Genomic DNA, 56,988 nt, shown 5'->3' with positions numbered 1-56,988 from the left:
GGCACGAGGTCATGTTGTGGGAAATTCCGGCGCTGGCGGCGCTGATGGAACTGCGCTCGCGTGCAGTGCTGAACGACATGCGTCGGTTTGCGCTACAGGTGCTATATGCCCGCGCGATGACCCGCGTATGGGAAAAGATCGAAAAGCTGAGCACGATCAACGGTCTGGGGATTGCCGATTTCGGCACGCGGCGACGGCATTCCTTCCTGTGGCAGGACTGGTGCGTGCAGGCAATGATCGAAGGGCTTGGCCCCGCGTTTACCGGAACATCAAACTGTCTGATCGCGATGCGGCGTGAGGTTGAGGCCATCGGCACCAACGCGCATGAGCTGCCGATGGTCTATTCCGCGCTGGCCGACACCGATGCCGAACTGGCGCAGGCCCCTTATGACGTTCTCAGCGATTGGCATGACGAACATGACGGTAATCTGCGCATCATTCTGCCCGATACCTACGGCACCAAGGGCTTTCTGGACAACGCGCCCGACTGGTTGGCGGGCTGGACCGGTATTCGCATCGACAGCGGCGACCCGGCCACCGCCGCCGAGGTGGCCATCGACTGGTGGAAAGCGCGCGGTGAAGACCCGACCCAGAAACGGATCATTTTCTCGGACGGGTTGGATGTGGACAAAATCCAGGAATTGCATGCGCAGTTTGCCGACCGCACCAAAGTATCCTTTGGCTGGGGTACCTTGCTGACCAACGATTTCCGCGGTCTGGTTCCAAATGACTCGCTGGCACCGTTCTCATTGGTCTGCAAAGCCGTATCCGCCAATGGACGCCCGACGGTAAAGCTGTCGGACAACCCGGAAAAGGCGATGGGCCCGAAGGACCAGATCAAACGCTATAAGCGGGTGTTTGGCGTTGGCGCTCAGGAGGCGATCGAGGTGATTGTCTAAGCCAAGGCACAATATCAAACACTTAACCTCAATTCATATGATGCCGGGACTAAACGACTACAGACTGGCGTCGGCGGGATCGGCGATATGGTTTTCGAGGTATTGCAGCACGATGTTTTCGGTGATGGCGCCGTTGGTGGTTGAGAAATACCCCCTGCCCCAGAACCGGCGTCCACAGTAGCGACTGCGCAGCGCGGGAACTTCCCGTTGCACTTTGTGAGACGAACGGCCCTTCATCTTGCGCACCAGACCCGAGATGGCAATCTTCGGCGGCACCGACACGAACAAATGCACGGGATCGCTCAACAACACCCCGCGCAAGATGTCGACCTCGTTCTCGTGGCAGACCTGACGGACGATGGCGCGCACCCGCAGGCGCACCGCACCGGTCAGCACCTTATAGCGATACTTGGTCGACCAGACGATATGGTACGGTGATAGAAAACGCAGTGCTTGCCAATATCATAACACGATTCTCCGCACTGAATCGGGCCCGACCGGAAGTCGAAGGGTTTGCGTCAAAGCGTGGATACTGAAACTTGTGGTGCACCTAAAGGGAGAAACCTCGAACCGCATATTCCATTCTCTGGCGCAATGGGAGAAGGCGCTCAAGGGTGCGTTCTAAGTTCGGCATCTAGGTTTGTAGCATGCCCAACCTAAACGACGGCGTAAGTTGCTGTGCCGCCGTTTAGGTTGCCACCACATAAGATGCAGGCAACATGTAAGTTCAATTACTACAACAAAAAATGTCGGTACCGCTTGCTGCCTTGGCACGATTTTGTCATTCTACCTGAAGTGGTAGAAAAGATTTGAGCAGCTAACATGTCCACGGAAAAACCTTCGGCCTTTGTCGCGTACACGTCTCGTGATGGTGATTTGTCAGATACAATTCTGACAGGAGTGAGGAAGGCCAACGCAGCAGACGGCTGCCCCACCCGATTTGAGCCTTGGGAATTCAACGATATCTCAGGTAAGAATTTGATTTCCCCAATAATCGAAGGGATCGACGCATCACCGTTCGTCGTAGCGGACATTACCTACCTCAACCTCAATGTTGTCTATGAGGTGGGTTTTTCGATTGGAAGAAAGAAGAAAGTTCTTCTCATAAGAAGCAACCAGATCGAAGGTGATCGGGAGATCGCTAAGGCAGTGGGTATCTTCGACACAATCGGCTATAAATCTTACGGTTCTGATGACGACCTGCGTAACAAGCTTACCAGTTACGTTTCTGAGGACCCTTTGCCCTTTGAGGCCACGGTGAACCACAAGGCACCAGTGTATGTCCTGCCGAACAATGGTGGATCGGAGGCCTCTTCCTACCTGATAAGCAGAGTAAAAAAAGCGAGATATCGCTTTAGATCATTCTCATCGACCGAAGACATTCGACTATCGGCTACAGATGCCATTTCTCAAGTAGCCCAGTCTGCAGGTGTCATAGCGCTTTTAGACGACCGCAATATCGAACAGATGATTAGAGCCTTGTTCATCGCAGGTTTGGCGGATGGAATGAACAAACCTCTGCTGCTGGTTGCGCCTTACATGACTGAAATCCCTCTGGATATCAGAGATCAAGTAAAAACCTATAAAGACAAAACCGACATCGCAGACATCGTCGCTGAGTTCTGCCCAGAAATAAACGCGAAGCAGCAAGAGTCTTCACCACCCCCAATCACAGCACCCAACTTGCTTGGAAGAGTCTCTGTGGGCGACCCCACTGCAGAGAACGAAATGACTACCCTCGAGAATTATTATCTTCAAACTGACCAGTACCTAAGAGCGTCTCGAGGAGAGGTGAACCTAGTCGTAGGTCGAAAAGGCTCTGGAAAAACGGCTCTATTTATCAGGCTACGGGACACCACGCGGGCCGATAAACGCAATATTGTGGTGGATCTAAAACCAGAAAGTTACCAACTTTTAAAACTAAAAGACGAGATACTCGAGCACCTCGCCGATGGGTCGCGACAACACTTGATCACTGCATTCTGGGAGTATTTGATCCTACTCGAAGTGACCTACAAGCTTCTCGAAAAAGATCAGCATTCGTACAGATTCAATCATCAAATCAGAGATGAATACGAAGAGCTTGAACAAATCTACAAGGGTAGCAAAGGCGTCTCAGAAGGCGATTTTTCCGAACGCGTAATGCAATTATCGCAGCACCTTGCTGAGAACTATTCTTCAAAAGTAAGCAACGATAATGGTGGGAAAATCACGGCGGAGATTCTGACCGAAATACTATACAGCCATAATTTGAAAGCGCTGAAAGAAGCAGTTTCAAAGTACTTGGACCATAAAGAGAACGTTCTGGTTCTTTTCGACAACCTCGACAAGAGTTGGTCTACCATAGGTGTAGATACGATCGACGCGGTCACACTTCGCTGTCTGATTGACGCTGGTCGTAAAGTCGAGAGAGATATGCAAAAGCGCGGACATGTATTCCGGTGCATAGTCTTCGTTCGGAACGACGTATATCAGCACTTGATGGCCAATTCACCCGACTACGGCAAAGAAATGCGGGCCACATTGGACTGGAATGACCCCGATCTTCTTCGAGAGCTGCTAAGGCTTCGGCTTGTTTCTAACCTAGATGACGATTTTGAAAATGCGAGTTTTGCGGACATTTGGGCCGCGATTTCCATTTCTCACGTCTTCGGAGAAGAGTCGTCCAGTTTCTTGATAGATCGGTCGTTAATGCGACCTCGCAATGTACTGAAGTTGCTCAGTCACGCACGGGCGTTTGCCGTCAACTTTCGTAAAGAAAAGATCGACCAAGAAGACTATTTCAAAGGTCTCAAGGCATACTCGCAGGACTTGCTCGTGGAACTAGATCGTGAACTTAGCGACGTATTTCCTGAGGCCAAAGAGTTGCTGTACTACTTCTTGGATAGCAACTCTAAACTAGACAAAGACCAACTGCTTTCAATTGTACTCGAAGCTGGCATTCCAGAGGACAAGTTCGAAGCCATTCGAGATTTCCTTCTATATCACGGGGTACTGGGCCTCTCTCTGGAAGAGAAGGACCAGTACATTTTTGATGTGCGGTACGATCTGAAACAGATTCTTATCCGACTAAGGCGCCTGGGTGATGATGCTCGTTTCGTGTTGAATCCGGCTTTCGCTCCGGCTCTCGAAATCAAGGATCAAATGTTTGACCAACAAGCCGCCCTTCCAATTTGAGCTTTGACTTCACATAGTACTCTCCGACTAACTGACCTTTGATTTTGGCTAAGCAAAACTTGCTCAGCCCTAATCAGCTATGCTCCAGATAGATGGAAATTGGGTTAACTGCTGAATCGGCGCATCTGGTTTGCGGCAACAGTACCCAAGATGCAATGGAGCCCCCTCTCACTGCAGTCAAAACGTCACGCTCGCCAATTGATTCGTGTCACTTTGCGTGACATTCGGAGACTGACTGCAATCCAAATACAAAGCTGCTGCTTTCGTGGATGTGACAAATTCCACAAGGCTCAGATTTAGCACCAACGAGCCAAGGCCGTTGCCGCAACAAATGTGACAAAAGATTTTGACCATTTGGCCCTGCGCTGCAGCGGCGTGTGTCATTTACTCTTACCTTCCCAAGTGGCGCTCTCCACCTGTAACTTGTTGCTACTAATCCATTTTTTGGAACTGGATGAAACTGAAAAACAAGGAGAGTTCGAACATGAATCACGAATTGAACCATGACAAAATCATCGATTTTGTCGAAGCAAGAAACCGTCACCACCTGAACCGGGAGCGACTGGAGGTTGACGTTGACCGTTATCAAAGCTTCCTCGACAGCAGCGGTGTCTCCGACGAGCAAAAGGCGGAATTTTTGAAGGCGCTTTGGACTGTGATCGTCGCCTTTGTTGACCTTGGCTACGGTATTCATCCCGTACAGACAGGCGGCGCGGAGATCATCAGCCTACCTACGCATAAGTCTCGCTGCAGCAATGTTTCGTACAGCATCGGAGGGACCGCAAATGTTTGACAAGCAGCAGAAACAGAAGCGGACCAAATGTGTCATCTATTGCCGCGTCTCATCAATCAAGCAAACGATGGATGGCGCGGGTCTGTCCAGTCAGGAGCGGAGCTGCAGGGATTACGCGCAGCAATGCGGCATGATGGTTGAGGACGTCTTTACCGACGTGATCTCAGGTGCCAGTTCGAACCGGCCCGGTATGAATCTCCTGCTCGATTTTCTCAACCGTGTTGACGCACGTGAATATATGGTAATCGTCGATGACATTTCGCGTTTTGCGCGTGATGTCGGTGCCCATACAGAGTTGCGGAACAAAATCATGACCGCAGGCGCCGCTATTGACAGCTCTAAGACCAAGTTCGGAGTTGACGCCGAAAGTAGATTCTTGGAAATGCTCTGGGCATTGTTAGCTTCTCGCGACCGCGAAAAAAATGCGGAGTTGTCTAAGACCCGTACGATTGCCCGTCTAAAGAATGGTTATTGGACCTTCGCTGCACCGGTTGGCTATCAGTACACCAAGGCTCCGGGCGGGGGTAAGCTTCTGATCCCTAAGGAGCCCGAGGCCTCGATCATTCGCGAAGCGCTGGAGGGATTCGCCTCCGGTCGGTTTCAAAGCCAAGCAGAGGTGAAGCGCTTCTTGGACAACAAGCCCGAGTACCCTCGCCCTAGGGGCGCAAAGGAGGTTAAGTTCGACCGCGTGACCGGCTTGCTGACAAGATTGGTGTACGCGGGGTATTTGGAGAAGCCTGAATGGGGTGTCCCACTTACAAAGGCTCAACATGAGCCGCTGATCTCCTATGAGAGTTACCTGATCAATCAGGACCGTCTGAACGGGAAGAAGGTCGCGCCTGCACGCAAGAATATCGACCGTGAGTTCGTTTTACGCGGCTTTCTGACGTGCAGTGAATGTGGGTACAGCTTGACCTCGTGTTGGTCAAAAAGCGGAACAGGGAGACTGTACCCTTACTACCTCTGCCACCACAAAGGTTGCGGCCAACGGGGCAAGTCGATTGCGCGGGACAAATTGGAGACCGAGTTCGAGCATGTTTTGAAGGGTCTCATCCCGACGGCCAAGACGTTCGAACTTGCCGGTCAAATGTTTCGAGATGCGTGGGATCGCTGTCGTTCGAACTCCAAAGACGAGGCTTCACGACATAGAACCCGCCTACGGCAAATAGAATCCGAAATCGGTTCGCTGGTCGACAGGGCTGCTCGAACTCAGCATGACGAGACAGCTCGCGCCTACGAAACGAGGATCGCAGAGTTACGTTCTGAAACCGCAGTTTTGGAGGAAAAACTGGCCAATCAGGACCTGCCGCAGGAAAACTTTGACAACATGTTCGAACTCTCTATGGAGTTTCTCTCAAGTCCTTGGAAGATTTGGGAAAAAGGCTCCTATGAGCTCAAGAGAACGGTATTGCGATTGGCCTTTGCCGAACCACTTACAGTATCACGTGAAACTGGACTTCGAACCGCAGAAACCACCTTACCGTTCAAGGCTTTACGGTTTCTGTCTACCTCTGAAAGTCAAATGGTGCCGCTGAAGGGACTCGAACCCCCGACCCCATCATTACGAATGACGTGCTCTACCAGCTGAGCTACAGCGGCGCCTTGAGTCATCCGAAACTGGCCTCTACCGGATGAGATAGCCCATTTAAACTGTCAGCCTAAAGCCTGCAAGACCAGTTATGTCCGTTCGGGCCTTTCCCCCCTTTTCACCAGAGGTTGTCGTCGACGTATTGGGCCAATGATCAATCCAATGGGGCGAGCTTCCAGTTTGTGAAATTTTTGTAACGACGCATGAGTAGTTTTGACTCTAAGTTTATTATTCTATATTTCATGAAATATGATGGAAGAGATAACCGACCAGCTGGCCATCCTTGGCCACCCGCAACGTATCACCGTATTTCGCATGTTGATGCGACGGTATCCTGACACTGTTCCAGCGGGGGAACTGGCGTCGGAACTGGGGATCAAGTCCAGCACCTTGTCGAACTATCTCAACGCGTTGCAGCGATCCGGGCTGGTCAAGCAGGAACGCTCCGGGACGTCACTGCTCTATTCGATTGAGATGAAGAACGTGCAGCACATGTTCGATTTCCTGCTCGTGGATTGCTGCCGTGGCCGACCCAATCTTTGCGTGCCCTTGGCGAAAGGACGTGAAACCATGGCTGACCGAAAATTCAACGTGTTATTCATTTGTGTGGGTAATTCTGCCCGGTCGATCTTTGCCGAATCCCTTTTGCGGGATATTGGCGGGGATCGGTTCACTGTCTATTCGGCCGGCATACGGCCGTTTTCCGAACTCAACCCGTTTGCAATTCAGGTTCTGCAAGACAAGGGGCACGATACTTCGGCGCTCCGCTCAAAGAATGTATCCGAGTTCTCGGGGTCGGGCGCGCCTGAAATGGATTTCGTCTTTACGGTCTGCAATCAGGCTGCGAACGAAGAATGCCCCGCCTGGGAAGGCCAGCCAATCAGCGGTCACTGGGGCATGGCAGATCCGGTCAAGGCAGAAGGTACCGATGCCGAAAAAAGCCTGGCCTTTCAAAACGCGTACGGCGCGCTGAAGCGTCGGATTCAAGCCTTTACATCACTACCGGTTGAAAGCCTGGACCGGATCGCACTGCAATCCGCCGTTGATGAAATCGCGCGGTCGCCACTTGAGGATGCACCATGACGACCTACGCTTTGAATGGTCTTGGCCGAATGGGGAAACTGGCCCTGAAGCCCTTGTTGGAACGGGGGGCTAAGATTGCCTGGATCAACGATGCCGTCGGCGATCCCCAGATGCACGCGCATCTGTTGGAGTTCGACACGGTACACGGGCGATGGGATGCAGAATTCAGCTTTGATGCCGACAGCATCACTGTGAACGAAACCCGCCTGCCGTTCATTGGCACCAAAGACCTGAGCGCGTTGCCACTGGACGGTGTTGACGTGGTGATCGACTGTACGGGCGTGTTCAAGACCGAGGCCAAGCTGGCCCCCTATTTTGATGCCGGGGTGAAGAAGGTCGTCGTCTCGGCTCCGGTCAAGGACGGCCCGACAGCCAATATCGTCATGGGTGTAAATGACGGAACCTACGACCCCGCGGCGCATAGGATCGTGACGGCGGCCTCGTGCACGACAAATTGCCTGGCACCAGTGGTCAAGGTGATCCACGAGAATCTGGGGATTCGCCACGGGTCGATGACCACGATCCATGACGTGACCAACACGCAAACGATCGTTGATCGGCCCGCAAAAGACTTGCGGCGCGCACGTTCGGCCCTCAACTCACTGATCCCGACCACGACCGGCTCGGCCACCGCCATCACACTGATCTATCCGGAACTCAAAGGGCGTCTGAACGGTCACGCCGTCAGGGTGCCGCTTTTGAACGCCTCGCTGACCGATTGCGTATTCGAAGTTGAGCGGGCCACCACGGTTGACGAGGTCAACGCCCTCTTAAAAGCGGCGGCTGAGGGTGACCTGAAGGATATTCTGGGTTATGAAACCCGCCCTCTGGTATCTACCGATTACACCAATGACAAACGCTCCTCGATTGTCGATGCGCCCTCGACCATGGTGACAAACGGGACACAGGTGAAAGTCTATGCGTGGTACGACAATGAGATGGGCTATGCGCACCGCTTGGTGGATGTGGCGCTGATGGTCGGGTCCTCGCTGTGACCCAGCGGCCCGAAGGACTGTCGGCTTATGTCGCGGTCACGGCGGCTTATTGGGCCTTCATGCTGACTGACGGGGCGCTCAGGATGTTGGTGCTGCTGCACTTTCACACCATGGGATTCTCACCGGTTCAGCTGGCCTATCTGTTTGTGCTTTATGAGATTGCTGGGATCGTCACCAACCTGGCCGCAGGCTGGATTGCCGCCCGGTTCGGGTTGACGTCCACCCTTTATGCAGGATTGGGGCTGCAGGTGGTGGCGTTGCTTGCCATGACGCAGCTTGATCCGCACTGGACCGTTACCGCCTCGGTCAGCTTTGTGATGATGGTGCAGGGGGCAAGCGGAGTGGCCAAGGATCTGGCCAAGATGTCGTCGAAATCATCTGTCAAGCTGCTGGCCCCGGCCGAGGGCGGCGGGTTGTTTCGGTGGGTCGCTGTGCTGACCGGATCAAAAAATGCCGTCAAAGGGCTGGGTTTCCTGTTGGGCGCGGCCATGCTGGCCACGTTGGGATTCATGGCGGCAATCCTGGTCATGGCGGCGGTTTTGGCACTGATCCTGTTTGCAGTTATCCTGTTCATGCCAGCGGGCCTGCCGAAGGGGCGAAAAGGGGCAAAATTCTCGGAAGTATTGTCAAAATCCGCCAATGTGAACTGGCTATCCGCAGCGCGTGTCTTTCTGTTCGGCGCGCGCGATGTCTGGTTCGTGGTCGGCATTCCGGTCTATTTCTACACCGTCCTGTCGGATGGCACCGACGACGGCAACCGTGCCGCGTTCTTCATGATCGGAACATTCATGGCGCTGTGGGTCATCCTCTATGGCGCAGTGCAGGCCTACGCGCCAAAGATCCTTCGTGCGGCGGATCGAACCGAAGGCGATTTGATCCGCGCGGCGCGCAGTTGGGCGAGTGCCCTTTTCTGCGTTCCTGCGGCTCTAACATTGGCCGTATCGCTGTCACATGGGCCTGAAACCTGGCTGACCATAACGCTTGTGGCTGGGCTGCTGATCTTCGGAGCAATATTTGCGGTGAATTCATCGCTGCATTCCTATCTGATTTTGGCCTTCACCCGGTCCGAACGTGTGACAATGGATGTCGGATTTTATTACATGGCAAATGCAACAGGCCGGCTGATCGGCACGGTTCTGTCCGGCCTGACCTATCAGATCGGAGGATTGTCCCTGGTTCTCGGGACCGCGACCGTGATGGTTGCCCTTGCTGCGCTGACTTCAGGCAAACTGACGGACCAAACCTCCGAAGCACTGACGTGACCGTTTTTGAACGATACCTCTCAGTCTGAATCGCCCTCGCCATGATTGGTGGCGTTCTTATCGGGTAGGCTGCGTAATGTTATTGAAGAACGAACGGTGAGAGTTTTACATGTTTCGGCATTTGCCCCCGCAAAGTTCAGCAAACCAAGACGACAACGCTGGCCGCAGAAACCCGGTATCTGCTAAATTATCCGATTTTTTGGTGACCCCGGCAGGATTCGAACCTGCAACCTGCCCCTTAGGAGGGGGCTGCTCTATCCAGTTGAGCCACGGGGCCGTGCCAGGCTCTCTGTAACCGGGATTTTCCGGGTTGTCATCGCCTTTGCACAATTGTTGTACACACCGACCTGTTCACGCTACCATCGGACAAAACAACAACGCAGGTGCCTCCCGTGAACAGTGAAACCAAACGCCCGCTTACCCTTCGTGATGTGTCCGAAGCTTCCGGAGTATCCGAGATGACGGTAAGCCGGGTTCTGCGTAACCGGGGGGATGTGTCCGACGCCACCCGCACCCGCGTTCTGGCCGCCGCCAAGGAGCTTGGCTATGTTCCCAACAAGATCGCGGGCGCATTGGCGTCCAGCCGGGTTAATCTGATCGCGGTGATCATCCCTTCGCTTTCAAACATGGTCTTCCCCGAGGTGATGACAGGCATCAACCAGGTGTTGGAAGACACCGAACTGCAACCCGTGGTGGGTGTAACCGATTATCTGCCCGAGAAAGAGGAAAAAGTGCTGTACGAGATGCTCTCGTGGCGGCCCTCTGGCGTGATCATTGCGGGGCTTGAACATACCGAAGCCGCACGCGCCATGTTGGATTCGGCGGGTATTCCGGTGGTCGAGATCATGGACACGGATGGCAAACCGGTAGATGCGATGGTGGGGATCTCACATCGTCGCGCCGGGCGCGAAATGGCGCAGGCAATCCTGAAGGCCGGGTATCAGCATATCGGTTTCATGGGTACCAAGATGCCGCTGGACCATCGCGCACGGAAGCGGTTCGAGGGCTTTACCGAAGTTCTTGGCAAACACGGGATCGAGATCGAGGATCGCGAGTTCTATTCCGGCGGATCGGCCCTGGCCAAAGGGCGCGAGATGACCCAGGCCATGCTGGAACGCTCACCCGAGCTGGATTTTCTGTATTACTCGAACGATATGATCGGGGCCGGTGGCCTGCTGTACCTGCTGGAACAGGGTATCGATATTCCGGGACAGATCGGCCTGGCCGGGTTTAACAATGTCGAGCTTTTGCAAGGCTTGCCCCGAAAACTCGCGACGATGGACGCCTGTCGTCTGGAAATCGGCCGTCAAGCCGCCCAGATCATCGCCGAACGTCTGGAAAATCCTGATACCGAGATCGAGACACGCGTTACTCTGACCCCCACGATCAGTTATGGTGACACGCTGAAACGGCGATGAACACACCCCTGAAAAGGCTCGACAATCGGGCGGCACGGGCGATCTTCATGGACCGCCACGCTTTGGGCGAACAACCCTCGGGTTCGGCCAAAGGTGTCGCGCTTCTGGATCTGATCCAACGGCTTGGGTTTGTTCAGCTTGACAGCATCAACACCGTTGCCCGAGCACATGACATGATCCTGTTCTCGCGCAGGCCCGCCTATCGCAGCGCCAACCTGAAAAGGCTCTATGAAAGGGACAATGCGCTTTTCGAGCATTGGACGCACGATGCAGCGGTCATTCCGATGGAGTTCTATCAGCATTGGCATCTGCGCTTTCAGCGGGATGCGGATATGTTGAAGGCACGGTGGAAGAACTGGCGGCGGGATGGGTTCGAACAGCAGTTTGACACTGTCCTGCAACACATCCGCGACCATGGGGCGGTGTCGTCATCGGATGTTGGCAAGGATGAAAAGAAGGGCTCGGGCGGGTGGTGGGACTGGCACCCATCTAAAACCGCGTTGGAGTATCTGTGGCGCTCGGGTGCCCTGACCGTCGTTGGTCGGGATGGCTTCCAGAAACGCTATGATCTGACAGAGCGCGTGATTGAAACACATCTCTGCCCCGGCAGCACGCCCTGTGATGCCGAGGGGACCGTGGATTGGCTGTGCAACGCCGCACTGGACCGGCTGGGATTTGCAACATCCGGAGAGTTGGCGGCTTTCTGGGACACCGTCAGCGCGGCTGAGGCAAAAGACTGGTGCGCTGCGGCGCTGGAAAGTGGCGATATTGAAGAAATCGAGGTTACCTGTGCCGATGGGCGCTTGCGCAAGACATACGCCCGACCAGATCTGACGACCGAAGTACCGCAGCCACCAGGCCGCATTCGCGTGCTCAGCCCGTTTGATCCCATGCTGCGCGACCGCAACCGGGCCGAGCGGCTGTTCGGCTTTCACTACCGCATCGAGGTTTTCGTCCCCGAGGCCAAACGAACCTATGGGTACTACGTTTTTCCGCTGCTTGAGTGCGACCGTATGATTGGCCGTATCGATATGAAAGCCCACCGCGATCGTGACCTGCTTCACGTCAAAGCGCTCTGGCCCGAGCGCCGGGTCCGCTGGTCAGATGCCCGTACCCGACGCCTGAACGCCGAGCTGGACCGGGTGCGGCGACTGGCCGGTGTGGAACATGTGACTTTCGCCAAGGACTGGCTGAAAGAGCCCGTTTAGGGTCTATTCTGCGTCTGACAGGGTCAACTTGACCGGCTCCAGCCTATCAATCTTACCTGTCAGAACATCCCCCGCAACGACCGGACCAACACCAGCCGGTGTACCGGTCAGGATCAGGTCACCGGGGCGCAGGTGGTAAAAGCCGGACAGGTGCATGACAATCTCGTCGATCTTCCAGATCAGCTCCTCCAGGGTCGCGTTCTGGCGCAACTCTCCGTTTACGCTTAGCTGAATGCGTTTGTCATCCTCCGGGGTCCAGTCGGTGGCTGGTGTCAACGGGGCAAAGACCGCTCCGTATTCGACGTCCTTTCCCAGATCCCAGGGCCGCTGCTTGTTGCGCTCGCGGATTTGCAGATCACGGCGCGTCATATCCAGGGCGCAGCCATAGGCAAAAACGGCATCCCACGCCTGCGCGCTAGTGGCGCGAAACACGGGCTTTCCAATGGCCAATGCCAATTCCATCTCATGATGGTAATTCTGGGTCCCGGCAGGATAAGGAACCGTCACACCTGAGAGTACGGCGTTCGGGACGGATTTGGTGAAGTAAAAAGGTGCCTCGCGATCCACCTCATTCCCCATTTCGGCGGCATGGGCTGCATAATTTCGACCGACGCAGAAGATCCGTCCAATGGGATATCCGGCCGCCGCGCCGACAACGGGGATGGAGATCGGGTCCGGAAGCGGAAACAGGCTGTTTGGCATGATAGTCCCTGAAGGTTGCGCAACTGCCATATTACGTCTGCCAGACCCGCCAGCAAGCCCAGAAAACACGCTGTATTTCGCCAATCTCGAAGAGGTGTTTCAGCGTGAAACGGCTCAATTCTGACCGGAATGACTGACGCCGTGTCAAAAATTGGTTTCATCAGTTTTTATGGTCTCACCAGTACACAAACAGGTCGAAACAACTCTTGGCTCAGTCCAAATCCGGGCTAAATCCTCAGGTAGTCAGGCCCGCGCCGATTTCGGTGCGGTGTCAAAATTCAGAACAGCAGCTTTGGTAAAGCATTTCACCAAAGTGACGTCGGCAAACCATACGCTGACCCATTTACCGGTCGGCAACTGCCTAAACCAGTTTCGGAGAGTATAGGTGCAAGGCCCCTCCCCCAAGGGTCAAAAGACCCTTTTCAGAGCCACAACACAGGCTTTTCATATACTCCGAAGCACAGGCCGGACCGTCAGGTTTGACGTAACCGGTCTTGGGCCAGGCACCAACGACCAGTCCGGGTCTGGCCGCCCCGTCGGAGACTCCCCCTACAGTTTCCGGCGGGGTCACAGCCGAAGACATCTGATGCAGTGCCAATGATTAGGATTCGAGGTCTTTCAACTCGTTCAGCAGATCCAGCAGGAGTTCATGCTTGTCCGGTCCAAGCTGAGATCGAATACGTTCCGCCTGAGCCGTGCTTGCAGCCAGATTGGCGCGAATGATCTGAACCCCTTTTGTGCTGATCTCAACAACCTGACGTCGTCGGTCTGCCGGATGGCTGCGCCGCGTGATCAGTCCACGGGTCTCCAGCTTTTGCAGAATGCGTGTCAGGCTTGGCAGCAGCAGGCAGGCGCGATCGGCGATATGGGTCGGCTCTTGCGGGCCTTCTTCGTTCAACACCCGCAACACGCGCCACTGCTGTTCCGTGACGCCAGCGTCAGCCAGCATTGCTCGAATGGGTCCCATAACCTTTTCCCGCGCACGCAAAAGCGCAATGGGCAAAGATCGCGACGTCAGAGGGAGATCGTCGGTCATAGAAAAATTATCACCGAAATCCGGGATATAAGCAAGCAACCAGACACACGGCAGCAGCGCCCACACCCGTATTCGCACGTTATGCGAGCCGATTTCAGGCTGGACAATTAGGAACGACCGTTGATGATGCGACCGAGGTCCATTTCATGTCCTTCTCACCTGCACCGGCTCAAATATGAGGTTTCAGCATGTCAGCCCCAAAGAATATGTTCAAACAGGCTCTAATAAAGGGTGAACAGCAGATTGGTTGCTGGATGAGCTTTGCTGAATCCGTCACCGCCGAGATCATGGGAACCGCGGGTTTCGATTGGCTGGTGATCGATGGTGAACATGCGCCAAATGATATCCGCTCGATCCGGGATCAACTGACAGCTTTGGCCAGCAGCGCATCTCATCCCGTTGTGCGGGTCCCTGTTGGAGAGACCTGGCTGATCAAGATGGTTCTGGATTCCGGTGCCCAAACAGTACTGGTTCCGGTCGTTGAAAGCGCCGCGCAGGCGCAGGATCTGGTCCGTGCCTGCCGTTATCCGCCGGACGGGGTGCGGGGTGTTGGTGCAGCGGCATCGCGCGCCACGATGTATGGGGCGACAAGCGACTACATCCAGACCGCAGATCAGGAAATCTGCCTGTTGTTGCAGGTGGAAACCCGCGCCGGAGTGGCCGCGTTGGATGACATTCTTCAAGTCGAAGGTGTGGATGGCGTTTTCATTGGCCCCGCTGATCTGTCAACCGACATGGGGTACAAGGGCAACAGCGCCGCACCCGAGGTGCGTGCGGTCATCGCGGACGCCCTGGCCCGGATCAAGGCCGCAGGCAAAGCGCCGGGCATCCTTGCCACCAATGACGAAGCGCGTCAGGCCTATCTGGACATGGGCGCCCAATTTCTGGCGGTCGGCATTGATGTGATGCTGCTGGCACAGGCGGCACGCGCGCTGGCCGCGCAATGGAAACCTTCCTAGACATTCAAGTGCGCATGGCCGCAGCGGCCTGCGCATAGCCGCCCGAGGCACCATCAACAAAATGCACATGGTCATCCCGTGTGGCCGAGGGGACGATACATGTCATCATCGCCTCGTCCTGTGCGTGCAAACCGTATCTGATTTTCCCACGGCGACGCGCCTCTTCAAGCAGGTGTTCGATTTGGCGCAATGTGTCCGGATCGCAGTCGAGCGTCATTTTCAGCCCGTCATCAAACTTTCGGTAATCGGCATTACTACTGACCATATGTCTGTAATGGTCCGGCTCAAAGCGTCCCATCCGCAGGCCAGTTTTGAACAATACCGCGATCAACAGGTTTTGAACCAGCAGGACGAGCTTGTGCAAAATCACATGACGCCCGTTGCGCGACACATGCGCGTCGATGTCAAGGCCGGGTGGAGGCCATGTCATGGGCGGACCCTTTTCCGACACCGGATGGCCAGCACGCTCAAGCGCTTCCGACGCGGACAAGACGGATTGCGCAAGATCGGCAAAGTCCCGTTCGGTTGCTGACGGTGTGGGCTGTACGACCAGTGAAACGATCTGACCGTGACGGGCCGGGCTGTTGGACCACCTGCAAGAAAGGCCTGTCAGATCCGGCTGCGCACCTGGCCCTGCGGGTGTGACCATATTTTGCCCGGCTTTCATCCCGGCCTCGGCCCAGGCCAGACCGCCGCCGGAAAACATGGCGTAATCCACTCCGGCAGAGGGTGCATAGCGCGCAACACGCAGATCCTTACCCGCTTTGCGAATATCAGCCACCGACACCAGCGCCGCCCGTAATGGCATGGAGAACTCTTCATCTGCCCAGCGCCGCAAATCAGCCAGCGTAGTCCGGGCGGTTTCAGCTTTTCCAGGCGGGACAGCAAACCCCGCCCCATCGCCGCCAAAAACATACGGAAACAACGCGCCGTCCATTGCATTGATCATGGCCGAAATGACCGCAGCGCCCACAGTGTTAACGGTCTTGTACCGGCCCCGCGCAATTTCGCCCGTTGAATCGACAATGTCGGCAACACCCAGAACCCAATCATCGGGCAGTTTTGAAAACTGCGCAGGGTCTGACAGACGGGTAAAATCGCGCTGCAAGGGAAGGTTTTCGTAAAATGCAGACTGGAGGTCTTTCATGCTCCCCCTCGGAATCAATGTTTTGACAAAGATAGCCGGAAGGCGAGCCATGTCCTGATTTTGAAACATAATACACAGGCTTGTGCGTTGCATCACGGCGTGCCAAGCATTTTCCTCGGACGAGCAGGAAAGGGCTAAATATGCAGGCAGGTTTGGTGGTTTTATGCCTGGGCTATGTGCTCAGCCAGTTTTTCCGTGCCTTCCTTGCGGTTCTCAGCCTGGATCTGGAACGTGACATCAGTGCCGCGCCCGAAGATCTGGCCTTTGCTTCCGGTCTTTGGTTTATCGTGTTCGCGGTCATGCAGATCCCGGTCGGATGGGCGCTGGACAGGATTGGCCCCCGCCTCACGTCCGCCGCGCTGCTTCTGGTGGGCGGGGCAGGTGGAGCGGCGGTTTTCGCAGTCGCAACAGCGCCCCTGCACATCAGCATAGCCATGGGCCTGATCGGTGTCGGGTGCTCTCCGGTCCTGATGGCCTCCTACTATATCTTTGCGCGTGAATACCCCCCGGCGCGGTTTGCGACATTGGCCGCCGTGATGTTGGGCGCAGGGTCCGTTGGAAATCTGGTGGCTTCTTATCCAACCGCGCTTGCCGTGGAATGGATGGGGTGGCGCGCAACGATGGTCGGGCTGGCCACAGTGTCCGCCGCAATCGCATTGGGCCTGTGGCTGACTGTTCACGACCCGGCGAAGGTCGAAACAGAACACAAGGGATCCCTGCTGGATCTGCTGAAGGAGCCTGCCCTGTGGCTGATCCTGCCCCTGATGCTGGTTGCCTACGCCCCCTCTGCTGCGCTGCGCGGGCTTTGGGCCGGGCCGTACCTGAACGACGTCTTTGGCTTAAGTGCCACTCAGATCGGCACTGCAACGCTGATCATGGGTGCGGCTATGATTGCGGGCACTTTTGTCTACGGACCGCTGGACCGCGTTTTTGGTACCCGGAAATGGGTGGTTTTCGCTGGCAACGCACTGGGCGCAGCTGCGTTGGGCTTGCTCTGCTTGTGGATCGAGGATGCAACATGGCTGTCTGTCCTGCTGATGGCCGTGATCGGCTTTACCGGTGCCAGCTTTCCGGTCATCATGGCCCATGGTCGGGCCTTCGTGCCTCCGCATCTGGTGGGGCGTGGTGTGACATTGCTGAATCTTTTTGGCATCGGCGGCGTTGGCATTGCTCAATTCGTCACCGGACGTATTCACGCAGCCACCGTGCAAGACGGATCAACGGCACCCTACACCGCAATATTCGGTTTTTTTGCGGTCAGCCTTGCCATTGGTTGCGTGATCTATCTATTCAGCCGGGATAGTGTGGATTGACGCTACCATCAGGAGAGCCTGTTGAAAGACCCCATTGTCATAGCCCCAAATCTAAAACGCAGACTTTCGGGCGTAACCGCGACCATCGCACGGCTGGTTCCGCTGCAGGCGCAATGGATCGACATCGCCGCCACTGGACCGGGTCTGCCCGCTGACACTCCGCACATCCCGCTGGGTCGACTGCCTTTCCTGTCACGTCGTAAAAGGCGGGTCTGGCACGCACGCCGCAACACCGAGATGTTGCTGGGGCTTATCCTGCGCGATGTGTTCCGGTTAAAGCTCAAAATGCTGTTCACAAGCGCGTCCCAAAGGCCGCACACAGGCTATACCAAATGGCTGATCGGCAAAATGGATGCGGTCGTTGCAACCTCGCGCAAAACCGCAGGGTATCTTGAGCGGGACTCGCAGGTGGTGATGCATGGCATCAACCTAGAAGACTTCGTTCCACCTTCAGACAAGGCCGCCGTCCGTGCTCGGCTGGGGCTGCCGGATGGGGTACTGTTAGGGTGTTACGGCCGCATTCGACACCAAAAAGGCACGGATGCCTTTGTCGACGCCATGATTGACTTGTGCGGACGGTTCGACACAGTGTCAGGCATCGTCATGGGCCGGGCAACCGAGAAACACACCGCTTTTCTGGCCGAACTGAAGGATAAAGTCACCAAAGCTGGCTTGTCTGATCGCATCCTTTTCAAGCCCGAGGTGGCGGTAGATCAGATTGCTGAATGGTATCAGGCCCTGGACCTGTTTGTTGCGCCACAAAGGTGGGAGGGGTTTGGTTTGACCCCTCTCGAAGCGATGGCCTGCGGTGTTCCGGTCGTGGCCACAGATGTCGGCGCGTTTGCCGAGATTATTACTGATCCGTCCTTTGGCAAAGTGGTGACCCCCGATGACGTTCCCGCCTTGGTCGAGGCGATTGCCCAAATGCTGAAAAGTAATGATTCCCTGTCACAAGCAGGCCAGGCATCCCGCGCCCATGTCGAGCAGCATTTCGGCATTCAGGGCGAAGCAAAGGCGCTGGTTGCGCTTTATGAACGACTTTTGAACGATTGAACCGCTTGAATTCGGCATCAGTCGTTGAAAACCCCGCTGATAGCCCTTTTTTCTTCGCCGCAACGCGGCTATGAACGCGCGTCCTTAACTTTGGAGACATGAAATGGGCTATCGCGTCGTAGTCGTCGGCGCCACGGGTAATGTGGGCCGCGAAATGCTGAACATTCTGGCTGAACGCCAGTTCCCGGTTGATGAACTTGCCGCCCTGGCAAGCCGTCGCTCGCTGGGTACCGAAGTAAGCTTTGGCGACAAGACCCTAACGACCAAAGATCTGGACACGTTCGATTTCACCGGCTGGGACATGGCGTTGTTTGCCGTGGGTTCCGAGGCGACCAAAGTCTACGCCCCCAAGGCGGCTGCGGCGGGTTGCGTGGTGATCGACAACTCGTCGCTCTATCGCTATGACCCGGACATTCCGCTGATCGTGCCGGAATGTAACCCGCAGGCGATCCACGACTACAAGAACAAGAACATCATCGCCAACCCCAACTGCTCGACCGCGCAGATGGTTGTCGCGCTGAAGCCGCTGCATGACCGCGCCAGGATCAAGCGCGTTGTTGTGTCGACCTATCAGTCAGTTTCGGGTGCCGGCAAAGAGGGCATGGATGAGCTTTGGGATCAGACCAAGGCCGTCTACAACCCTACCACCGAGGTCGCCCCGAAGAAGTTCCAGAAACAGATCGCCTTCAACGTCATTCCGCAGATCGACGTCTTCATGGAAGACGGCTCGACCAAGGAAGAGTGGAAGATGGTTGTCGAGACCAAGAAGATCGTCGATCCGTCAATCAAGGTCACTGCAACCTGCGTCCGCGTGCCGGTGTTTGTCGGCCATTCCGAAGCCGTGAATATCGAGTTCGAAGAGTTTCTGGACGAAGACGAAGCCCGCGATATCCTGCGCGAAGCGCCGGGCATCATGGTGATCGACAAGCGCGAAGCCGGTGGCTACGTCTCACCGATCGAATGCGCAGGCGACTTTGCCACATTCATCAGCCGTATCCGCCAGGATTCGACTATCGAAAATGGTCTGAATCTGTGGTGCGTCAGCGACAACCTGCGCAAGGGTGCCGCCCTGAACGCGGTTCAGATCGCCGAACTGCTGGGCCGTGAGGTTCTCAAAAAGGGCTGACAATCCAGCCTTTGCAAAAACTAAAAAAGAAACCCGCTGTTTGATCAGCGGGTTTCTTTTTAGAAAGCCAAACTTGCGGAACAAGACTGGCTTTGTGCATCAAGCATTTGGAATGTTGATAATATATTCAAACTACAATATTCAACTTTTCTGATCCGATAAAGCGTTGGACTTACTAAAACACTATCTCGGTTAATTAAATGGTGAACCGCCGTGGCTCGAGCCTTTTTCGATAAGCTAGAAGCAATCTTACGTCCAACTCCCAAAATCCGTATCGAAAATTTCGAGCGCGACCCAAAAGTAAGCTACGTCTCATCTAATAGCCCATTGAGCCAAGGCCCGTTAGGTTCAGAAATCGCTCGAACAGGACGCCTAAACTCGAATGAGTTTGCCGCCTGCATTGAAGAACTCAATCTTCCTCATACTCACCATCGCAAGTATTGGGAGCTGGCTTTCATTTTACAAGCTTTGCGCGAACGCGACCTACTCCAGCCCGGAATCAAGGGCTTGGGTTTCGCAGTTGGTAAGGAAAGAATCCCTGCCTACCTCGCAGCGAAGGGCTGCGAAGTTCTAGCGAGTGATCTGGCTGACAACAACAAGGGTAATGAAGGTTGGGAGACAACTGGCCAATGGAGCGCATCAGTCGAAGATTTACTTTTCTCTGAGATCTGCTCAAAGGAATTATTTAAGAAGAGCGTCAAATTTCGCCCCATTGATATGAACGATATTCCCAGCGATATCTCAGGGTACGACTTTACCTGGTCCACGTGTTCTTTCGAGCACTGCGGTTCTCTCGAACTCGGAGTTCGTTTTTTGGAGAAACAGATGGACTGCCTGCGTCCCGGTGGGGTCGCTGTGCATACAACGGAATTCAACCTATCATCAAACACCCGGACGTCAAAAGGCGGAAAGACCGCAATCTATCGCCTACGTGACATTGAAGATGCTGTGAAACGCCTTCAATCCAAAGGACACAAAGTGGAGCCGTTGGATATTCGCTTAGGCGACGATCCACTTGATTTAACCGTGGACAGGCGCAAAGGGGATCCAAGACAGTACTCTGGCACCAAGCACATGCGATTGCTGATGAAGGGGTACGTTACAACTTCTATAGGCTTGATAATCACTAAGTCTACAAAGCCAGTGCTGCGTTAGTTTAAGAAACGCGCAATGAAATTGTGTTGAATAGACCCGAGAATTTTCGGCACCTCGGGTGGCAACCGTTAATCAGAAAGCAAGGACGACAAAACCTTGCATCTGGGCTCGAAGCGGACCTCCGGTAACTTACACAGACCCACTTTCATCACCCGTTCCTCTCTAGTGGAACCTTTAGGCTCATCAGTCCGAACGAAATGTTCAAATACCGGTCCTGAATTCGGAACATTCCCCCGACCAGTTGACAAATTCAGGCGTGCTTGCCAGCTAAGCACGGATCTGAACGCAACGGATGAGACAGAGCAGACAACAGGTGGTGCCCTGCACAGGGCATCAGAGGCAGAGCATGGGAAATTCGACCAAACGCAGAATTGGAAGATACCTGATCTTAGGATGTACAGGCATTCTGGTTGGGCTTATCCTCATCGGGTTTACCGGGCAATTCCTGGCGGTCGGAGATTCCTTTGCGCTTTTCCGCCCACAAGCCGGCGTTCTGCTTTTGCCGTGTGCCGCGATCCTGCTGTATATGCGCGCCAGATACCTTGCTTTGGTCACCCTGGCCTTTGCCGCCGTTGCTGTCGGATCAATCGCAACCAGTTTCGCCGCCCCGCCCAAGGACTGCGACGGTCCGTGTCTGACCCTGTATCAAAAGAACCTTATGAGCCGGGCGTGGCCCCGGTATTCGCTGGCCGACGACATCATTGAATCCGATGCTCAGATCGTGACGTTGCAGGAAGTCTCGAGTCACAACCGTGAATACATGAGCAACCTGTTCGAGCATTACCCCGAAAAGGTGATCTGTGAGTTTCGTCCCGAACAAAACGTTGCCATCCTGACAACTTTGCCGATTGTCGAAGGGTCCGGGTTCTGCCTGAAAGGTTATGGTCTTGTCGGAATACAAGTCGAAGCCCCGGACGGGTCTTTGGTCTGGATCGTATCGATCCACCTGAACTGGCCTTTTCCTTATGACCAATCAACCCAAAGCCGGATCATTGCGGAACGCATTGCGGATCTGGATGGCCCGGTTCTGATAGCCGGGGATTTCAACATGGTTCCTTGGGGTGCAAGCGTCCGGCGGATAGCGGCGGCAGCAGACAACCAGAGTTTTGGGGCCGTCCTGAACACTCATGATCTTGGCAGCTGGCACCTACCGTTGCCAATCGACAACCTTTTGCTCCCGAAGGGAACAACCGGAACAGTCGAACTGCGCCCGTTCATGGGATCCGACCATTTCGGCAAATTCGCGCGGTTTCGTTTGGATTGATCCGCGAGGCCCCCGCTGCCTTGGTGGACATACCAGAACGTATGTCGCGATCCCAAGAAGGGTCTAGGTGTTATTTTCGATCAGCACTTTCAGATTATTCAACCCCCGCTCGTAATCGCCGCCAACCCATTTATCCATCATCACCCCCATCCAGCGGGACATGGGGTTGAGCCCCAGATCGGATTCGAACCCCCAAGTCACATTGGTTGCGTCACCATCGGGTTTCAGAGTGAACGAAGCCGACGCCGTGCCCATCTGCCCAAAGTCCAGATCTGTTTTGACCAGTTGATTTTCCACGCTTTCGACGATTTCCTGCGACCCCGTACCGACCTGTGCGTGATCCGAGCTCCAGTTCAACTTGTTACCGACACCTTCCTCGGGGCCACTGTAGCTTAGTTTCGTCTCCGGATCGCGTGACAGCCAGGGTGACCATTTCTCGGTCGCTTGCATGGAATTCACAAACGGAAAGATCACTGCAGCCGGGGCGTCGATGGTGATGCTGCGGGACACTTCCGCCTTGCCGGGCAACACGTATGAGACGGCGACAAACAGAAAAACAAGAAGGCACAGCCCTGCGAGAATTCGTTTAAGTATCTTCATAGCAAGCTCCAAAATCAAACGTCATGTGTGGAGCATACGAAAAAACGGCCCGGAATCAGAGCCGTATTCCGCATCATTTTTTAACTATGAACTGTCGTCAGACCGGAACGAATTTCTTCTGTATGGGGTCGAAACTCTCTAACCCGCCAGCGCCGATATCGGTCCACAACCCGTGCAGGCTCAGGGTGCCCTGTTCGACCGCTGACGAGATGAACGGGAACGTCATCAGGTTTTCAAGCGACGCGACAACCGACTGGCGTTCCAGCTGTCGGGCTTGTTCGAGGCTGTCTTCGATATCAGCGACAAGTTCGAATTTTGGCTTCAGAATGTCCATCCAGCGGCCGACAAAGCTTTCTTTTGCATCCAGTTGCGGCGCCTGACCCTTGCACATGTCGATACAGCCCTGAACGCCACCGCATTGCGAATGGCCAAGAACCATCAGATGCGCAACCTTGAGAGAAGTGACGGCGTACTCGATTGCTGCGCTGGTACCGTGATGATCGCCGTCCGGCGCATAGGGTGGCACCAGATTGGCGATATTGCGGTGGATAAAGAAATCGCCCTGATCCGCACCGAACATCGAGGTCACATGGACCCGGCTGTCGCAGCAGGAAATCACCATCGCCCGGGGCCGCTGCCCTTCATCTGCCAGCCGCTTGAACCAGACCTGGTTTTCCGAATATGTGGTCGCTTTCCAGCCGTGATACCGCGTGACCAGATAGCTCGGCAAAGGTTTGGCAAATTCCATTACGGTGTCCCCGTTCTTGTCGCTGACCGATCCTCTAAACCGAATTCTAGGAAAATTCGAGCAATTATCCGATTTCTCTGCAAGGTTTTGCAAAGGAATTTGTCACCAGTATCAAACCTGCGCCGTGGGGGCGTCAGAATTAGGGTGAATGTGGTGGAAAAAATAATCACGCTTGAACACAAGGAATCCGTCCGTCTGGATTCGGATCAACTAAGTGGCCTTTACCGTCAACTGGGCGACAAGAACGCGCTGGATGTGCTGTGCCGCACCATCGAAGAACTGGCAGTGCGCCTGTCGAACTGCGAACGCTTTTGGCGTCAGCGCGAATGGGCCGAACTGCGCAAATGCGCAAGGTCCCTGGTCGCGATTTCCGAACAGGTCGGGATGACGGTTCTGGCCAGGGTTGCAGGGGACGTGGCGCAGGCCGTCGATGCCGGTGACGCGGTAGCCGCAGGTGCAACGCTGGGACGTCTGATCCGCGTTGGTGAGCGATCATTGACAGCCGTCTGGGATCAACAGGACCTTTCCGTCTGACAGGGGTTGCGGGCAGAATATGCGCGGCTAGTCTGTGCACAGAAACAATCTGTCGAGGCGCCCATGACACTGTCCTTCGCCCCATCCTCTGACCCTTCCGTACCGCTTCATGTGATCGCGCAGCCGGATTTGGACGGCTGGCTTCTGGATCAGCCTGAGCGCGTGAAGTCCTGGGTCGCAGCAAACGGGTTTTCCGGTGCGCTGGGGCAGGTCCTGCTTGTGCCAGCCACGAACGGCGCAATTGAATTCGCGCTGGCCGGTTACGGAACCGAAGAAAAACGTGTGCGCAAACGGTTCCCCCTTGCCGCGGCGGCCATGGCCCTGCCGGAAGGCACCTACGGCATTGCTTCGGGCATTCCTGCGGATTTATTGGAGATGGAGTGTCTTGGCTGGCTGATGACCGCCTATGCTTTTGATCGATACGCGTCCCAGACCGGAGGGTCAGCGGCATTGATTGTGCCTGATGGCATCAACGCCGCCCGTATCGAGGCCATGGCAAATGCCGAGGCTCTGACGCGCGATCTGGTCAACACGCCCACTTCGGACATGGGACCGGATCAGTTACAGCAAGCGGTCGAGGTTCTGGCGAATGAGTTCGGCGCGTCTTGCAAGGTGATCACCGGCCATGCGCTGCTGGATCAGAATTTTCCCATGATTCACACGGTAGGGCGGGCCGCGGCGCAGGCCCCCCGGCTGATCGAGCTGAACTGGGGCACTAGTGGCCCCAGACTGACACTAGTGGGCAAAGGTGTATGTTTCGACACCGGCGGGCTGAATTTGAAACCGGGCGCTTCCATGGGCCTGATGAAAAAAGACATGGGCGGCGCGGCCAATGTGCTGGGACTTGCCCGGATGATCATGGCGCTGAACCTTCCCCTGCAACTGCAGGTTCTGATCCCGGCCGTTGAAAACGCGGTATCAGGCAATGCCTTTCGCCCCGGTGATATCCTGACCTCACGCAAGGGCCTGACCGTTGAAATCAACAACACCGATGCCGAAGGGCGTCTGGTTCTGGCTGATGCGCTGACTTTGGCGGATGAAGGGAGTCCCGATCTGGTGATCTCGATGGCGACGCTGACCGGTGCGGCGCGCGTGGCCGTGGGCCCTGATCTGGCACCGTTTTACACCGACGACGAAAGCTGCGCCGTGGCCTTGGCACAAGCGGCCAAAACGTCTGCTGATCCGGTCTGGAGAATGCCCTTTCACACACCCTACGAGGCGATGATCGAACCCGGCATTGCCGATCTGGACAATGCCCCCTCGGGCGGGTTTGCCGGGTCTATCACCGCCGCGCTGTTTCTGCGCCGGTTCGTAGGGTCCAGCCGCTATATCCATTTTGACATCTACGCGTGGCAACCCAGCAATGAACCCGGCCGCACAAAAGGCGGTCTGGGTCAGGGAACACGCGCAGTGCTGTCGGCCTTACCGGAGGTATTGGGGTTATGACCAAGCACCGCATATCCAAACCGGTCGTCGACCTGTTACGTGTTCCTGACGGACCGCGTGACCGGCAGTTGCTTTTGGGGGACACGGTTCACGTCGCAGAAAACAACGGCGGGTGGAGCAGGATCGTCGCGGAAAAAGACGGATATGCTGGTTGGCTGGAAACAGACAACCTGTCCGAGGATATGCCTGCAACACATTGGATCAACGCGCCCGCAACACATGCCTACGTAGCCCCCGATATCAAAAGCCGCGATCTCGTATCCCTGAGTTTCGGAAGTAAAATCCATGCGACTGCCGAAACGGATCGGTTTGTGCAGACCGAGTTGGGTTTTGTCCCAAAGGTTCACACGGCCCCAATTGCAGAAAAGCCGCGTGATCCGGTTGCCGTGGCCGAGCTGTTCCTGGGCACGCCTTATCTGTGGGGCGGAAACAGCCGGTTCGGCATCGATTGTTCAGGGCTTGTTCAAACCGCGCTGCTGGCCTGCGGTATTCCCTGCCCCGGCGACAGCGGCGATCAGGAACAAGCCTTGGGCGCTGTCCTGTCAGCTGAATCACCTGCGCAGCGTGGGGATCTGCTGTTCTGGAAAGGGCACGTGGCCTGGGTTTCGGGCGACAACATGATTTTACATGCGAACGCCAGCCATATGGCGGTTGTGTACGAGCCAATGGACCGGGCGATTCAGCGCATTCAGGATCAGGGCGACGGGCCTGTTACAGCGCAAAAAAGGCTCTAATCCGGGTTTACGGCCCGGATGAGTTTGCGCTCCAGCACCCGCAGGACGGCTCGCAGATCGTGGCCGCGTTTCAGGATGCGGCCATCCATACCGATGACTGAGTACATCCCCTGCCGGGATTTCAGGCGCGGGTGCTTTTCGACGCGGTAGATCGGGTGCTCAGCAGTGCGCCGGAAGATCGAGAACACCGCCATGTCGCGCAGGTTTGAGATACCATAGTCTCGCCACTCTCCAGCGGCGACCATCCGTCCATAAACGGACAGGATTTGCGACATCTCGTGCCGGTCAAAGGCCACGGGCATCTGCGCTGCGCTTGCCGCAAACCGGTTGGGAGGCTGCATGTTCATACCGCCAGCCTTGCCGGAAATTATGTTTGAATCAAGCCTGATGCGCGGTTGTCCGGCATTTACAACACAAGTGTTACCGCCGACCAACCTGACGGCAGATCAGGATTACCGGCAGCAGGCCGACCGCCAGAATGACCAGTGAGGGCACGGCGGCACCCTCAAGCCTCTCATCCGAGGCAAGCCTGTATGCCTGTACGGCCAGTGTGTCGAAGTTGAACGGGCGCATGATCAGGGTGGCAGGCAATTCCTTCATTACGTCCACAAAGACGATCAACAGCGCAGTCAGCAGCGACGGTGTCAGAATGGGCAGGTGAACGCGCCGCAATGTTCCCAGCGGTGTTTGCCCCAACGACCGGGCCGCGGCATCCATATTGGCATGAACCGTGCTTTGCCCCCCTTCATATGCGCTGAGCGCGGCAGCAAGGAATCGCACCATGTAAGCGGCGACCAGCAGCCAGATTGAACCTGTAACCAACAACCCAGTTGACACATCGAATGTCTGCCGCATCCAAGCATCCAGCGCGTTGTCAAAGCTGGCGAAAGGTACAATCAAGCCGACTGCGATGACGCCACCGGGCACGGCATATCCCAGCCGCGCCATGTAGGCCGTCGCAGACGACGCGCGCCCGGGTCTCAGACGTTGAAAGAACCCGACACAGATCGCCGCAAAGACAGTGACGACCGCGGCCGTGCCGGCAAGGGTCAGCGAGTTCTGGATGAAACCGATATAGCGCCGCGACAGCAGGTTCTGTTCCGATTCCAAACCCATCTCGACCAGTATGATAACGGGCAGCAGGAACCCGAAAATAACGGGTATCGTACATAACAAGAATGCCGCGACGGCGCGAAGACCGGTCAGATCTTCCGCCGGTTGGGCGGCATGTTTCTTTCCTGCCTGATAGTATTTTGCCTTACCGCGTTGGGTGCGCTCGGCCACAGCCATGATCAGTGCAAAGACAAGCAGGCACCACGCCAGCTGCGCCGCCGCCGCTCGGTCGGCCATGGAAAACCAGCTGGTGTAGATCCCGGTCGCAAAGGTCTGCACACCGAAATACGACACGGTTCCGAAATCGGCGATGGTTTCCATGATGGCCAGAAGCACGCCACCGGCGATTGCCGGGCGCGCCATCGGCAGCGAGACGCGCCGAAACGCCAGCCATGGGTTGTTGCCCAGCGCCCGCGCCGCCAGAAACGCCGTAGCACTTTGTTGCAGGAACGCAGCCCGTGCCAGCAGGTAGACATAGGGGTAAAGCACCAGAATCAGCATCACCGCCGCGCCCCCGGTCGAGCGGATTTCAGGGAACCAGTAGTCGCGCGGCCCCCAGCCCGTTACATCTCGCAAGGTGCTTTGAACAATACCCGGATGATCCAGAATAAAGGTGTACGCATAGGCGAGCACATACGCCGGAAAGGCCAACGGCAAGACCAGCGCGATCTCAAGGATCCTGACACCGGGAAAGCGGGTCATCGTCACCAACCAGGCAGCGCCCGTGCCGATACTGAACGTACCCGACGCAACCAGAACCACAAGGATCAGGGTCGTCACGGTATAGCCGGGCAACACCGTGTCCATCAGGTGCGAGATCGTATCTGTTCCGCCGGTCACCGCTGCCAAGACCACGGCCACCATGGGCAGCAGGCACGCGGCAGCCACAAGATAGGCGACAGCGGCCAACAGCCGTGTGCCGCGTACACCGCGATTGCGTGATCCGTTTTCTGAATAGTCGATCTGGGCCATCATCCCGGCTTTTGATTGGCAAAGGCTTAGGGTCTGCCTTTAATCGACCAAAATGCTCGGAAACACCAGTGCGTCGGTCAACAAATCTGCGACACAAACTGCCGCAGACCTGATTTTCACTGCTATTCGTAGACGCGCTGATCCTCAATCACCAGCCCGTCTTTGGGCAGCGAGCCGGGAGCGACGACTTCGATTGCGCCTTTCAGTTTCAGCACTTCGGCCACCGATCTGGCATATGCCGTATCATCCCCGCCTGTGCTTTCGATCTGGACAGTCATCGAATCCATCTCGCCCTGACGGGTGGCAATGACTCGAGCCTTGACGATCTCTTCATGCTTGTCGACCAAAGCGGCAACCTGTTCCGGACGCACGAACATACCTTTGATCTTGGTTGTCTGATCTGCACGCCCCATCCAACCCTTGATCCGGGTGTTCGTGCGACCGCAAGGAGAAATTCCCGGCATCACGGCGGACAGGTCGCCCGTCGCAAAGCGGATCAGCGGGTAATCGGGGTTGAGAGAGGTCACCACGACCTCACCCACCTCACCCGGTGCCACCGGAGTTCCGGTTCCAGGTGTCACAATCTCGACAATCACGTGCTCGTCGATGATCATCCCGTCGATCGCGGCGCTTTCATAAGCAATATTGCCCAGATCCGCTGTCGCGTAACATTGCAGGCACGAGATACCCCGGTCGGCGTATTCCTGTCGCAGAGACGGGAACAAGGCCCCACCTCCAACGGCGGCTTTCGAGAAATGCAGTGAAACGCCCATCTCATCGGCTTTGTCCAGAATGACCTTCAGGTAATCCGGCGTTCCTGCATAGGCCGTACAGCCAACGTCGCGGGCGGCAGTCACCTGCAACTCGGTTTGTCCGGTTCCTGCGGGCAGAACAGCCGCGCCGACAGCCCGTGCGCCATTTTCAAAGATCATACCGGCTGGGGTTAGGTGATACCCAAAACAGTTCTGGACAATGTCCCCTGCGCCAACACCCGCGGCATTCAGGAAACGGCCCATGCGCCACCAGTCGTGATCAGTGCTGCCCGGCTCATAGATCGGTCCCGGCGACTGGAACACATGATGGAAATGCCGCGCCGGTTTCACTGTAAATCCACCAAACGGGGGGCGTTTGGCCTGTGCTCTGGTCAGGTCCGATTTCCGCAGAACCGGCAATGTTGGCAAATCTTCAACTGATTTTACCTTATTAGTGTCTGATTCTGACAGATGCGACGCAAATCCAGGGGCCGACATCGCGCGTTTGATCTGCTCCACTAGTGCCCTGGCCTGGTCCGAGGCGCGTTCGTCTGCCGAGCGTGTTTCGAGTGCGTCGAAATAGGTCATAGCCATATCCTCCATCCGCTCACAGCCACCTTTTGCGACGACGATAGGACCGCACATCACGAAAGCTTTTGCGGCCCTCGTCGGACATACCCAGATAAAACTCTTTCACATCCGGGTTTTCGCGCAGGTCTGCGGCCGGGCCGTCCATCACGACACGCCCGGATTCAAGAATATAGCCGTAATGCGCAAAGCGCAGGGCGACGTTGGTGTTCTGCTCTGCTAGCAGAAAGGACACGCCCTCTTTTTCGTTGAGGTCCTTCACGATACTGAAAATCTCTTCGACCAGCTGCGGAGCAAGACCCATTGAAGGTTCGTCCAGCAAAATCGTCTCGGGCCGCGACATCAACGCCCGCCCCATGGCAACCATCTGCTGTTCCCCACCCGAAGTATAGCCTGCCTGCGACCGGCGGCGTTCCTTGAGCCGGGGGAAATATGCGTAAACCATCTCAAGGTCCTGCTGGACCGCAGCCGCCCCGTCTTTTCTGGTATAAGCACCGGTCAGCAAGTTTTCCTCGACGGTAAGGTGCTCGAAACAATGGCGGCCTTCCATCACCTGAATGACACCCTTTTCAACCAGATCGGCCGGATCGCTTTCATGCACGTTCTGGCCGCGATACTTGATCGAACCTTTGGTGACTTCACCGCGTTCGGAATGCAGCAGGTTCGAAACGGCCTTGAGCGTGGTTGTCTTGCCCGCGCCATTGCCACCCAGCAATGCTGTGATGCCGCCCTTTGGAACACTCAGGCTGACGCCTTTCAACACGAGGATCACGTGGTTGTAGATTACCTCGATATTATTGACCTCAAGCAGGGTTTCCGCCTGCACGTCAGTGGTTTGTGCCGCATCCAGCATCAGCGCGTTTCCTCATGCCTGCCCGTTCCGGGGCTGTTCGTGAGGAGCGGCAGGTAACCCGCCGCTCCGGTTGTCTGAACGCCAAGGATCACATCCGTGGCGCAACATGCCTTACTCGCAACGTGGCGAGATGCTGTTTTCGGTTGCGTAGGCACCGGAATCTTCTTCGATCAACGCGCCGATAACTTCGGCATCTGTCGGTTTGAAGTCCTGTACGGGGTTCCAGGCGCCAGTCGCCGCATCCCACTGAACAACACCGACAAGACCGGGGCCGCCGTGGTTTTCGCAAGAGACCGAGAATTCAGGGCCGAACCCGGACATACCAAGCGCTTCCATCTTGGCGTTGGTCATTTCCAGTGCTTCCATGCCATCGCGCATCATCGACGCGTCGATATCAGCGGTTCCGTGCATCGCCTGCGCCGTTTTCACAGCCTCGGCTGCCAGCATGGCGGCATAAAGCCCACGGTTGTACTGAACTGTACCCAGCTGATCGCCGGCACCTGCGGCCTTGCCCGAGTCAACGACGTACTTTTTCAGGTCGTCATAGACAGGATAGTCCATGCCAAGGCCGGTAAAGGTCAGCGCCTTGTAACCGGTCGCTTTTTCGCCAGCAGGCTCAACGTCGAATTCCGCGCCCGACCACCAGACACCGATGAAGTTTTCCATCGGGAAACGGATGTTGGCCGCTTCCTGAACCGCAACCTGGTTCATGACGCCCCAGCCCCACATGATGACATAGTCAGGCTTTTCGCGGCGAATTTGCAGCCATTGCGACTTCTGCTCTTGGCCCGGGTGATCAACCGGCAGCAGGGACAGCTCATACCCATGCTTTTCGGCCAGAGTTTCCAATGTCCGGATCGGTTCCTTGCCATAGGCCGAGTTGTGATAGACCAGCGCAATCTTCTTACCGCTCAGGTCACCGCTATTTTCCTCCAACAGATAGTTGATCGCACCGGACGCACCATTCCAGTAGTTGGCCGGATAGTTGAACACGTGGCTGAACACTTTGCCGTTCGCAGCCGAGGTCCGGCCATAGCCCATCGTGTGCAGCGGAATGCCGTCGGCGGTCACTTTGGGGATCAGCTGATAGGTAATACCGGTCGACAGCGGCTGATACACCAGCGCGCCTTCACCTTTGGTGGATTCGTAGCATTCCACGCCTTTTTCGGTGTTATACCCGGTTTCGCATTCGATCACGTTTGCGGGGACACCGCCAATGCCACCGTCCCGCTCGTTCAGAAGCGTGAAATAGTCGGCGTAACCATCCGCGAATGGAATACCACCGGCCGCATAGGGCCCGGTTCGATAGCTGAGCGACGGGAACACAAGATCCGCCATCGCAGGTCCTGCCGCCATCAGGGCGCTCAGCGCCACAGTTGCCAGTTTCTTGTTCATCGGGTGTCTCCTCCCTTGATTGATCCGATATTGAGTTCGGGCTTGATCACCCGTCTTTATGATTGGGCCAGCCCTCAGTGCGGGAACGGCCAGAGTCTGAGTTTCTCTTTCGCCACGCGCCACAACTGGGCCAGACCGTGGGGCTCGAGGATCAGGAACATGATGATCAGCGCGCCTACAATCACGAGCTGAAGATGGGCAACGATATCGGTCGGCCAACCCAGAAGATCGACGCCAACCAGTTTGAGCAGAACCGGCAGAAGCACGAGGAAGGCCGCCCCGGCAAAAGACCCGAAAATCGAGCCTAATCCGCCGATAATCACCATAAACAGCACCAGGAATGACTTCTGAATGCCGAATGCTTCGCCCACCTCGACCGCGCCGAGATAGACGGCAAAGAACAAGGCCCCTGCGATGCCCACAAAGAACGAGCTGACAGCGAAAGCGCTTATCTTGGCTTTCAACGGGTTCACCCCGATGATTTCGGCGGCGATATCCATGTCGCGGATCGCCATCCATGTCCGCCCGGTCGTGCCGCGGGTCAGGTTGCGCGCAATAATCGCGCTGAAGGTCAGGAAGATCAGGCAGAACAGGTAGGTCGCCCAGGCCGGGGCGTTCGGGCCCGAGATGATGATGCCGAACACGTCACGCTCGGGCGCGTTGATCTGACCCGAGGCCGAGTAGTTGTAAAACCACGGCACCCGGTTGAAGAGCCAGACCAGAAAGAACTGTGCCGCAAGCGTGGCCACCGCCAGATAGAACCCCTTGATCCGCAGGGAAGGCAGGCCGAACAAGACGCCTACAATCGCTGTGATACCACCAGCCAACAGGACATGAATGAACATGCTGACATCTGGAAATGCGGTCATCAACTTGTAGCAGGCATAAGCACCCACCGCCATGAAACCGCCTGTACCAAGGCTGACCTGCCCGCAATAGCCCACGAGTATGTTCAATCCGATCGCCGCGATGGCATAGATCAGAAAGGGCAGCAGCAGGGCGTTTGCCCAATAGTCGTTGATGATGAACGGAATGATCCCGAACGCCACCGCCAGAACGACATAGTATCGGTACCGGTCGAACTTGATCGGGAAAGTCTGGCTGTCATCCACGTAGGAGGTTTTGAAATCTCCGGCCTCACGATAGAACATCTGTTACTTTCCCCATTCTTCCTGCGCCCGGTTTCGGGTCGCGGCGTCCAGCTGGCTGGACCCTTTGGCATATCCGCTCGCCTCAGAGGCGCGCACCAGTTTCAGGTAGGCCAGAACACCCATGATCAGACCGGCAAAGGCCAGGATCGCGGCAATCGTCAACTGGCTGTCAGTCAGGTCATTCGAGGTCAGCGCGATATAGCCAAAGGCCCAGAACCCCGCCCATGCGATTACGTTGATGATGGCGATCAGCTTGGTCATGCGTTACACCCTCTCGATGATCTTCTCGCCGAACAGACCCTGCGGTCTAAACACCAGGAAGATCAGCGCCAGCACATAGGCGAACCAGTTCTCGGTCGCACCGCCGACCAGCGGGCCAACCGAGAATTCGAACAGCTTCTCGCCCACACCGATGATCAGTCCGCCGACGATGGCACCGGGGATCGAAGTGAACCCGCCCAGCATCAACACCGGCAGCGCCTTGAGTGCGATCAGCGACAGCGAGAACTGCACGCCCGATTTGGTGCCCCACATGATCCCCGCGACCAGCGCCACGAACCCGGCCACCGACCAGACCATGACCCAGATGAAGTTGAGCGAGATCCCGACCGAAAGTGCCGCCTGATGGTCATCTGCCACAGCACGCATGGCCCGGCCCTGTTTTGTGTACTGGCTGAAGGCCACCAGCGCCGCCACCAGAAGCGCCGCAATTACGGTTGCCACGATGTCGAGGTTGTCGATGAAGAAGCCATAGCCGAAGATGTTAAAGGTGACCTCGTCGATCCACAGGTTGATGCCCTGCGGCAGACCCACATCCAGCGTCTTGATCTCGGATCCCCACATCAGGTCGGCCACACCTTCAAGGAAATAGGCCAGACCGATCGTGGCCATGAACAGGATGATCGGCTCCTGCCCAACCAGATGCCGCATGACAAAGCGCTGCACACACCAGGCCAGCAGAACCATCACGCCCATTGTCAGGATGATCGCCAGCAGGGCGGGGATGTTCCAGCCGAAGTTATAGACATGAGTACCGAAGGTCGCGTTGATCAAATGCGCGAAAGGCACCTGCCCGTTCATGATCCCGACCAGTGTCATCGCCGCAAACAGGGCCATAACCCCTTGCGCGTAATTGAAAATTCCCGAGGCCTTGTAGATCAGCACAAAGCCCAGCGCGACCAGCGCATAAAGCACCCCGGCCATCAGACCGTTAAGGATGACCTCCGTGGCAAAGATTAACTGCTCAGGCATATGTGCCTCCCCGGATATCTGCTTTGGTCTCAGTCATGGCTGACCCCCAGATAGGCGTCGATGACTTCCTGATTGTTGCGCACCTCGTCGGGTGTACCGTCACCAATCTTCTTGCCGTAATCCATCACGACCACGCGGTCGCTCAGGTCCATCACCACGCCCATATCGTGTTCGATCAGGGCGATGGTGGTGCCGAATTCGTCATTCACATCGAGGATAAAGCGGCTCATGTCCTCTTTCTCTTCGACGTTCATGCCCGCCATCGGTTCATCCAGCAGCAAGAGCTTTGGTTCTGCTGCCAGTGCGCGGGCCAGTTCGACGCGTTTTTTCAGGCCATAAGGCAGGCGCGCTACGGGCGTCTTGCGGATGTGCTGGATTTCAAGGAAATCGATGATCTTCTCGACCGCCTCACGGTTTTCAACCTCTTCCGCCTCGGCCTTTCCCTTCCACCAGGCCTGCTGGAAGATGTTGGTCTGCATGAAGTTCAAACGCCCGGTCATGACGTTGTCCAAAACGCTCATCCCTTCGAACAGGGCGATGTTCTGGAACGTCCGCGCGATCCCCTGCTGCGCCACCTCAAAGGGCCGCATCGCTGGGCGTTTTGATCCGTGGAACCAGACCTCGCCTTCCTGCGGGACATAGAACCCCGAGATAACGTTCAGCATGGATGATTTTCCGGCCCCGTTCGGCCCGATGATGGCGCGAATTTCGCCTTCGCGAATATCGAACGAGATGTCCTTGATCGCCACGACGCCGCCAAAGCGCAGGGTGATGTTCTTCATCTCCATCACCACGCCGCCGATCTTGCGACCGTCTTCGGTGACATATCCTATGGAGTCCTTCATTACCCTATCCTCCGATCGCTACTGCTCGGATTACGTAGAAACAATCCCGAGAAAATCTCAGGCCGCCGGGGAAAGTGGACCTTTCGCAGGTCGAGAAAACTACTTCGTGATCTGAGGCAAGCGATGCACCGGTATCTTCCCTGAACCGAACGAGGGGCGGTCGCACTTTCCGATACCGGATTCGGCCAAATGAAACACAGCCTTGGGATTGAGTATTGTCACCCAGCCATCGAACTCTATTCTCATTGCACAGCCCCGACGCGACCCGAAGTTGGTTTGAACGGCGTGCCGAAAATCTTCCTTTTTCCGAGTTCCAGCAACAGGAATTTCGACAGAATTCGCACCGAACCGTTCTTCGTCCCACCATATATTGTAGAGATTTGTTAGTTTTTTGACCACATCTGCGTTTATTGACACCTGAGGGTTGGTTAGTACTGTGCAGCCTCGCCTCAACTGCTCGACCGTCTGTCCGCCGAAAACTTCTTCCCTCACGACGAATGCCTGGTCCTTTGAATACCACAGACGACGGGAGCCTCGGACATCGTAATCGAGTTCGGTGTCTGAATTTGACGTGAGCCCGACATTGTTGAACTGAGATGATGTCGCGATGCTCTTCCAGCAACGCCGGATCAGGTCTTCCCAGACCAAATAGTATTCTGGAAGAGCTCCGATAACTTCCGAAGTTTGGCTGTTGCGTAAGATCAGCGTAGGAGCGTTTTCGCCCTCCGAATTGAACGATAACTGAACGTTCCGCGCGTTGAGTTTCGCAATTTGTGCGGCGCCAGTGCCCGGGGCAACCGATGCCTCGCTTTCCTCTGCTTTGCTTACCACTAATTCTCTGCTTGAATTCGCAGTGGGTGGCCGAGATGTGACTCCGAAGCTCAATAGCCCCAGAGAACTCACAATCATCAGTAGGCCAATGATCAAAATCACACGGGGAAGCACTTTGACAAAAACCTCTTAAGAATTTCTCTCTTAAGACAGTAACTTCAAGCAAACTACCGCGAAAGGCGAGTGGGGAATTCAAGACTATCGGCGGGGATATTAAGTTCCGACTACGCATTATCATTCCGCTGCCACCTTGTGCTGCGCACCCGGTACAACCGGCGCATCCACGATTTTCAGCGTCGCGCTGATCGATCCCTTGCGCCCATCTTCATAGGTCACTTCGGTCGTGGTCGACACGCTTTCGGACCCGTCATAAAGCGCCGCAATGATGTCGTGGAACTTCTCTTCGACAAACCCACGCCGCACTTTCCGGGTGCGCGTCATCTCACCATCATCAGCGTCCAGTTCTTTGTGCAGAACGACAAAGCGATGCACCTGGCAACCGGACAGCATTTCATCAGCTGCTACCGATTTGTTGACCTCTTCCACATGCGCCCTGATCGTCTCTAACACACGCGGATGGCCTGCCAGTTCCTGATAGGAGGCGTAAGCCACGTTGTTGCGTTCCGCCCAGTTGCCGACCGCTGTCAGGTCGATATTGATGAAGGCCACGCAGCGATCCTTGCCGTTTCCGAACAGAACGACCTCGAGAATATCGGGATAGAATTTCAGTTTATTCTCGACATATTTCGGCGCAAACATGGACCCGTCGGCCATTTTGCCCACGTCCTTGGCGCGGTCGATGATCCGCAGATGGCCGCTGCTTTCCTCGATGAACCCGGCATCACCCGTTGCCACCCAGCCTTCGGCATCTTTGGTCGATGCCGTGGAATCCGGGTTGTTGTAATATTCGACAAACACGCCGGGCGAGCGGTAATGGATCTCGCCCTTGTCGTCGATCCTGATCTCGACATCCGGCGCGGGCACGCCAACCGTGTCGGCCCGAACCTCGCCATCCGGCTGTACGGTGATGAACACGGTTGCTTCGGTCTGGCCATAAAGCTGTTTCAGGTTGATGCCCAAAGATCTATAGAAATCAAAGATTTCCGGTCCGATCGCTTCACCCGCTGTATAGCCAACCCGGAACCGGCCATAACCCAGCGTATCCTTGAGCGGCCCGTAGACCAACAGGTTACCCAGCGCGTATTTCATCCGGTCGCCAAAGCCGACGGGTTTGCCATCCAGCAACTTGCCACCCACTTTTTTGGCATGCGCCATGAAGTGATGGAACATGCGCTGCTTCAGCTTGCTCGCATCCTCCATCCGGATCATCACATTGGTTAGCTGGCTTTCAAACACGCGTGGTGGGGCGAAGAAATAGGTCGGCCCGATTTCGCGCAGGTCGGTCATCATCGTGTCGGCGCTTTCCGGGCAGTTCACGCAGAACCCGCACCAATAGGCCTGACCGATGGAAAAGATGAAATCCCCGACCCATGCCATTGGAAGATAGGAAAGGATATCTTCATCGCGGGTCAAATGGTCGAAGATCGCTGAATTCTTGGCGCTTTCGATCACGTTGCGGTTCGACAGAACCACCCCCTTGGGCTTGCCCGTTGTGCCCGAGGTATAAAGCATGACGCAGGTGTCGTTATAGGTGATCTCAGAGATGCGCTTGTCCAGCTCTGCATCAAACCGCTGATGTCCTGCCTGACCTTCGGCCATGAGGTCTTCCAGCGCGTTCATCTGGCTGTGGTCGTATTTCCGCATCCCCCGCTTGTCGGTATAGAGGATGTGCTTGATCTGGTGCACTTTTTCCTGAATCTCGATGACCTTGTCGACCTGTTCCTGATCACCGCAGACGACATATTTCGCGCCGCAATGCTCCATCACATAGGTCATCTCTTCGGCGACTGCGTCCTGATACAGAGGCACCGGAACTGCACCGACCATCTGTGCTGCGACCATGGTCCAGTAATGTGCTGGCCGGTTGCGTCCGATCACGGCAATATGGTCACCGCGCTCAACGCCAATTTCAAGAAATCCAAGGGCGAGCGCGCGAATTTCCTTGGCCGCTTCAGCCCAGGTCCAGCATTGCCAGATCCCAAATTCTTTTTCCCGATAGGCCGGGGCATCCCCGAACTGGGTCGCGTTGCGGTGTAGAAGCGCCGGAAGGGAATGCAACCCTTCGGCGCCCGACTGCGTCTGAGCCAATCTTTTTCTCCTCCCCATCCGGCCTCCTCAAAGCCGGAAATGGCGGATCCGGGAAAGCCCCCGGATGCCAGTGCCCCGATTTGGGACACCCGCACGATCAGCGTCAACTTTTTCCTGATGTTTTCTCAATTCTTACGAATTGTAACAGGTGCAGAGGGGTGATGTTACGTTTTGTACAATATGAACATGTCGGGCTATTGAACGGTTATGCGCTGCACAGGTTGTTATGCGGGTTCGACGAACAGGACGAAAATTGCGAAGAGGCACAACCAGAAGAGAGAGCAACTGCGCCATCTATTAATCTCAGAACGACGCGAAAATTGTCTCTGAAATCACAAACCTGCGACAACCACAGCTTCCGTTTTTCGCCACGGATAGCTGGACATTACCAGCTATCTATTCAAAGTGAGGCGACTTACAATTCATTTGAGGACAGAAGGTTGGGACTCAGGCGATTTTTCAGGCGGCATTTTCGCGCGCAAACTCATACTCCAGCGCAAAATCAGGAATACCAAGCAGGTGCCGGGCACCCTCTTTACAACTATGTTTGCGATTTTCCAGCTTTGGATCTAATTCGTGAGTTCGCCGAACCCAATCCGAAAGCAACAGACGGGGTGGTGACCAACTTTCTTGGCGTCAGAATTGAACCACGCGTGATGTCCAGCATCCTGGAACCCCTGGCAGGCAAGGTAGAACCTATTCCCGATCCGGGTAATTGGCATGCAGACATCGCAGAATGGGCGGCAACACTTCTGTCTGTGAAAGAGGCCTCAGGTACTTACCGGATTATTGAACTTGGTTGCGGTTGGGGATGCTGGCTAAATAATATGGGCTTCGTCGCCAAAAAGAGAGGGTTAAGCGTCGACCTGATCGGTATCGAAGGTGACAGCTCTCATCTGGAAAACGCCGAGCGCACGTTTCAACTGAACGGCTTCAACCCAAGTGAGTACCGCCTTGTCAATGGGGTGGCCGCCAGCAAAGAGGGCATCGCGCTTTTCCCAAAATACGAAGAGGCGCACGAAAACTGGGGCGCAGAGCCGATTTTCTATCCGGACGAAAAGGTTCTGGCCGAATCCCGCGCCAAAGGTGACTATACAGAGCTGAATTGTTATACGCTTGAAACCCTGTCTAATGGCGAAGCTGTCGATCTGCTACACATCGATATTCAGGGCTCGGAGCTGGACTTTGTGCAGAGCAACTTCGACGGCATAGAAAATCTTGTAAAGCGCGTGTTTATCGGAACGCACTCTCGCTATCTTGAAGGCGCTTTGCAGGAGTTTTTCCTGACAAAGGGATGGACGCTCGAAATGGACCGCCCCGTGATTCACAGGTTGATCGAAGGTCGGCCACAGATCGAAATTGATGGCGTGCTGCTGTTCAAAAACCCGAACCACGACAAGCTACCGCTTCATTGACAGAAATGCGGTTTGCGTCTGGCGTTTGGCGCTATTGGTTTCTTGTGACGGTGCGGGAATGCCGCGCCGTCCGATGACCGTCTGTATTTAGCAGCCGCATCATCTTTTACATTATACAGATATCCAGATTAGCTTTGACCTATAAGTGGTATCCGGTAGCCTTGGGCTTTACCGTACCAAACAGGTCCCGTGTGCAGCAGGGATGCCGGACCGGCAAACAGACTTCGACCTTCGGCAGGTTGGCGCGGCTATTGATACTTAGCTTTTAATGCTGCTTTTTTAAAACGACCAACAGATGTTGAGCGCAACGTGTACAGCAACCCCAAAAGTTTCGTGTTCAAGGGCATTGTCTTATCGCGGTAAACGAGGCTTGCCTCATAGGGCTTGTTGGCGTCGCAAAGTTCAATGATTTCGCCTGCGGCCAAAAGCATCTCTTCCATCAGGGCTTCGGCGGCTTCCGCCTTGCTTGCCTCATCCCCTGAAATTGATTTGTCTCTTTGGGACTTTCGGCGGAAATCCACAATGGCAGCGGGCACGTATTCAGTGACCCGATTTCTGAATCGCGTCATGTCAGAGCCATTGGCCTGAGTGCCGTCCGATTTGGTGTAGGAGTTATAATCACCGTATAGGGCCAGGATCGTGCTCGTCTGGTGAAACAAAATATCTTGCCGTGCAAAATCGAGTTCGACATAGCGATCAATTCGGGCCTGCTCTTCGATCATGACCGATACTGCAGTCTTCGCAACATCTGCTTCGGCACTATGAACCGCCAAAACAAATAAGGCCAAAATCAAAACAATCCTGGACACCCAAAGCTTTCCAACTCGACTTGCAATCATAACGAGGTACTCCTTGACCGTTGAGAAAGCACTCGAACACTACCACAAATCGGCAAATAAATCCGCCAAGCCGAAATTCGGGCCGTTTGCGCCTGACGCCTTTTGAGCCCCTACAACCAATCCCGCAGGATCGGGATCAGGGGCACATCCGCGGCCGGCATGGGGTAATTGCGCAGGTCATTTGCGCGGACCCATTTCAGCGCCTGCCCCTCTTTCGACTGTGGGATGCCCTGCCATTTGCGGCAGGCGAACAGAGGCATCAGCAGGTGGAAATCATCATAGCTGTGGCTGGCGAAGGTCAGGGGGGCAAGGCACGAGGCCCATGTGTCGATGCCCAGTTCCTCGTGCAATTCGCGGATCAGGGCGGCCTCGGGGGTTTCGCCGGGCTCGATTTTGCCGCCGGGAAACTCCCAAAGACCGGCCATGGACTTGCCCTCGGGGCGTTGGGCCAACAGCACCCGGCCCTCGATGTCGATCAGGGCGACCGCAGAGACCAACACGGTTTTCACGAGCGGTAATCCGCGTTGATCTCGATATATCCGTGGGTCAGATCACAGGTCCAGACGGTGGATTTGCCCGCGCCCAGACCCAGATCAACGGCGATGACCAGATCCTGACCTTTCATATAAGCGGCGGCTGCGTCTTCGCTGTAATCGGGGCTGACCCAGCCTTTTTCGGCCACAAGGATATCGCCGAACGAAATGCTCAGCAAGTCGCGATCCGCCGCGGCACCGGATTTACCGATGGCCATGACGATACGGCCCCAGTTCGGATCTTCACCCGCGATGGCGGTTTTGACCAGCGGAGAGTTGGCGATGGCAAGGCCATGGGTCTTGGCGTCAGCGTCTGTTGCGGCCCCTGTCACGCGGATTTCGACGAATTTCGTGGCACCTTCGCCATCGCGCACCACTTGCTGGGCCAGATCCAGCATCACAGCCTCCAGCGCCTCGGCGAAGGCCGCATTGCCGGTGGCGTCCACACCCGAAGCGCCGGTGGCGCACAGCAGCAGGCTGTCCGAGGTGGATGTATCGCTGTCCACGGTGATGCAGTTGAACGTCCGGTCTGTCTGCGCCCCCAGCATCGCCTGCAACGCCGATTGTTCGACCTGCGCGTCGGTGAAGATATAGACCAGCATGGTCGCCATATCTGGCGCAATCATGCCGGACCCCTTGGCAATCCCCGCAATAGAGACTGTTTTGCCATCAATTTCGACCTGCTCCACGGCCCCTTTCGGGAAGGTGTCGGTGGTCATGATCGCGCGTGCGGCGTCTTCGATCGCGTGACGGCTGAGATCCGCCTTCAGCGTTTCAAGCTTGGCAATGATGCGGTCATGCGCCAGCGGCTCACCGATGACGCCGGTTGAGGAGGTAAAGACCCGCTCGACCGGAACACCTGTCGCCTTCGAGATGGCCTGCGTCACCTCGGCCACCGAGGTCTGACCATAATGCCCGGTAAAGGCATTGGCATTGCCCGAGTTCACCAGGATCGCCGCCGGGCCATCGCTGGGCCCGCCGATCTTGTCCTGACAATCCAGAACCGGGGCGGCGCGCGTGGCTGAACGGGTAAAGACCCCGGCCACAGATGTGCCCGGGTCCAGCACGGCCAGCATGACATCGGTGCGGCCCTGATATCGCACGCCCGCCGCGACGGTGGCGAGCCGCACACCGTCAATTGCAGGCAAATCAGGGAAGGACGCTGGCGCCAGCGGCGAAACCTTGGTGATCTTGGCCACGGGGATTACTCCTGAATCAGGTCCAGCTGGCGCAGGACTTCGGGTCCGGCACCTTCCAGAGCGGGGCGGTCGATCTGGGCCTGCTGTGTCAGTTCATCAATGCGCGCCTGAATGGCGTCCTGCTGAACGGTTTGCGCAAGCTCTTCGCGCACGGCGTCCAGCGCGGGCGCTTCGGTTTTGCGCTTGTCGTTCAGCTTGACCACATGCCAGCCGAACTGCGTCTGAACCGGATCGGACACCTGCCCTTTTTCAAGCGCGACCACGGCTGTTTCGAATTCCGGTACCATCTGGCCCATGCCGAACCAGCCCAGCGCGCCGCCATTGGGGCCGGACGGACCGGTGGAATGCGCGCGCGCGAGTTCGGCGAAATCGGCGCCGTCATCAAGTTGCGCCTTGAGGTCGTTGGCCTGTTCTTCGGTCTCGACCAGAATGTGGCTGGCATCGAATTCGTCTTCACCCGCGAAATCGTTGTACTGCGCGTCGTAGGCTGCCTGAATGGCCTCGTCCGTGACAACCGTATCGGTCAGGGCTGTGACGGTCTGAACCGCCAGAAGAGAGCGTTCTTCATTTTTCAGCCGCAGCGTGTTCAGTTTGTTCAGCCCGTCCTGCTGTTGCCCCAGCAATTGCTGCTGGATCAGCTGTTCCAGCACGAAGTCGTACAATACATCATCTTCGGCCTGCTGGTATTGCGGCGGCAGGGCGGCAACGGTAGCGATCACGTGACCCAAAGTGATCTCATCCCCGTTCACACGCGCCACCACGGTGGATGCATCCGGCTGTGTTTCGGCGGCCAGCGGCAAGGCCATCATGGCGGTCAGAGCCAGCGATGGCAGAAAAGTGAGGCCTTTGGGCATTGAATCATCCTATTTCCTTGCCGCGGCAGGGCGCAGCGTTGACACTCTGGAACCTGCCGCTTACATCGCTTTGAAGCCTTGGACAGGGCCGCCTTTCACCCCCCGTATCTATGGGTTGCGCGCAAGGTGGGCAAGCCTGTCAAAAACCAAGACAAGAACAGATCCGCTGGAGTGAACATGCTGGGACTCGGAACGCTCGCCAAAAAGGTGTTCGGAACACCGAACGACCGCAAGATCAAGGCGACCCGCCCCCTGATCGAAAAGATCAACGCGCTGGAACCCGAGTTCGAGAAACTGTCCGATCAGGGCCTGATCGACAAGACAGAAGACCTGCGCAAACGCGCGCTGGATGGCGAAAGCCTTGACGATCTGCTGCCCGAAGCCTTTGCCAACGTGCGCGAAGGCGCCCGCCGCGCGCTGGGGCTGCGCGCCTTTGACGTGCAGCTGATGGGCGGTGTTTTCCTGCATCAGGGCAACATCTCGGAAATGAAGACGGGTGAGGGCAAGACACTGGTCGCGACCCTACCGGCGTATCTGAACGCGCTGACCGGCAAGGGCGTGCATGTGGTCACGGTGAACGAATACTTGGCCAAGCGCGACGCGGAATGGATGGGCAAGGTGTTTGCTGCCGTGGGCATGACCACCGGCGTGATCTGGTCGGGCCAGCCTGACGCGGAAAAACTGGCCGCCTATTCCTGCGACATCACCTATGCCACCAACAACGAGCTGGGTTTTGACTATCTGCGCGACAACATGAAGGCCGATCTGGAACAGGTTTACCAGAAGCACCACAATTTCGCGATTGTGGACGAGGTCGATTCGATCCTGATCGACGAGGCGCGGACGCCGCTGATCATCTCGGGCCCGGCACAGGACCGCTCGGACCTGTATACCGCCATCGATGCGCTGATCCCGAGCCTGACCGACGAACACTACACGCTGGACGAAAAGGCCCGCAACGTGACCTTCACGGATGAGGGTAACGAGTTTCTGGAGCAGCAACTGTTGGCTGTCGGCCTGATTCCTGAAGGCCATTCGCTGTATGACCCGGAAAGCACGACCGTTGTGCATCACGTGAATCAGGGTCTGCGCGCGCACAAGCTGTTCCAGCGCGACAAGGATTACATCGTGCGCGACGGCAATGTTGTTCTGATCGACGAATTCACGGGCCGCATGATGCCGGGCCGCCGCTTGTCCGAGGGCCTGCATCAGGCCATCGAAGCCAAGGAAAACGTGCAGATTCAGCCTGAGAACGTGACGCTGGCCAGCGTGACCTTCCAGAACTATTTCCGCCTTTACGACAAGCTGGGCGGCATGACCGGGACCGCCCTGACCGAGGCCGAGGAATTTGCCGAGATTTACGGCCTGGGCGTGGTTGAGGTTCCGACCAACAAGCCGATTGCCCGTGTGGACGAGGATGATCAGGTCTATCGCACCGCCATGGAAAAATATGGCGCGATGATCGAAGAGACCAAATTGGCGCAGGAAAAGGGTCAGCCGGTTCTGCTGGGGACGACCTCGATCGAGAAATCGGAACTGCTGAGCCAGATGCTGACCAAGGAAGGCATCGCCCATAACGTTCTGAACGCCCGCCAGCACGAGCAGGAGGCGCAGATTGTCGCTGATGCCGGCCGTCTGGGCGCGGTGACCATCGCCACCAACATGGCCGGTCGCGGCACCGACATTCAGCTGGGCGGCAATGTCGAGATGAAGGTGCTGCAAGCGATTGCGGACAACCCCGAGGCTGATCCGTCGGAGCTGCGCGCCGCAGAAGAGGCGCGCCACGCGGAAGAAAAAGAAAAGGTTCTGGCCGCAGGGGGCCTTTATGTGATGGCGTCCGAACGCCATGAAAGCCGCCGCATCGACAACCAGCTGCGCGGCCGTTCGGGCCGTCAGGGCGATCCGGGCCGTACCGTATTCTACCTGAGCCTTGAAGACGACCTGATGCGCATCTTTGGCTCGGAACGGCTGGACAAGGTGCTGACCACGTTGGGCATGAAAGAAGGCGAGGCGATCATTCACCCCTGGGTGAACAAGTCGCTGGAACGCGCGCAGTCCAAGGTCGAGGGCCGCAACTTCGACATGCGCAAGAACGTTCTGAAATTCGACGACGTGATGAACGATCAGCGCAAGGTGATCTTTAGCCAGCGCCGCGAGATCATGTCGGCCAATGACCTGTCCGAGATCGTCTCGGATATGCGCGAGCAGGTGATCGACGATCTGATTGACGAATACATGCCGCCGAAATCCTATGCGGATCAGTGGGATACCGACGGTCTGCATGCGGCGATCAAGGACAAGCTGACCATCGATGCACCGGTTCAGGACTGGGCTGCCGAAGAAGGCGTGGATGACGAGCAGGTGCGCGAGCGCCTGATCAAGGCCGCGGATGAGATGATGGCCCAGAAGGCGGTTGCCTTTGGTCCCGAAAACATGCGCAACATCGAAAAGCAGGTTCTGTTGCAGACCATCGACAGCAAATGGCGCGAGCATCTGCTGACGTTGGAGCACCTGCGCTCGGTCGTGGGTTTCCGCGGCTATGCCCAGCGCGATCCGCTGAACGAATACAAAAACGAAAGCTTCCAGCTGTTCGAATCCATGCTGGACGGTTTGCGGGAAACCGTGACACAGCAATTGTCGCGCGTGCGTCCACTGACCGAAGAAGAGCAAAAGGAAATGCTGGCGCAGATGGCGGCGCAACAAGCACAGGCACAGCAGGCCGTGGACAAGGCCGCAAGTCAGGCCGAGGCCAGGGCCGAAGCTGCGGCGTCAGGCGATGCGCTGCCGGGTTTTGACGAGAGTGATCCGTCGACTTGGGGTAACCCGTCGCGAAACGACCCGTGCCCCTGCGGATCCGGCAAGAAGTTCAAACACTGCCACGGCAGATTGACCTAACGTTAACACCCTCTGATCACAATGAGTCCGTCTCGCGGCCACAAATTGGCCGCGATTCGTGGCAAGAGTGCAAACTGCTCCTTCAACTGGGGAGGGTGTCTTGTTTGTAGTTCGCAACTACGTAACCATGTGCGGAACGGTCGCTTGTGCCTTGGGCATAGGCTATCTGATGCAGAACGGACCAACTGCGCAGCAGAACCGCGCGCAGGACGGTATTGATGTGGCCTCTGCTGCCGATCAGTCTTCGATTCTGTCGGGGCTAGACAGTATTGTGCTGACATCAGCCACCGCGTCAGATGCCGATCCGGTCAATGTGACACCGGCACCCCGCGCTGTACCCACTGCCCCCAAGACATCGAACTGCCGGATCAGCGCGCACGCAAAAGCAGCGCCCGGTGCCTTGGCGCACCTGTCGCTGAAAGCGCCGTGCCACAAGAATGAGCGGATAGAAATTCACCATAGCGGCCTGACCGTTAGCCAGATGACGGATGCCAGCGGCGCGCTGGACATGGCGATCCCGGCCCTTTCGGAATACGCGATCTTTCTGTTTTCTTTCGAAGATGAAACAGGCACCGTCGCCACCACTCACGTTCCCGAAATTGCCGGCTTTGATCGTGTTGTCTTGCAATGGCAGGGTGATACCGAGTTGCAGATTCACGCGCTGGAATTTGGTGCCAGTTATGGCACGGATGGCCATGTCTGGGATGACGCATCTGCAGAAGGCGCCGGTAAGGTTATGCGTCTGGGTCAGTCCGGTTCCGGTATGACGCAGAATATCGAAGTGTATTCTTTCCCGGCCAGTACGTCGGATCAATCCGGCACGATTGACCTGACCGTCGAGGCCGAAGTGACCGATGCAAATTGCGGCCACACGCTGAACGTGCAGTCGCTGGAGTTGTTGTCGGACCGCCGCCTGCGGTCGCGCGACATGTCCGTGACCCTGCCGGATTGTTCGCGCGCGGGCGAGTTTCTGGTGTTGAATAATCTGCTCTCAGACCTGACAATCGCGGCAAAGTAATCCGCAGGCAGGCTTGAACCTCTTATGACATTTTTCCGTGTGGCGGTGGCTGCGCTGTTTTCCGTGACGGCGGCGACCGGTGCTTTTGGGCAGGACATCACGTTGACCTCGCATGATGGCAAGGTCGAAGTGACCGGCAATCTGCTGAGCTTTGACGGTGAGTTCTATCGCGTCGATACGCAATTCGGGACGTTGACCGTGGATGGTTCGGGCGTCACATGCGAGGGGCCCGCCTGCCCCAACCTGATCGATTTCGTCGCCGAAGTTCAGTTTTCCGGATCATCGGTGATGGCTGAAACGGTGCTGCCCGCCCTGATCATCGGCTTTGCCCGTCAGGAAGACCTGACCGCGACCCCCGCCCGCGTGGATGAGGACACCTTTGTTTACGAGCTGCATCAGGCGGGCCGGTCGGCCCCGCTGGCACGGTTTTTCTTTGACGTGGGCACCACCGATCGCGGGTTCAGTGACCTGATCGCGGACCGGACGGATATCGTGATGGCGCTGCGCGAGATGCGCGAGGCCGAGCGGGAGGCTGCCGAGGCTGCGGGGTTGGGTGATCTGAAGCGCGCCCGTCGGTCGCGGGTCATTGCACTGGATGCCATGGTCCCGGTCGTGGCCCCCGACAGCGTTATGCGGCAGATTTCTCTGGCGGACCTGGCCCGCATTCTGTCCGGAGAGATCAGCAACTGGGCGCAGCTGGGTGGGCCGGATGCCCCTATTGCACTGCATGTGCCAGAGGCCGGGTCGGGTCTGGCGCAGGCGGTCGAGGATCAGGTTCTGAAAACCGCCGGTGTGGACCTGACCGATACGGCGATCCGCCACAATCGCATACATGACCTGACCGCGGCCGTGGCAAAGGATCCGTTTTCCATCGGGGTCGCCAGCAAGGCATCGGCCCGTGGCACCCGCGCTTTGCCGTTGACCGGCGGGTGCGGGCATCCGCTGGCCGCGACCCGCCAGTCGATCAAGACCGAAGATTACCCGCTGAATATGCCCATGTTCCTGTATCTGCCGGAACGTCGCCTGCCCCGGATTGCGCGGCAGTTTCTGGCCTATAGCCAAAGCCCCGAGGCGCAGATGGCCATACGTGATGCAGGATATGTAGATCAAACGGCTGAAACCCTGCCGGTTGGCGTGCAGGGGGACCGGCTTGCCAATGCGGTCGTCACTGGTGGAACTGAGGTCGGACTTGAAGAGTTGCAGCGCATGATCAAGACCCTGCGCCCCTTGTCGCGCCTGTCCCTGTCGGTTCGGTTCGAACCCGGATCGTCCCGTCCGGACGCGCAGTCACGCGCCAATATTCAGCAGCTGGCGCAAATGCTGGACGCGGGTACGTTGCAGGCACGCAAGGTTGTGTTTGCAGGCTTCAGCGATGGGGACGGGGGTGCCGTTTCAAATGCCCGCATCGCCCTGAGGCGCGCGCAAACCGTGCGGAACGCGGTTATCGCCGCGCTTGAAGCCCCGATCCCTGACAGTATCGCGGTTACCGCCGAAGGGTTTGGCGAGGCGATGCCCATGGCCTGCGACGACACCGAATGGGGCCGCAAGGTCAACCGGCGGGTCGAGATTTGGGTGCAGTAGCCGCTAGAGATACCCTTCGGAACGAAAGCTGAGCTCGGTCGATTTGCCGATGATCAGGTGGTCATGCAGAGTCAGCCCCAGGGCGGAGCAGGCATCCTGAATGCGGTTGGTCATGTCGATATCTGACTGTGACGGCGTTGGGTCGCCCGAAGGATGGTTGTGCACCAATATCAGGGCCGAGGCATTCAGTTCCAACGCCCGTTTCGCCACTTCGCGCGGATAGACCGGCACGTGATCCACGGTGCCTTTGGCCTGTTCCTCATCCGCGATCAGGACGTTCTTGCGATCCAGATAGAAAACGCGAAATTGCTCGGTCTCGCGATGCGCCATTGTCGTGTGGCAATAATCCAGCAGCGCGTCCCAGCTGGTTATTACGTGTCGTTGCATCACCCGCGCCCGTGCCATCCGATGCGCGCAGGCTTCGAGGATTTTCAGATCAGTGATGACCGTATCACCAACGCCCTTGATCTGGCGCAGCCGTTCTTCGGGCGCTGTCAACACGCGGTTGAAATCGCCAAAGGCATTCATCAATGCGCGTGCCAATGGTTTCACATCCTGCCGCGGGATGGACCGGAACAAAACCAGCTCCAGCAACTCATAATCCGGGATCGCTGCTGACCCGCCCGCCATGAACCGTTCGCGCAGCCGCTTGCGATGGTCTTTGATGTAGGAGGGTAACCGACCATTCGGCAGCGGCTGCGCTGGCGCTTCGTCCGTATCAAACAGCATGGGGGCTTCGGCAAAGGCGTCCTGTGTCATGCGTTTACCCTGTCGCAGAATCACTTTCCGAAAGGTTAACGCGCCTCTCCTGCCATACGCGCGGTGGCGCGGCGGACAATCATGTGCAGAAGGATCGAAAACACGCCCAGCGTCAGCATCGCCGCAAACATCAGGTCCGTCTTGGCGCGGCCATTGGCCAGCAGCATCAGATATCCCAGACCTTGCGATGAACCGACCCATTCGCCGATCACGGCACCGATCGGCGCATACACTGCCGCAAGCCGCATCCCCGAGGCCAAAGACGGCAACGCCGCAGGGATACGGATGTGCCACAACACAGCGCGCTTGCCCGCCTGCATCGTGCGCGCAAGGTCCAGATACCCCTGCGGTGTCCGCATCAAACCGTCAAAAAAGGACGACGTGATCGGGAAATAGATGATCAGCACCGCCATCGCGACCTTGGACAACAGGCCATAGCCCAGCCACAGGGTCAGCAACGGGGCCAGCGCAAAGACCGGCAGGGCCTGAGTGAACACCAGCATTGGCTGCACCAGAACCCGTGCGACACGGGAATTGGCCAGCTGCAATGCGGTGACAACGCCAAGCAGCGTGCCGCAGGCAAGGCCGATAATGACCTCGATGGCTGTGATCCAGGTGTGTTCTGCAATCAGCCAGCGGTTCTGCCACCAGGTCTCGGCAACCACTGCGGGACCGGGCAGGATGAATTTTGGCAATCCGGTCAGGGTCACGATCCCCTGCCAGATGGCAAGGGCAAACAGGGTTGCTGCCAGAACAGAGAGGGACTTCATACCCCGCCCCCTCGCAGCAGCCGTAAAAGCGCGCCTTGTGTTTCCAGCGTCTGCAGATCATCCACGCTGCGCGGGGCTGGAGCAACCGGCGGGTCGCAGGGCGTCAGCCCGTGCTGTGTCATGACGACGATGGATTGCCCCAGACGCGCGGCCTCGCCCGGATCGTGGGTCACCAGAAGGACAGTGCGGCCTCTTAGCGCCTCGGCGGCCAGATCCTGCATATCGGCACGGGTTCGGGCATCAAGGGCGGAAAAGGGTTCATCCAGCAACACAATCGGCCGGTCTTCCATCAGGGTGCGGGCCAGCGCCACGCGCTGACGCTGCCCGCCCGAAAGCTCGGGCGGTTTCTTGGTCATATGGTCCTGCAACCGCATCCGTTCGATCAGGCGGTCACGCCGGTCAACGTCAACTTTCTCGCCCCGCAGCCGCGCGCCCAACGAGACGTTTTGCGCAACACTCGCCCAAGGCAGCAACAGGTCGTCCTGCGCCATATAGGCAACCCGGTCCGAAACCGGCTGGCCATCGCTGGCGGTGATCCGGCCCGAGAATTCAGCCCCGGTTTCCAGCCCCGCAATCAGCCGCAAGACCGTGGTTTTTCCAACACCCGATCCACCCAGCAGACAGGTCCACGCCCCGGCGTCAAGCGTCAGGGTCAGCGGCGCGAACAAAGTCGCGCCGTCGATCGTGGCTGTACCGCTGATGGTCAGATCGGGCGCCGGGGTCATGGGGTCAGACCCATCTGCCAGAAGTTGACCTCCAATTCCGTCGCCGTACGGAACGTCCGGCACAGACGATCCCAGCGAGGTGACGATTGAAAATCCGCCCCAATCCTTCGTGTTAGAGCCGAATCCAGCAACTCGCCCACGGCGGCGCAGGCGTTCTGATAGCCCTCGTCCGCATAGGTATCGATCCAGCCGCGATAGGATGTTGATGTTGCCTCCGCAGACAGGCGGGCACCAATCTCACCATATCCCATGACGCAGGGTGCAAGTGCTGCCAGAAGATCCAGCAGATCGCCGCTATAGCCCGCCTCGAGAACAAAGCGGGTATAGGCCAGATTCTCAGGCCGTTCAGGCGTTGCAAACAGATCGGACTGCGAAATGCCTTCTGCTTCGCAAATACCGATATGCAGCTTCATCTCTTCGCTGATCAGGCCGTTCACGGTACGCGACGCCGCCAGCATTTCAGCATGTGTTTCCGATTTCACCACGGCCAGCGCCCAGGCGCGCGAGAAGTGGATCAGGAACACGTAATCCTGACGCAAATAGTGCAGGAACGCCGGACGTGGCAGGGTGCCGTCTTTCAGGGCTTCGACAAAAGCGTGGCGGGTGTAGTCCCGCCACGGCCCCTGCGCCGCATCGCGCATCAGCGCAAAGGCTTTGCCATAATCGCTCATTGCGCGGTGACGTCGATGGCAATGTCGCTGACGGGCAGGACAGTGTCGATCATGCCGCTGTCGTTCAGGAATGCTTCGAACCGGGCATATCGGCCAGCGTCAAACCCGGCGGGACGCAGGGCAAAGCGCGGCAGCGTGTCGACCCATGCCCGCGCGTTCAGCTCGTCCTGCAACTCGGGTGAGGTGGCCGAGAAGACCTCCCAGCCTTTTTTCGGGTTGTTGACGATGTACTGAGTCGCTTTTTCGGTCGCGGCCAGGAAACGGGCGATCTTGTCTTTGTCCATCGTATCAGGGTTGGCGACATAGATCAGTTCGTCATAAGACGGCACGCCCTCTTCCTCGATATAGAAACAGGTGCCGGGGCGGCCTTCGATATCCATCTGGTTCAGCTCGAAGTTGCGATAGGCGCCGATCACCGCATCCACCTGACCGGTCATCAGCGAGGGCGAGAGCGAGAAATTCACGTTGATCATCTCAACATCATCCAGCGCGACGTCGTATTTGCCAAGCACGGTGCTGAGGATGGCCTCTTCCACACCGGCGACGGAAAAGCCGATTTTCTTTCCCTTGAGGTCAGCGGGCGATTTGATCGGGCCGTCCTTCAGAACCAGCAGGCAGTTCAGGGGCGTTGCGACCAGCGTGCCGACCCGTTTCAGCGGCAGCCCTTCGTGAATCTGCAAATGCAGTTGCGGCTGATAGGATACTGCCAAATCCGCTTGACCAGCGGCCACCAGACGTGGCGGTGCGGATGGGTCGGCGGGGGCAACGACTTCGACCTGCAACCCCTGCTCGGCAAAGTAGCCGTTTTCCTGCGCCACGATGATGGGCCCATGGTCGGGGTTGATAAACCAGTCCAGCAGGACGGTCATCTTGTCTTCGGCCCAGGCTGGCGCGGCGGCCAGAAGGGCAAAGGCTGTCATCAGCTTTTTCATATCTCACGTTTCCTTTTCTCAGGAGGTTGAGGCCGCGACGAGGACAATCTCGCCCGGCCAAATCGGTTGGATTTTCTCGGCAGCGCGCCATGCGCGCAGCCCGGTGGCACAGCAAAGAGCAAGGCGTTGCCCTTTTTTAGAGTCTATTATTTGAATTTCTTCGGGTGAAATGCGCGTCGCATTCGGGTGAGCTGGAACCGGCGCTTCGTCCGGGTCACGCAGTTCGACAATCTGGTCTGTCTCCTTCAACTGACTGGCAGAGAGAAAGCGGAAACAGCTGTTCGGTTCCGGCGCGTCATCAAAACGAAACCCGGTGCTGCGCAGGGTTCGCGCATCATATTGCACCATCTGCCCAAGCGGGGACGGGTCAAGCCGCAAGATCAGGTTCAGCGCCATCTGCGCCTGCATGGACCCGATCACACCGACAACAGGGCCTAGAACACCCGCCGTGGCGCAGCTTGCGCCGCTATCCGGCGCATCGGGGAAAACGGCTCGCAGAGAAGGCGCGCTGCCGCAGAAGCCGCCCACATAACCCGAAAGCCCCAGTACCGAGGCGCTGATCAGTGGCTTGCCTTGTGCCAGACAGGTATCCGACAGCAAATAACTGACCGCATAGCTGTCGGCACAATCCAGAATGATATCTGCCTGCGACACCAGATCGGGCGCATTTTCCCCTGTTAGAGCCATTTTCTTGGCAATCACATCGATTTCGGCATTCAACGCACGGCATCGGTCAGCGGCGCGTTCGGCCTTTGACAGCCCGCAATCTTCTTCTGAAAACAATGTCTGGCGATGCAGGTTCGACAGATCGACGATGTCACCATCGACAATTGTGATATGCCCCACACCGGCCCCGGCCAATAGCGGCAGCAGCGGCGCGGCCAGACCACCTGCGCCGACCACCAGAACACGGGCCGCAGTCAGGCGAGCCTGTCCTTCAGCCCCAACCTCGGGCAGCAGCGTCTGGCGGGCGTACCGGTTCATCTCGTGACCTCGATCCAAGCACGCACCCGCGCTTCGGGGTCGGCGTTCAGCGTGATATCCGTGACGGCCGAGACAATGTCGGCCCCGGCAGCCAGCACCCCTGCTGCGCGCTCGACGCTCATGCCGCCAATGCCGACCAGAGGAATGTCGCCAACCCGCGCCTTCCATTCGGTCACGCGGGGCAGGCCCTGCTGATGCCATTTCATCTTTTTCAAAATGGTCGGATAGACCGGGCCCAGCGCCACGTAATCGGGATCCATGGCCAGAACCCGCTCAAGCTCATCATCGTCATGAGTGGAAACACCCAGCTTTAGACCCGCTTTTCGGATGGCTTTCAGGTCGGCAACATCCAGATCTTCTTGCCCCAGATGAACCCAGTCACAACCCAGATCGATGGCCTGCTGCCAGTAATCGTTGATCACCAGAACCGCCCCATAGTCGCGGCACAGATCGCGCGAGGCGGCAATCTGATCGCGCACCACTTCAACCGGCTGATCCTTGATACGCAGCTGCACCAGTTTGACACCCAGGGGCAGCATCTGCCGCAGCCAGTCCGAGTGATCGAAGATCGGATAGAAACGGTCCAGCGTCATGACAGGAAGGCCTTTCCAACAACAGGGGTCGAAGGTTCGGCCATATCGCGTGCCTCGATCGGGTCTGCCTGATGGGCCAGTTGTCCGGCATGGATTGCCTGCGCCATCGCCTTGGCCATCAGAACGGGGTCACCGGCACGGGCCACAGCGGTGTTCAGCAGAACGGCATCATAACCCAGTTCCATCGCATGGGCCGCGTGGCTGGGCAGGCCGATCCCGGCATCCACCACCAGCGGCGTGTCAGGGAACTCGGCCCGCATCGACCGCAGGGCGTATTCGTTGTTCAGCCCGCGCCCGGACCCGATAGGCGCCCCCCACGGCATCAGCACTTCGCACCCCGCTTCGAGCAGGCGTTCGCCCACGATCAGATCATCGGTGGTGTAGGGAAACACCTCAAACCCGTCTTCGGTCAGGATGCGCGCGGCCTCGACCAGCTGGAACACATCCGGCTGCAAACTGTCGGTGTGGCCAATCAGTTCCAGCTTGATCCATTTGGTATCAAACACTTCGCGCGCCATATGGGCTGTGGTCACCGCCTCTTTCACCGTATGACAGCCAGCCGTATTTGGCAGGATCAGAACACCCAGCTCGCGGATCATCTGCCAGAATGTCTGCCCCGCGCCGGATTCCCGCCGCAGCGATACCGTTGCAACCGCCGCACCGCTTTCGCGAAAGGCCTGTTCCAGAATGGCGGGGCTGGGATATTGGGCGGTGCCCAGCATCAAGGGGTTCGGCAGTTCGATGCCGTAGAACGTTCGCATCCTCAGCCCCCCTGCATCGGCGCGACAACTTCGATCCGGTCGCCATCGGTCAGTTTGTGCCCAACGCGCAGGCTTGACGGCACGAAATCTTCGTTCACGGCGGTGGCCACACGGCCTGAGAAGCCGCATTCCAGCAACAGATCCGACAGGGTTTCCGCGCGCACATCGCGCGTCTCGCCGTTAAGCACGATCTTCATCGACCATCTCCGAATGTGTGTTGTCCAATGCCAGATCAGCGACACCCCGCGCCAGTGCAGGGGCCAGCAGATAGCCATGGCGATAAAGCCCGTTGGCATAAATTGTCCGGCCCAATCGCCGGATACGCGGCAGGTTGTCCGGGAAAGCGGGGCGCAGGTCGACGCCGATCTCCAGCACCTCAGACTCGCCAAAGGCCGGGTTCACGGCATAGGCCGCGCTGAGCAGTTCCAGCATCGAACGCGCGGTGATGCGGCTGCTGTCCTCGGATTCGATCATAGTTGCGCCCAGCATGTAGACGCCATCCCCGCGCGGAACGATGTAAAGCGGCATCCGCGGGTGCAACAGCCGCACCGGACGCGAAAGGTTCACATCGGGGCAACGAAGAACCAGCATCTCACCCTTCACGCCGCGCAGGTCGTGCAGATATTCGCGCGCGTGCAAGCCCCGGCAGTCTATGGCGTTGTCCAGTTGCACCGGAGCCAGCTTTCGGTGGAATTCCACGCCTGCGCCTTGCAGGTGACGATGCAGATCGCGCAACGCCTGACGAGGATCAAGGTGAGCTTCGTTTTCAAAATACAGAGCTTTACCGAACTTGCTCAGATCAGGCTCTAATTCGCATATTTTCGCCCGATCAACCTCGCTGTACCCTTCGGTTCGGCGCGCAAACCGGCGCAGGTCGGGCAGGTCACGCGCGTTGGCAACAACAAGGGTTCCACGTCTGTTTACCTGCGTTCTCTGCGCCCACCATTCGATGGCTTCCTGCCCCAGCCGCAGCACCGGTTCTTCGGCATTTTCGTATTCACACCAGGGGGCCAGCATCCCCCCGGCCCACCAGGAACACCCATGCGGGCCGGGCGGGCCGCCCGGATCAAAAACCTGCACCCTTGCGCCGCGTGACACAAGCTCGCTGGCCACGACCAGACCCGCTACGCCCGCACCTATGACCGACCAGAGTGTCATGCGGGCCAGAGCCGGTGGAAATGGTGCACAGGACCGTGCCCGGCACCAATCTTCAGCTCATCCGCCCGCGCGATGGCCCCTTGCAGATAATTATGCGCCTGCGCGATCGCATCCCTCAGCGGCAGGCCCCTGGCCAGACCGGCGGCGATCGAAGACGACAGGGTGCATCCGGTTCCGTGGGTGTTTTTCGTGTTCTGACGCGGGGCCTGAAATGCGGCCACGACGCCTGAGGGGTCGACCAACAGATCGTGGCAGACATCGCCCGACCCATGCCCGCCCTTCATCAAAACCGCACCCGCGCCCAGAGCGCACAGGGCCTTGCCTTGTGCAGCCATCGCGTCCGGTGATTGTGCCGGTTTCGCATCCAGCAAACATGCCGCTTCGGGCAGATTGGGTGTCAGCACAGTCGCTGCTGGCACCATCACTTCGCGCAGAGTCCGGACCGCTTCCTGCGCCAACAACGCATCTCCGGATTTTGCGATCATGACAGGATCAAGAACGACGGGACCTTTGAACGCTTCCAGGCCTCGGGCCACTGTGTGAATGATCTCTGGCGTCGCAAGCATACCGATCTTGATGGCCGTCACATCCAGATCGCTGAGCACCGCGTCGATTTGCGCAGCAATGACATCCAGCGGAACCCCATGCACCGCAGTGACGGCTTGCGTGTTCTGCGCCGTAACAGCGGTAATGACGCTTGCGCCGAATACACCCAGCGCCGACATCGCTTTCAGATCGGCCTGAATCCCGGCGCCTCCGCCGCTGTCAGACCCTGCAATGGTCAGGGCAATTGCCGCCATGTCGTTGCTCCATCTTCTTTGGGCAACGAGGTAGGGAAAACGTCTGTGTTCATAAGACCGTTCCCTACGCCGGAATTGCCCGGATCAGGTTCGATGGGTTAGCGCGGTTGCGCCTCTCAGCCCTGATACGGGCACCCCAACGGTTGTCGCGGACAATTTCAGGGTCAGCGGTTGGAATCAAGACCCAATTTGGCAAATTCATTGCCACTTTTGGTCATCTGATAAGGCCAATTGAATGTCTATAGGGAGTATTTTGCGAGGCTCTGCCTTTTGCTCCGGGATATTTAGAGCCAGATGAATAA

General features: G+C 57.1%; 52 protein-coding genes, 2 tRNA genes, 2 pseudogenes and 1 riboswitch (1 of these 57 only partly in view). Of the genes and pseudogenes, 22 read left to right on the top strand and 34 right to left on the bottom strand.

All coding sequences use genetic code 11. The annotated features are described in order from the left end of the window. Positions 1-899, top strand: the 3' portion of a protein-coding gene (pncB, locus tag ACR0ES_RS12545) for a nicotinate phosphoribosyltransferase (RefSeq protein ID WP_480870877.1). Its footprint begins 394 nt before the window's first position; only the last 899 of its 1,293 coding nucleotides appear in the window; its start codon lies off the left edge, out of view; the stop codon is at positions 897-899. 57 nt (positions 900-956) lie between these two features. Here the strand turns inward: pncB and tnpA are convergent. Further along, a pseudogene (gene tnpA / locus ACR0ES_RS12540) lies at positions 957-1,387 on the bottom strand (IS200/IS605 family transposase). Positions 1,388-1,721: 334 nt separating this feature from the next. Here tnpA and ACR0ES_RS12535 point away from each other — a divergent pair. From ACR0ES_RS12535 to ACR0ES_RS12525, 3 genes and pseudogenes are all read left to right on the top strand, one after another. After that, complete coding sequence (locus ACR0ES_RS12535; protein ID WP_480870876.1) at positions 1,722-4,076, top strand: P-loop ATPase, Sll1717 family; 2,355 nt, start codon at positions 1,722-1,724, stop codon at positions 4,074-4,076. Positions 4,077-4,560: 484 nt separating this feature from the next. After that, positions 4,561-4,869, top strand: coding sequence for a hypothetical protein (locus ACR0ES_RS12530; protein WP_480597830.1), 309 nt, complete (start codon positions 4,561-4,563; stop codon positions 4,867-4,869). Further along, positions 4,832-5,899, top strand: a pseudogene (locus tag ACR0ES_RS12525) (recombinase family protein); the annotation flags it as partial. The gene ACR0ES_RS12530 and the pseudogene ACR0ES_RS12525, both read left to right, overlap by 38 nt. A gap of 493 nt (positions 5,900-6,392) precedes the next feature. Here ACR0ES_RS12525 and ACR0ES_RS12520 read toward each other — a convergent pair. Then, a tRNA-Thr gene (locus ACR0ES_RS12520) sits at positions 6,393-6,468 on the bottom strand. Between the two features lie 238 nt (positions 6,469-6,706). Between ACR0ES_RS12520 and ACR0ES_RS12515 the strand changes: the two genes are divergently transcribed. From ACR0ES_RS12515 to arsJ, 3 genes are read left to right on the top strand one after another with little or no spacing between them, the layout of a single operon-like run. After that, the gene (locus ACR0ES_RS12515) at positions 6,707-7,540 is read left to right on the top strand and encodes an arsenate reductase/protein-tyrosine-phosphatase family protein (RefSeq protein WP_480870874.1); all 834 of its coding nucleotides are present in this window, start codon (positions 6,707-6,709) and stop codon (positions 7,538-7,540) included. Continuing rightward, positions 7,537-8,535 (top strand): ArsJ-associated glyceraldehyde-3-phosphate dehydrogenase, encoded by a 999-nt coding sequence (locus ACR0ES_RS12510; protein WP_480870872.1) that lies wholly within the window; start codon positions 7,537-7,539, stop codon positions 8,533-8,535. Before ACR0ES_RS12515 ends, ACR0ES_RS12510 begins: the two co-directional genes overlap by 4 nt. Next, on the top strand, positions 8,532-9,797 hold the full coding sequence (gene arsJ / locus ACR0ES_RS12505) for an organoarsenical effux MFS transporter ArsJ (RefSeq protein WP_480773080.1): 1,266 nt from the start codon (positions 8,532-8,534) through the stop codon (positions 9,795-9,797). The genes ACR0ES_RS12510 and arsJ overlap by 4 nt, the downstream gene beginning before the upstream one ends. Before the next feature lie 200 nt (positions 9,798-9,997). Here arsJ and ACR0ES_RS12500 read toward each other — a convergent pair. Next, positions 9,998-10,074 (bottom strand) — tRNA-Arg (locus ACR0ES_RS12500). Between the two features lie 115 nt (positions 10,075-10,189). On the opposite strand from ACR0ES_RS12500, the gene ACR0ES_RS12495 reads away from it, so the two are divergent. Together ACR0ES_RS12495 and ACR0ES_RS12490 are read left to right on the top strand one after the other, a co-directional pair. Further along, positions 10,190-11,215 (top strand): LacI family DNA-binding transcriptional regulator, encoded by a 1,026-nt coding sequence (locus tag ACR0ES_RS12495; protein WP_267366879.1) that lies wholly within the window; start codon positions 10,190-10,192, stop codon positions 11,213-11,215. Further along, positions 11,212-12,423 (top strand): winged helix-turn-helix domain-containing protein, encoded by a 1,212-nt coding sequence (locus tag ACR0ES_RS12490; RefSeq protein ID WP_480773079.1) that lies wholly within the window; start codon positions 11,212-11,214, stop codon positions 12,421-12,423. Before ACR0ES_RS12495 ends, ACR0ES_RS12490 begins: the two co-directional genes overlap by 4 nt. Before the next feature lie 3 nt (positions 12,424-12,426). On the opposite strand, the gene ACR0ES_RS12485 is transcribed toward ACR0ES_RS12490, so the two are convergent. Next, a complete protein-coding gene (locus tag ACR0ES_RS12485; RefSeq protein WP_480773078.1) occupies positions 12,427-13,125 on the bottom strand; it encodes a fumarylacetoacetate hydrolase family protein in 699 nt (232 codons plus the stop codon). Positions 13,126-13,726: 601 nt separating this feature from the next. After that, positions 13,727-14,161 carry a homoprotocatechuate degradation operon regulator HpaR gene (gene hpaR / locus ACR0ES_RS12480; RefSeq protein WP_209506956.1) on the bottom strand — a complete coding sequence of 145 codons (435 nt, stop codon included), beginning with the start codon at positions 14,159-14,161 and terminating at the stop codon, positions 13,727-13,729. Between the two features lie 188 nt (positions 14,162-14,349). On the opposite strand from hpaR, the gene ACR0ES_RS12475 reads away from it, so the two are divergent. Further along, positions 14,350-15,120 (top strand): HpcH/HpaI aldolase family protein, encoded by a 771-nt coding sequence (locus tag ACR0ES_RS12475; protein ID WP_480870870.1) that lies wholly within the window; start codon positions 14,350-14,352, stop codon positions 15,118-15,120. 4 nt (positions 15,121-15,124) lie between these two features. On the opposite strand, the gene ACR0ES_RS12470 is transcribed toward ACR0ES_RS12475, so the two are convergent. Further along, positions 15,125-16,267, bottom strand: a complete 1,143-nt coding sequence (locus ACR0ES_RS12470; protein ID WP_480870868.1) for a DUF3095 domain-containing protein — start codon at positions 16,265-16,267, stop codon at positions 15,125-15,127. Between the two features lie 140 nt (positions 16,268-16,407). Between ACR0ES_RS12470 and ACR0ES_RS12465 the strand changes: the two genes are divergently transcribed. From ACR0ES_RS12465 to ACR0ES_RS12445, 5 genes are all read left to right on the top strand, one after another. Next, positions 16,408-17,580, top strand: a complete 1,173-nt coding sequence (locus ACR0ES_RS12465; protein WP_480870867.1) for an MFS transporter — start codon at positions 16,408-16,410, stop codon at positions 17,578-17,580. 21 nt (positions 17,581-17,601) lie between these two features. Next, positions 17,602-18,633 (top strand): glycosyltransferase family 4 protein, encoded by a 1,032-nt coding sequence (locus tag ACR0ES_RS12460; RefSeq protein WP_480870865.1) that lies wholly within the window; start codon positions 17,602-17,604, stop codon positions 18,631-18,633. A gap of 103 nt (positions 18,634-18,736) precedes the next feature. Beyond that, on the top strand, positions 18,737-19,759 hold the full coding sequence (locus ACR0ES_RS12455; RefSeq protein ID WP_480506902.1) for an aspartate-semialdehyde dehydrogenase: 1,023 nt from the start codon (positions 18,737-18,739) through the stop codon (positions 19,757-19,759). Between the two features lie 213 nt (positions 19,760-19,972). Next, positions 19,973-20,914 carry a class I SAM-dependent methyltransferase gene (locus tag ACR0ES_RS12450; RefSeq protein ID WP_480482420.1) on the top strand — a complete coding sequence of 314 codons (942 nt, stop codon included), beginning with the start codon at positions 19,973-19,975 and terminating at the stop codon, positions 20,912-20,914. A 346-nt stretch (positions 20,915-21,260) separates the two neighbouring features. After that, a complete protein-coding gene (locus ACR0ES_RS12445) occupies positions 21,261-22,178 on the top strand; it encodes an endonuclease/exonuclease/phosphatase family protein (RefSeq protein WP_480773074.1) in 918 nt (305 codons plus the stop codon). A 63-nt stretch (positions 22,179-22,241) separates the two neighbouring features. Here ACR0ES_RS12445 and ACR0ES_RS12440 read toward each other — a convergent pair whose 3' ends face one another. Both ACR0ES_RS12440 and ACR0ES_RS12435 read right to left on the bottom strand, forming a co-directional pair. Beyond that, positions 22,242-22,778: an SRPBCC family protein gene (locus ACR0ES_RS12440; protein ID WP_480482424.1), complete on the bottom strand. Its 537-nt coding sequence runs from the start codon at positions 22,776-22,778 to the stop codon at positions 22,242-22,244. Positions 22,779-22,875: 97 nt separating this feature from the next. Then, on the bottom strand, positions 22,876-23,526 hold the full coding sequence (locus ACR0ES_RS12435) for a carbonic anhydrase (protein ID WP_267363919.1): 651 nt from the start codon (positions 23,524-23,526) through the stop codon (positions 22,876-22,878). A 144-nt stretch (positions 23,527-23,670) separates the two neighbouring features. On the opposite strand from ACR0ES_RS12435, the gene ACR0ES_RS12430 reads away from it, so the two are divergent. The 3 genes from ACR0ES_RS12430 to ACR0ES_RS12420 all read left to right on the top strand — a co-directional run bounded on the left by ACR0ES_RS12430 (position 23,671) and on the right by ACR0ES_RS12420 (position 26,240). After that, complete coding sequence (locus ACR0ES_RS12430; RefSeq protein WP_267363938.1) at positions 23,671-24,060, top strand: hypothetical protein; 390 nt, start codon at positions 23,671-23,673, stop codon at positions 24,058-24,060. A 63-nt stretch (positions 24,061-24,123) separates the two neighbouring features. Beyond that, a complete protein-coding gene (locus ACR0ES_RS12425) occupies positions 24,124-25,506 on the top strand; it encodes a leucyl aminopeptidase family protein (protein ID WP_480870863.1) in 1,383 nt (460 codons plus the stop codon). Continuing rightward, entirely contained in the window at positions 25,503-26,240 is a 738-nt protein-coding gene (locus tag ACR0ES_RS12420) for a C40 family peptidase (RefSeq protein ID WP_480870861.1), read from the top strand. The genes ACR0ES_RS12425 and ACR0ES_RS12420 overlap by 4 nt, the downstream gene beginning before the upstream one ends. Here ACR0ES_RS12420 and ACR0ES_RS12415 read toward each other — a convergent pair. The 11 genes from ACR0ES_RS12415 to ACR0ES_RS12365 form a co-directional block, all read right to left on the bottom strand. Next, positions 26,237-26,587, bottom strand: a complete 351-nt coding sequence (locus ACR0ES_RS12415) for a DUF2794 domain-containing protein (protein WP_480554340.1) — start codon at positions 26,585-26,587, stop codon at positions 26,237-26,239. The genes ACR0ES_RS12420 and ACR0ES_RS12415 overlap by 4 nt on opposite strands. A 73-nt stretch (positions 26,588-26,660) precedes the next feature. Beyond that, positions 26,661-28,325, bottom strand: coding sequence for an ABC transporter permease (locus tag ACR0ES_RS12410; RefSeq protein WP_480554339.1), 1,665 nt, complete (start codon positions 28,323-28,325; stop codon positions 26,661-26,663). Between the two features lie 122 nt (positions 28,326-28,447). Then, the gene (locus tag ACR0ES_RS12405; protein WP_480482433.1) at positions 28,448-29,665 is read right to left on the bottom strand and encodes a phenylacetate--CoA ligase family protein; all 1,218 of its coding nucleotides are present in this window, start codon (positions 29,663-29,665) and stop codon (positions 28,448-28,450) included. A gap of 19 nt (positions 29,666-29,684) precedes the next feature. Beyond that, on the bottom strand, positions 29,685-30,518 hold the full coding sequence (locus ACR0ES_RS12400; protein ID WP_209598951.1) for an ABC transporter ATP-binding protein: 834 nt from the start codon (positions 30,516-30,518) through the stop codon (positions 29,685-29,687). Positions 30,519-30,629: 111 nt separating this feature from the next. Continuing rightward, complete coding sequence (locus tag ACR0ES_RS12395; RefSeq protein WP_209506941.1) at positions 30,630-31,913, bottom strand: ABC transporter substrate-binding protein; 1,284 nt, start codon at positions 31,911-31,913, stop codon at positions 30,630-30,632. A gap of 74 nt (positions 31,914-31,987) precedes the next feature. Beyond that, positions 31,988-33,064, bottom strand: a complete 1,077-nt coding sequence (locus ACR0ES_RS12390) for a branched-chain amino acid ABC transporter permease (RefSeq protein WP_480482437.1) — start codon at positions 33,062-33,064, stop codon at positions 31,988-31,990. Between the two features lie 3 nt (positions 33,065-33,067). Then, positions 33,068-33,325: a hypothetical protein gene (locus ACR0ES_RS12385; RefSeq protein WP_209506939.1), complete on the bottom strand. Its 258-nt coding sequence runs from the start codon at positions 33,323-33,325 to the stop codon at positions 33,068-33,070. A 3-nt stretch (positions 33,326-33,328) separates the two neighbouring features. Beyond that, a complete protein-coding gene (locus ACR0ES_RS12380; protein ID WP_267363929.1) occupies positions 33,329-34,315 on the bottom strand; it encodes a branched-chain amino acid ABC transporter permease in 987 nt (328 codons plus the stop codon). Positions 34,316-34,344: 29 nt separating this feature from the next. Further along, positions 34,345-35,160, bottom strand: coding sequence for an ABC transporter ATP-binding protein (locus tag ACR0ES_RS12375; RefSeq protein ID WP_480773070.1), 816 nt, complete (start codon positions 35,158-35,160; stop codon positions 34,345-34,347). Between the two features lie 99 nt (positions 35,161-35,259). Continuing rightward, entirely contained in the window at positions 35,260-35,991 is a 732-nt protein-coding gene (locus ACR0ES_RS12370; RefSeq protein ID WP_480773069.1) for a hypothetical protein, read from the bottom strand. Positions 35,992-36,225: 234 nt separating this feature from the next. Beyond that, on the bottom strand, positions 36,226-38,217 hold the full coding sequence (locus ACR0ES_RS12365) for an AMP-binding protein (RefSeq protein WP_480773068.1): 1,992 nt from the start codon (positions 38,215-38,217) through the stop codon (positions 36,226-36,228). A gap of 143 nt (positions 38,218-38,360) precedes the next feature. Here ACR0ES_RS12365 and ACR0ES_RS12360 point away from each other — a divergent pair, with 143 nt between their 5' ends. Continuing rightward, a complete protein-coding gene (locus tag ACR0ES_RS12360) occupies positions 38,361-39,614 on the top strand; it encodes a class I SAM-dependent methyltransferase (RefSeq protein ID WP_480546051.1) in 1,254 nt (417 codons plus the stop codon). A 248-nt stretch (positions 39,615-39,862) separates the two neighbouring features. Here the strand turns inward: ACR0ES_RS12360 and ACR0ES_RS12355 are convergent, their stop codons facing one another. The 4 genes from ACR0ES_RS12355 to ACR0ES_RS12340 form a co-directional block, all read right to left on the bottom strand. Beyond that, entirely contained in the window at positions 39,863-40,453 is a 591-nt protein-coding gene (locus ACR0ES_RS12355; protein ID WP_480773067.1) for a hypothetical protein, read from the bottom strand. A gap of 110 nt (positions 40,454-40,563) precedes the next feature. Further along, positions 40,564-40,962 carry an 8-oxo-dGTP diphosphatase MutT gene (gene mutT, locus ACR0ES_RS12350; RefSeq protein ID WP_267363933.1) on the bottom strand — a complete coding sequence of 133 codons (399 nt, stop codon included), beginning with the start codon at positions 40,960-40,962 and terminating at the stop codon, positions 40,564-40,566. After that, entirely contained in the window at positions 40,959-42,176 is a 1,218-nt protein-coding gene (argJ, locus tag ACR0ES_RS12345; protein WP_480870905.1) for a bifunctional glutamate N-acetyltransferase/amino-acid acetyltransferase ArgJ, read from the bottom strand. Before argJ ends, mutT begins: the two co-directional genes overlap by 4 nt. Positions 42,177-42,190: 14 nt before the next feature. Continuing rightward, the gene (locus ACR0ES_RS12340) at positions 42,191-43,039 is read right to left on the bottom strand and encodes a peptidylprolyl isomerase (protein WP_480870859.1); all 849 of its coding nucleotides are present in this window, start codon (positions 43,037-43,039) and stop codon (positions 42,191-42,193) included. Between the two features lie 177 nt (positions 43,040-43,216). Here ACR0ES_RS12340 and secA point away from each other — a divergent pair, with 177 nt between their 5' ends. The 3 genes from secA (at position 43,217) to ACR0ES_RS12325 (ending at position 48,533) form a co-directional block, all read left to right on the top strand. Further along, entirely contained in the window at positions 43,217-45,934 is a 2,718-nt protein-coding gene (secA, locus tag ACR0ES_RS12335; RefSeq protein WP_480870857.1) for a preprotein translocase subunit SecA, read from the top strand. A 100-nt stretch (positions 45,935-46,034) separates the two neighbouring features. Continuing rightward, complete coding sequence (locus ACR0ES_RS12330; RefSeq protein WP_480546055.1) at positions 46,035-46,952, top strand: hypothetical protein; 918 nt, start codon at positions 46,035-46,037, stop codon at positions 46,950-46,952. A 24-nt stretch (positions 46,953-46,976) separates the two neighbouring features. After that, entirely contained in the window at positions 46,977-48,533 is a 1,557-nt protein-coding gene (locus ACR0ES_RS12325; RefSeq protein WP_480831963.1) for a phosphate ABC transporter substrate-binding/OmpA family protein, read from the top strand. Between the two features lie 3 nt (positions 48,534-48,536). Here the strand turns inward: ACR0ES_RS12325 and radC are convergent, their stop codons facing one another. From radC to thiD, 11 genes are read right to left on the bottom strand one after another with little or no spacing between them, the layout of a single operon-like run. Beyond that, on the bottom strand, positions 48,537-49,292 hold the full coding sequence (gene radC / locus ACR0ES_RS12320; RefSeq protein WP_480870855.1) for a RadC family protein: 756 nt from the start codon (positions 49,290-49,292) through the stop codon (positions 48,537-48,539). A gap of 35 nt (positions 49,293-49,327) precedes the next feature. After that, positions 49,328-50,062, bottom strand: coding sequence for an ABC transporter permease (locus ACR0ES_RS12315; protein ID WP_480486978.1), 735 nt, complete (start codon positions 50,060-50,062; stop codon positions 49,328-49,330). Next, on the bottom strand, positions 50,059-50,787 hold the full coding sequence (locus ACR0ES_RS12310) for an ABC transporter ATP-binding protein (RefSeq protein ID WP_480870854.1): 729 nt from the start codon (positions 50,785-50,787) through the stop codon (positions 50,059-50,061). The genes ACR0ES_RS12315 and ACR0ES_RS12310 overlap by 4 nt, the downstream gene beginning before the upstream one ends. After that, the gene (tenA, locus tag ACR0ES_RS12305) at positions 50,784-51,458 is read right to left on the bottom strand and encodes a thiaminase II (RefSeq protein WP_480870852.1); all 675 of its coding nucleotides are present in this window, start codon (positions 51,456-51,458) and stop codon (positions 50,784-50,786) included. Before tenA ends, ACR0ES_RS12310 begins: the two co-directional genes overlap by 4 nt. Beyond that, positions 51,455-52,390 (bottom strand): ABC transporter substrate-binding protein, encoded by a 936-nt coding sequence (locus ACR0ES_RS12300; protein WP_480482459.1) that lies wholly within the window; start codon positions 52,388-52,390, stop codon positions 51,455-51,457. The genes tenA and ACR0ES_RS12300 overlap by 4 nt, the downstream gene beginning before the upstream one ends. Before the next feature lie 18 nt (positions 52,391-52,408). Next, positions 52,409-53,374: a HesA/MoeB/ThiF family protein gene (locus ACR0ES_RS12295; RefSeq protein ID WP_480831975.1), complete on the bottom strand. Its 966-nt coding sequence runs from the start codon at positions 53,372-53,374 to the stop codon at positions 52,409-52,411. Continuing rightward, complete coding sequence (locus ACR0ES_RS12290) at positions 53,371-53,967, bottom strand: thiamine phosphate synthase (RefSeq protein WP_480773058.1); 597 nt, start codon at positions 53,965-53,967, stop codon at positions 53,371-53,373. The genes ACR0ES_RS12295 and ACR0ES_RS12290 overlap by 4 nt, the downstream gene beginning before the upstream one ends. Then, positions 53,964-54,728 (bottom strand): thiazole synthase, encoded by a 765-nt coding sequence (locus tag ACR0ES_RS12285; RefSeq protein WP_480474355.1) that lies wholly within the window; start codon positions 54,726-54,728, stop codon positions 53,964-53,966. The genes ACR0ES_RS12290 and ACR0ES_RS12285 overlap by 4 nt, the downstream gene beginning before the upstream one ends. A 2-nt stretch (positions 54,729-54,730) precedes the next feature. Next, positions 54,731-54,925, bottom strand: coding sequence for a sulfur carrier protein ThiS (thiS, locus tag ACR0ES_RS12280; RefSeq protein WP_480506885.1), 195 nt, complete (start codon positions 54,923-54,925; stop codon positions 54,731-54,733). Further along, positions 54,909-55,886 (bottom strand): FAD-dependent oxidoreductase, encoded by a 978-nt coding sequence (locus ACR0ES_RS12275; RefSeq protein WP_480870850.1) that lies wholly within the window; start codon positions 55,884-55,886, stop codon positions 54,909-54,911. The genes thiS and ACR0ES_RS12275 overlap by 17 nt, the downstream gene beginning before the upstream one ends. Further along, entirely contained in the window at positions 55,883-56,686 is an 804-nt protein-coding gene (gene thiD, locus ACR0ES_RS12270; protein WP_480870848.1) for a bifunctional hydroxymethylpyrimidine kinase/phosphomethylpyrimidine kinase, read from the bottom strand. The genes ACR0ES_RS12275 and thiD overlap by 4 nt, the downstream gene beginning before the upstream one ends. Positions 56,687-56,730: 44 nt before the next feature. After that, positions 56,731-56,835, bottom strand: a riboswitch (TPP riboswitch). Between the last annotated feature and the right edge of the window lie 153 nt (positions 56,836-56,988).

It is taken from the genome of Ruegeria sp. N7 (assembly GCF_056531345.1).
Note: the sequence above shows the minus strand (reverse complement) of the source record. Positions and strands in the feature narration are given on the sequence as shown.

Bases quoted from the DNA above. Each gene is read 5' to 3' on its own strand.
- ACR0ES_RS12535 (WP_480870876.1), top strand. From the start codon at position 1,722: ATGTCCACGGAAAAACCTTCGGCCTTTGTCGCGTACACGTCTCGTGAT.
- ACR0ES_RS12530 (WP_480597830.1), top strand. From the start codon at position 4,561: ATGAATCACGAATTGAACCATGACAAAATCATCGATTTTGTCGAAGCA.
- ACR0ES_RS12515 (WP_480870874.1), top strand. From the start codon at position 6,707: ATGATGGAAGAGATAACCGACCAGCTGGCCATCCTTGGCCACCCGCAA.
- ACR0ES_RS12510 (WP_480870872.1), top strand. From the start codon at position 7,537: ATGACGACCTACGCTTTGAATGGTCTTGGCCGAATGGGGAAACTGGCC.
- ACR0ES_RS12490 (WP_480773079.1), top strand. From the start codon at position 11,212: ATGAACACACCCCTGAAAAGGCTCGACAATCGGGCGGCACGGGCGATC.
- ACR0ES_RS12485 (WP_480773078.1), bottom strand. From the start codon at position 13,125: ATGCCAAACAGCCTGTTTCCGCTTCCGGACCCGATCTCCATCCCCGTT.
- hpaR (WP_209506956.1), bottom strand. From the start codon at position 14,161: ATGACCGACGATCTCCCTCTGACGTCGCGATCTTTGCCCATTGCGCTT.
- ACR0ES_RS12475 (WP_480870870.1), top strand. From the start codon at position 14,350: ATGTCAGCCCCAAAGAATATGTTCAAACAGGCTCTAATAAAGGGTGAA.
- ACR0ES_RS12470 (WP_480870868.1), bottom strand. From the start codon at position 16,267: ATGAAAGACCTCCAGTCTGCATTTTACGAAAACCTTCCCTTGCAGCGC.
- ACR0ES_RS12465 (WP_480870867.1), top strand. From the start codon at position 16,408: ATGCAGGCAGGTTTGGTGGTTTTATGCCTGGGCTATGTGCTCAGCCAG.
- ACR0ES_RS12455 (WP_480506902.1), top strand. From the start codon at position 18,737: ATGGGCTATCGCGTCGTAGTCGTCGGCGCCACGGGTAATGTGGGCCGC.
- ACR0ES_RS12445 (WP_480773074.1), top strand. From the start codon at position 21,261: ATGGGAAATTCGACCAAACGCAGAATTGGAAGATACCTGATCTTAGGA.
- ACR0ES_RS12440 (WP_480482424.1), bottom strand. From the start codon at position 22,778: ATGAAGATACTTAAACGAATTCTCGCAGGGCTGTGCCTTCTTGTTTTT.
- ACR0ES_RS12435 (WP_267363919.1), bottom strand. From the start codon at position 23,526: ATGGAATTTGCCAAACCTTTGCCGAGCTATCTGGTCACGCGGTATCAC.
- ACR0ES_RS12425 (WP_480870863.1), top strand. From the start codon at position 24,124: ATGACACTGTCCTTCGCCCCATCCTCTGACCCTTCCGTACCGCTTCAT.
- ACR0ES_RS12420 (WP_480870861.1), top strand. From the start codon at position 25,503: ATGACCAAGCACCGCATATCCAAACCGGTCGTCGACCTGTTACGTGTT.
- ACR0ES_RS12415 (WP_480554340.1), bottom strand. From the start codon at position 26,587: ATGAACATGCAGCCTCCCAACCGGTTTGCGGCAAGCGCAGCGCAGATG.
- ACR0ES_RS12410 (WP_480554339.1), bottom strand. From the start codon at position 28,325: ATGGCCCAGATCGACTATTCAGAAAACGGATCACGCAATCGCGGTGTA.
- ACR0ES_RS12405 (WP_480482433.1), bottom strand. From the start codon at position 29,665: ATGACCTATTTCGACGCACTCGAAACACGCTCGGCAGACGAACGCGCC.
- ACR0ES_RS12400 (WP_209598951.1), bottom strand. From the start codon at position 30,518: ATGCTGGATGCGGCACAAACCACTGACGTGCAGGCGGAAACCCTGCTT.
- ACR0ES_RS12395 (WP_209506941.1), bottom strand. From the start codon at position 31,913: ATGAACAAGAAACTGGCAACTGTGGCGCTGAGCGCCCTGATGGCGGCA.
- ACR0ES_RS12390 (WP_480482437.1), bottom strand. From the start codon at position 33,064: ATGTTCTATCGTGAGGCCGGAGATTTCAAAACCTCCTACGTGGATGAC.
- ACR0ES_RS12385 (WP_209506939.1), bottom strand. From the start codon at position 33,325: ATGACCAAGCTGATCGCCATCATCAACGTAATCGCATGGGCGGGGTTC.
- ACR0ES_RS12380 (WP_267363929.1), bottom strand. From the start codon at position 34,315: ATGCCTGAGCAGTTAATCTTTGCCACGGAGGTCATCCTTAACGGTCTG.
- ACR0ES_RS12375 (WP_480773070.1), bottom strand. From the start codon at position 35,160: ATGAAGGACTCCATAGGATATGTCACCGAAGACGGTCGCAAGATCGGC.
- ACR0ES_RS12365 (WP_480773068.1), bottom strand. From the start codon at position 38,217: ATGGGGAGGAGAAAAAGATTGGCTCAGACGCAGTCGGGCGCCGAAGGG.
- ACR0ES_RS12360 (WP_480546051.1), top strand. From the start codon at position 38,361: ATGTTACGTTTTGTACAATATGAACATGTCGGGCTATTGAACGGTTAT.
- ACR0ES_RS12355 (WP_480773067.1), bottom strand. From the start codon at position 40,453: ATGATTGCAAGTCGAGTTGGAAAGCTTTGGGTGTCCAGGATTGTTTTG.
- ACR0ES_RS12340 (WP_480870859.1), bottom strand. From the start codon at position 43,039: ATGCCCAAAGGCCTCACTTTTCTGCCATCGCTGGCTCTGACCGCCATG.
- secA (WP_480870857.1), top strand. From the start codon at position 43,217: ATGCTGGGACTCGGAACGCTCGCCAAAAAGGTGTTCGGAACACCGAAC.
- ACR0ES_RS12325 (WP_480831963.1), top strand. From the start codon at position 46,977: ATGACATTTTTCCGTGTGGCGGTGGCTGCGCTGTTTTCCGTGACGGCG.
- radC (WP_480870855.1), bottom strand. From the start codon at position 49,292: ATGACACAGGACGCCTTTGCCGAAGCCCCCATGCTGTTTGATACGGAC.
- ACR0ES_RS12315 (WP_480486978.1), bottom strand. From the start codon at position 50,062: ATGAAGTCCCTCTCTGTTCTGGCAGCAACCCTGTTTGCCCTTGCCATC.
- ACR0ES_RS12310 (WP_480870854.1), bottom strand. From the start codon at position 50,787: ATGACCCCGGCGCCCGATCTGACCATCAGCGGTACAGCCACGATCGAC.
- tenA (WP_480870852.1), bottom strand. From the start codon at position 51,458: ATGAGCGATTATGGCAAAGCCTTTGCGCTGATGCGCGATGCGGCGCAG.
- ACR0ES_RS12300 (WP_480482459.1), bottom strand. From the start codon at position 52,390: ATGAAAAAGCTGATGACAGCCTTTGCCCTTCTGGCCGCCGCGCCAGCC.
- ACR0ES_RS12295 (WP_480831975.1), bottom strand. From the start codon at position 53,374: ATGAACCGGTACGCCCGCCAGACGCTGCTGCCCGAGGTTGGGGCTGAA.
- ACR0ES_RS12290 (WP_480773058.1), bottom strand. From the start codon at position 53,967: ATGACGCTGGACCGTTTCTATCCGATCTTCGATCACTCGGACTGGCTG.
- ACR0ES_RS12285 (WP_480474355.1), bottom strand. From the start codon at position 54,728: ATGCGAACGTTCTACGGCATCGAACTGCCGAACCCCTTGATGCTGGGC.
- thiS (WP_480506885.1), bottom strand. From the start codon at position 54,925: ATGAAGATCGTGCTTAACGGCGAGACGCGCGATGTGCGCGCGGAAACC.
- ACR0ES_RS12275 (WP_480870850.1), bottom strand. From the start codon at position 55,886: ATGACACTCTGGTCGGTCATAGGTGCGGGCGTAGCGGGTCTGGTCGTG.
- thiD (WP_480870848.1), bottom strand. From the start codon at position 56,686: ATGGCGGCAATTGCCCTGACCATTGCAGGGTCTGACAGCGGCGGAGGC.